A 45,522-nucleotide genomic window follows, 5' to 3' on the forward strand; every position below is an offset into this window, starting at 1 on the left:
GAGCGCTTCGCCAAGCGCGATCGCGGGCGCGTCGATTGCCTCGTCGGTCAACTGGAATGTGCCGTGGTGATGCGCCAGCGCCTGGGCGGCGCCACAATCGGCCAGCGCCTTCACCGCATCCTCCGGGTTCATGTGCTGGTCGCGCATGAACCAGCGCGGCTCATAGGCGCCGATCGGCAGGATCGCGAGCCGCAACGGTCCATGCGCCTCGGCCACCCGGCGGAAATGGCCCCCGTCGCCGTAGCCGGAATCGCCGACGATGTAGAGCTTGCCGGCCGGCGTCTCCAAAACAAAACTCGCCCACAGCGCCTTGTTGCGATCGAACAGGCCGCGCGCCGACCAGTGCCGCGTCGGCACCAGTGTCGCGGCAAGGCCATTGCCGAGCTCGACGCGCTGATGCCAGTCGAACGCCTCGGCTTTGATCGCCGCATCGGACGTACGCATCGTGACGTCGTTGCCGAGCGGCGTGATCACGCGAGGACCAAATGCACCCGCAAGTTTCGACAGCGTCGCGACGTCGAGATGGTCGTAGTGGCCGTGCGACACCAGCACGACATCAATCCTGGGCAGTTTATCGAATGCGATGCCGGGATCGTTGTGCCGCTTCGGCCCGGCGAAGCTGAACGGTGAGGCACGCATCGACCAGACCGGATCGAACAGGATGTTGAGGCCCGCGGCCTGGATCAGCCAGCTGGCATGACCGACGAAGCAGAGCCGCACCTTGTCGCCATCCACACGGGGCGGCGGCGTATCGGCATGGGGGCTCGGCGCCCATTCCGGCCAGACCGCGCGCTTCCGGCCGCCCCCGAACTGCCAGCGCAGCACCTCACCAAGCGATTTCGGCGGCGAGCCGTCCGGATCGAAGAAGTGCAGGCCGTCGAAATGATCGGACACGGGGCCGTCGTAGGTTTTCATGGCAGTCATCCAGATCGAGGGCACACCGATCGCCGCGGCGGCTCCGGTCAAGGTTGCGAGAAGGCGGCGGCGGGTGATCAGCACGCGGGTTCCGGAATAGGAGGCAGGCTCCGGTTATATGGGTGGCAGCGGCGAATTCGGAACCAATAGGGCAAATCGACGTGATTTCAGTACCTTACGGTCGATACTGAGCGGATTTCAGCGAAACTTTCCTTGACTTTGCCGCCCCGGCAGCGTTTAACGCGGCCACTTTCTCGGAAAGCTCCGTCTTTTCGACCCGCCGACTGGTCCTGGAGGCCAGAGGCCAACGCCCGACAGCGCGATGCGCCCTCGGGCGCAAAAGTGTTTGGATTTCCTTCTCCCTCGCCCCGCTCTTGCGGGGAGAGGGTCGGGGTGAGGAGCTCTCTCCGCGCACTGTGCGTGTGGATAGCCCTGTACCCCTTCACCCGCCGCGCAAATGCGCGGCGACCTCTCCCCTCAGGCGGGGAGAGGTAAAAGAGGACAACGGCATTGTTCGACAATCTGTCGGAACGGCTTGGTGGCATTCTCGATCGTCTGACGGGGCGCGGTGCGCTGACCGAAAAGGACGTCGATGCCGCAATGCGCGAGGTGCGCCGCGCGCTGCTCGAGGCCGACGTCGCGCTCGAGGTGGTCCGCAGCTTCATCGACCGGGTCCGCGAGCAGGCGATCGGCGCCACCGTCGTCAAGTCGGTGACGCCGGGCCAGATGGTGGTGAAGATCGTCCATGACGAGCTCGTCGCCACACTCGGTTCCGACGGCCAGACCATCGATATCAACTCGGTGCCACCGGTGCCGATCATGATGGTCGGTCTGCAAGGCTCCGGTAAGACCACCACCACCGCAAAGCTCGCGCGCCGCATGGTCCAGCGCGACAAGCGCAAGGTGCTGATGGCCTCGCTCGACGTCTACCGCCCGGCGGCGATGGAGCAGCTCGCGGTGCTCGGCCGCGACCTCGACATTCCGACGCTGCCGATCGTCGCCGGCCAGATGCCGCCGCAGATCGCAAGGCGCGCGTTGGAGGCCGGCAAGCTCGGCGGCTACGACGTCGTGCTGCTCGACACCGCCGGCCGCACCACGCTCGACGAAGACATGATGAAGGAGGCGGCCGAGATCAAAGCCGCCGCCAACCCGCACGAAGTGCTGCTGGTCGCGGACAGCCTCACCGGCCAGGACGCGGTCAACCTCGCGCGCTCGTTCGACGAGCGCGTCGGCCTCACCGGCATCGTGCTGACGCGCGTCGACGGCGACGGCCGCGGCGGCGCCGCGCTGTCGATGCGCGCCGTCACCGGCAAGCCGATCAAGCTGATCGGCACCGGCGAAAAGACCGACGCGCTGGAAGACTTCCATCCGAACCGCATCGCCGGCCGCATCCTCGGCATGGGCGACGTCGTCTCGCTGGTCGAGAAGGCCGCCGCCAATATCGACGCCGAGAAGGCCGCGCGCACCGCCGAGCGCATGCGCAAGGGTCAGTTCGACCTCAACGACATGCGCGAGCAGCTGCAGCAGATGGCCAATATGGGCGGCATCGGCGGCCTGATGGGCATGATGCCCGGCATCTCCAAGATGAAGAACCAGATCGCGGCGGCCGGCATCGACGACAAGATCTTGAAGCGCCAGATCGCGATCATCGACTCGATGACGCGGCAGGAGCGCAAGAACCCGGACATCCTGAAGGCGAGCCGCAAGAAGCGCATCGCGGCGGGCGCCGGCCAGAGCGTCGAGCACGTCAACAAGCTGCTGAAGATGCACCGGAACATGGCCGACATGATGAAGGCCATGGGCAGCGGCAAGCGCGGCCCGCTTGCCGGCATCGCGCAGGCGATGGGATTCGGCGGTGGCATGAAGCCGCCTTCGGCCGAGGAGATGAAGGCGCTCGCCGAGAAGATGCAGGGCGGCGCCGGCGGCGGCCTGCCCAATCTGCCGAAGGATTTGCCGCCCGGGCTGCGCGGCGGCCTGCCGAACGTGCCGGGCCTGACTGGCCTTTCCGGCAAGCCGATGCTGCCGGGCCTCGGCGGCTTCCCGGGCAAGAAAAAATGACCCTCTTTCGTCATTGCGAGCGCAGCGAAGCAATCCATCTCACCGCGCGCGGAGACATGGATTGCTTCGTCGCTTCGCTCCTCGCAATGACGGCGTAACTGACCAACACAGACTTTGAACCAACACTTAAGGAGAACTGAATGTCCGTTGTTATCCGCCTCGCTCGCGCAGGCACCAAGAAGCGTCCCGTCTATCACGTCGTCGTCGCCGACTCGCGCTTCCCGCGCGATGGCCGCTTCATCGAGCGTCTCGGCCACTTCAATCCGCTGCTGCCGAAGGACAACGAGTCGCGCCTGAAGCTCGACATGGACAAGGTGAAGGCCTGGCTCGCCAAGGGCGCGCAGCCGTCGGATCGCGTCACCCGCTTCCTCGACGCCGCCGGCGTCAAGAAGCGCGCGCCGCGCAACAACCCGGAAAAGGCCGTGCCGCGCAAGGAGCGCAAGGCGCAGGCCGAAGCCGCCGCCAAGGCTTAAGGCTGAACGGCGACCACGGTGGCTGCACCGGTCTGTGTCGCCCGTATCGGCGCTGCGCATGGCGTGCGCGGCGCCGTCAGGCTTTGGACCTTCACCGAAGATCCGCTGGCCGTGAAGGACTACGGTCCGCTGATGACCAAGGACGGCACGCGCCAGTTCGAGGTCACGCATGTGCGTGAAGCCAAGGACCATCTGGTGGTGACGCTGAAGGGCGTCGCCAGCCGCGATGATGCCGAACGGCTCAACGGGCTCGAGCTCTACGTTCCGCGCGACCGGCTGCCGGACACCGACGACGGCGAATACTACCACACCGATCTGATCGGGCTCGCCGCGGTGACGACGACGGAGCAGCCGCTCGGCAAGGTGATCGCGATCCATAATTTCGGCGCCGGCGACATCATCGAGATCGCCCCGCCGCAGGGCGCGACGATGCTGCTGCCGTTCACCAATGCCGTGGTGCCGACTGTCGATCTCGACGGCGGCCGCGTGGTGATCGACCTGCCCAAGGAAATCGACGGCGACGATCCGTCGGCCGCCTGACCGAGAATAATTTTCAACCCGTCATCCGGCCCTGCTGCTCGAGCCAGTCGCAGAACACCGCGCTGTGCGGATCGTTGCTGCGGCCCGCCGGAAAATACGCGAAGTAGCTCCGCGCCGGCAGGCTGACATCCGGAAACGGCGTTACCAGGCGCCCGGCCGCGAGATCATCCGCGATCAGCGCGGTCGGTCCCATCGCGACGCCGAGACTGTCGAGCGCGGCCTGGATCGTCAGATAGAAGTGATCGAAGGTCAGCGCGGCCGCCGGCTCCAGCGCGGATTGCCCGGCCTCGGTGAGCCAGTCGCGCCACAGCCGCGGCATCGACGTGACATGCAGCAGCGTGTGCCTGGAGAGGTCCGCGATCTCATTGAGCGGCAGCTGCGCCAATAGCGACGGACTGCACACCGGCAATCTCCGCTCCGACACCAGGAAGCGCGACGAGAAGCCGTGGAAGGTGTCGGGGCCACCGCGGATCACGACGTCGAATGATTCAGACAACGCATCCACCGGATCGTTCGACGTGCTCAGGCGTACCTCGATATCCGGATGCTCGGCGCGAAACCGGCTCATCCGCGGCAGCAGCCAGCGCAGGCTGAAGGTCGCGAGCGCATTGACGCGCAACACCGCGACCGCCAGATCGCCGCGCCGCTCGCGATGCTGCTGCACGGCGGCGGAAATCCGGTCGAGCGCGGGCGCGAACTCTGCCAGCAATGCCGCGCCTGCCGGCGTCAGCACCACGCGCCGCACCGATCGCCGAAACAGCGACGGCGCCCCCAGCCATTCCTCGAGCAGGCGGATCTGCTGACTGACCGCGCCATGGGTCACGCTGAGCTCAGCGGCGGCTTCCTTGAAGCTGCCTAGCCGGGCGGCGGCCTCGAAGGCACGCACCGCATTGAGCGGCGGCAGGCTGCGGCGTGGGACGAACATGATCCCTCAATACAAGATTTTCTAACGCATGATCCGATTATTACTGATTTGTGACAAGCGCCTTGGCGGCGCATACTGCCATGCAAGCTCCTTGTATAGCTTTCTTTTCTGAGGTCCCCTCCTGATGCTCGCCCGCGCAATCTTTAGATTTTCTTGCATTGGAGGGCGGCAATGAGCGTGTCGGCCGAAACCGGCACGACGCGGCCCGACCGTGCCCGGTCAACCCGCACCCTGACCGTGACCGGGCTCAACCACGCCCTCCACGACGGCTACACCGACGTCATCTACGTGCTGCTGCCGGTCTGGCAGGCCGAATTCGCGCTGAGCTACGGCCTGCTGGCGCTGCTGCGCGGGCTCTATGCCGGCGCCATGGCCGGGCTGCAGATTCCGGTCGGACGCATCGCGGAGCGGATCGACGGCAAGGTGATCCTGATCGCGGGCACGGCGCTGTCGGCAGTCGGCTACGCGTTTGCTGGATTCTCCGGCGGCGTCATTGGCCTCGGCCTGGCGCTCGCGCTCTCCGGCGCGGGGTCGAGCACGCAGCATCCGATCGCGTCCGCCGCGGTGTCGCGCGCCTACGGCACGGCGGCGCGCGGGCCGCTCGGGATCTACAATTTCTCGGGCGATCTCGGCAAGGCGGCGATCCCGGCCCTGACCTCGATCCTGCTGGTGATCATGTCATGGCGGCACACGCTGCTCGTGCTCGCTCTCGCAGGCTTGCTCGTCGCGGTCTGCATTGCGCTCTGGATGCCGGCCGTCGGCAAGGGCGCCGAGCACAAGGCGACATCAGCATCGCGCGGCGCCAGCACAGGCGGCGGCTTTCGCTGGCTGCTCGCGATCGGAATTCTCGACACCGCGGTCAGGATGGGCTTTCTCACCTTCCTGCCGTTCCTGTTGCGCGACAAGGGCGCTTCGCTGCCGACCAACGGCCTTGCGCTGGCGCTGGTCTTCGTCGGCGGCGCCGCGGGCAAGTTCACCTGCGGCTGGCTCGGCGAGCGGGTCGGCACGCTGCGCACCGTGCTGATCACCGAAGGCGGCACGGCGGCGCTGATCGCAGCCGTGCTGGCGCTGCCGTTGGCACCCGCCATCATGCTGCTGCCGCTGCTCGGCGTGATGCTCAACGGCACCTCCTCGGTGCTCTATGGCACGGTGCCCGAGCTCACCCCCGCGCATCAGACCGAGCGCGCCTTCGCGCTGTTCTATACCGGAACGATCGGATCGGGCGCGATCGCGCCTGTTATCTACGGCCTGCTTGGCGACGCGCTCGGCCCGACGCTCGCCACCGCTGCGACCGCGCTCACGGCGCTGGCGATCTGTCCGCTCGCGGTGGCCCTCGCGCGGCATCTCGCTGACGATCCGAAGGCGGCGTGACACAAATGGGTTTGGCTTGTAGCCCGGATGAAGCGCAGCGCAATCCGGGACCGCTCCTCATCGCTGGCACGATTCCCGGATTGCGCTTCGCTCCATCCGGGCTACTTAAGCAGTGGTGTCACGGAGCATCCCAATGACAAGCACGCACAAGGCCTGGCGGCTGCACACCCACAATGATCTCCGCTTCGAGGATGTCGCAACGCCTGGGCCTGCGCCCGACGGCGTCGTGGTGCGGATCGAGGCCGGCATGGTGCTGTCCTACACCAACAAGCTTCTGTCCGGCGCGCTGCCCTACAGCCTGCCGCCGATGCCGTTCGTGCCGGGCACCAACGCGATCGCACGCGTCGTCGCCACCGGCGACAACGTCACGCATGTGCGGGGCGGCGACCGCGTATTTCTCAGCCCGCATCTGCGCGGCGACGTGCCGGATCGCGATCCGCCGCAGATCCTGATCGGCCTCACCGCCACGGTGACGACGCCGGAGGCGTTCGCGTTGCAGGCGCGCTGGCGCGACGGCGTATTTGCCGAGATCGCGCACTGGCCGGCCGCCTGCGTCACACCGCTCGCCAATCTCGACGACAAGCCGGCGACCGAGCTGATCGGGCTCGCCAAACTGATCGTGCCGTTCGGCGGATTGCAGCGGTCCGGCCTGCGCGGCGGACAGACCATCATCGTCAACGGCGCGACCGGCTATTTCGGTTCGGGCGGCGTGATGCTCGCGGTCGCGATGGGCGCGGGCCGCGTCGTCGCCGTCGGCCGCAAGGAGGCCGCGCTCGAGCAATTGCGCGACGCGTTCGGCCCGCGCGTCATTCCCGCCGTCGTCAGCGGCGATGCCGCAGCCGACCTTGCGGTCATCCGCCGCGCCGCCGGCGGCACCGCCGATGTCGCGCTTGATCTGCTCGGCGCCGCCAAGAGCACCTCGACCACACTGTCCTGTCTGCGCGCGCTCAGGCGTGGCGGCCGGATGGTGCTGATGGGCAGCGCCGAGGTGCCGCTCGAACTCTCGTTCCGCGAGATGCTGGCGAATGACTGGGAGGTGGTCGGGCAGTTCATGTACGACCGCACGGCACCAGGCCAGCTCGCCGGCCTCGCCGCCGAAGGCCTGCTGGACCTGCGCAAGATCAACGTCGCGACCTTCAAGCTTGCCGACTTCCGCCGCGCAGTGGATGCGGCCGCGATGATGCAGAGCCTCGACCTCACGGCCGTGGTGCCGTAACCAGAGGCCATGACATCGCAAGACACCACAGCCCAGGCGACACCATGGCGCGCCACCGTGCTGACCCTATTCCCGGACATGTTTCCGGGACCGCTCGGCGTGAGTCTGGCCGGCAAGGCGCTGGCAGGCGGACTCTGGGCGCTGGAAGCGCGCGACATCCGGACCTCGGCGACCGACAAGCACCGCAGCGTCGACGACACGCCGGCGGGCGGCGGCCCGGGCATGGTGCTGCGGGCCGATGTGCTGGCGGCGGCGATCGACGCCGCCGATATCGCGCCTGACCGTCCGCGCCTGCTGATGAGTCCGCGCGGTCGGCCATTGACCCAGACCCAGGTCGCGGAGCTGGCGGTTGGGCCGGGCCCCCTCATCGTCTGCGGCCGCTTCGAAGGCATCGACCAGCGGGTGATCGAGGCCCGGGGCCTCGAGGAGGTCTCGATCGGCGATTATGTGCTGTCCGGCGGCGAAATCGCCGCGATGGCCCTGATCGACGCCTGCGTCCGCCTGTTGCCGGGGGTGATGGGCAAGCAGGCCTCGGGAACCGAGGAAAGCTTTTCCGAAGGACTACTGGAATACCCCCAATACACCCGCCCGCAGGAGTTCGAGGGCAAGCCAATCCCGGAAATCCTGATTTCCGGCGATCACGCCAAGGTCGCGGCCTGGCGACTGGCCCAGTCCGAGGCCCTGACGGCGGCCCGGCGGCCTGATCTCTGGGCCCGCAAGGCCGGCCAAAAAGCCGCTCGGCGAGGGACAAAAAACAAGACAGACGGGTGACAAACCCTGCGCTTTGCCTTATACGGGCGGCCAAATCCGCACCCGCGCAGGATAGATGGACGTTTGCGCAGCCCGCGAAAGGCTGGGCGCGCCGCCGATGGAGATTTCAATGAACCTTATTCAGCAGCTCGAAAAAGAGCAGTTCGACAAGCTCGCCGCCACCAAGGATATCCCGGAATTCGGACCCGGCGACACCGTCATCGTCAACGTGAAGGTGGTCGAAGGCGAGCGTACCCGCGTGCAGGCCTATGAGGGCGTTTGCATCGGTCGTTCCGGCCAGGGCCTCAACGAGAGCTTCACCGTGCGCAAGATCTCCTACGGCGAAGGCGTCGAGCGCGTCTTCCCGGTGATGTCGCCGATGATCGACTCGATCAAGGTCGTGCGTCGCGGCAAGGTTCGTCGCGCCAAGCTCTATTACCTGCGCAACCTGCGCGGCAAGTCGGCCCGCATCGTCGAGAAGCAGGACCGCCAGACCGCCGTCGGCGAGTAACGTTTCCCTCAGGAGATGTGACCGAAAGCGCGGGGCCTGCCCCGCGCTTTTTTGTTGCGGCATACCTATCTGACGTGCAGGCCCGCGCATGGATCGATTGTCGTGGGCGCGAGCCCTGTGTTAGAAATTTAGAATGGTTCCGGATCGAGCAAGCCAGCGCTGTCCAAGTCAGACCTGCAAGTGCGTCGTGATCGACGATCGCTCGCGGCTGCCCGGCCGCTTCTTCGGGCGCTTTGCGACGTCGGCAACATCAGAGCTTAGACGCGCAGCGTAACGCTGCCTCGACGCTTTCGCCTGTCCGCGCGCTTAAGACGCGCTCATGCCATTCCAACACTAAATTTCTTCTGGAGCTGAAGCTCATGTCCAAACCGACAACGCTGTACGACAAGATCTGGAACGACCATCTGGTCCACGAGGCCGACGACGGCACCTGCCTGCTCTATATCGATCGCCACCTGGTGCACGAGGTGACCTCGCCGCAGGCGTTCGAAGGGCTGCGCGCCGCCGGCCGCAAGGTGCACGCGCCCGAGAAGACACTCGCCGTCGTCGACCATAACATCCCGACCACCGACCGCTCGAAGCCGAACCCCGATCCTGAAAGCATCGAGCAGATGCGGGTGATGGCGGAGAACGCCAAGGAATTCGGCATCGAGTATTACAACGAGTTCGACAAGCGCCAGGGCATCGTTCATGTCATCGGTCCGGAGCAGGGTTTTACGCTGCCCGGCACCACCATCGTCTGCGGTGACAGCCACACCTCGACGCATGGCGCGTTCGGCGCGCTCGCGCACGGCATCGGCACCTCCGAGGTCGAGCATGTGCTGGCGACGCAGACGCTGATCCAGAAGAAGGCCAAGAACATGCGCGCGATCGTCGACGGCAAATTGCCCGAAGGCGTGACCGGCAAGGACATCATCCTGGCGATCATCGGCGAGATCGGCACCGCCGGCGGCACCGGCTATGTGCTGGAATATGCCGGCGAGGCGATCCGTGCGCTCTCGATGGAAGGCCGCATGACGGTCTGCAACATGTCGATCGAAGGCGGCGCGCGCGCCGGCCTGGTTGCGCCCGACCAGAAGGCGTTCGACTTCCTGCGCGGCCGCCCGAAGGCGCCAAAGGGCGCCGCCTGGGATGCGGCGATGCGCTACTGGGAGACGCTGCGCTCCGACGAGGGCGCGCATTTCGACCACGAGATCCGGCTCGACGCGGCCAAGCTGCCGCCGATCGTCACCTGGGGCACGAGCCCTGAGGACGTCATCTCGGTGACCGGCTTCGTGCCCGATCCCGACAAGATCGCCGATGAGGCCAAGCGCATCTCCAAGCATCGCGCGCTGAAATATATGGGCCTGACCGCCGGTACGAAGATCACCGATATCAAGCTCGACCGTGTCTTCATCGGTTCCTGCACCAACGGCCGTATCGAGGACCTGCGTGCCGCCGCGAAGATCGCCGAGGGCAAAACCGTCAACGGCAACGTCAACGCGATGATCGTGCCGGGCTCGGGCATTGTGAAGGAGCAGGCGGAAGCCGAAGGCCTCGACAAGATCTTCATTGCGGCCGGCTTCGACTGGCGCGAGCCGGGCTGCTCGATGTGCCTTGCGATGAACCCGGACAAGCTGAAGCCGGAAGAGCGCTGCGCCTCGACCTCGAACCGCAACTTCGAGGGCCGCCAGGGCTTCAAGGGCCGCACCCATCTGGTGTCGCCCGCGATGGCCGCGGCCGCCGCGATCGCCGGCCACTTCGTCGACGTCCGCGACTGGCGGTAAGGCAAGCGTCAGATTCTTTTTTGACGCGTTTTCTTCACGCGAACCGGGACACTTCGCTCGAAAACGCTATTGCTTCGTCTCAAGCTCGAGCCGTTTCGGAAACGGCTCGTTAACGGGGCGCACGCACACTGCCTCCTTGCGAAAACAAGCCTTCGCAAGGAGCGCGTGCCGTGGCCGATAAACCCGAATTCGTCGACATGATCAGCGACGCGACGCGCCAGAAGCGCCGTCGTGCCGTGGCGCGCATCATCGATCCGCTTCCCGAGGTGAAGGAAACCTCGCGCCTCAGCCACTGGCCGCCGGAGCGCTGGACGCAATGGCGGATGGAAAACCTGACGCCGTGGAAGATAAAGTCCTGGAAGCTGAAGAACTGGGACTAACGCCCCTTTCTTGACGCGTTTTCTTCACGCGAAGCGGCGCTCGAACACGCTCCAGCGCGCAAAGAAAGGGACCCAACAAGACGGGCGCCGTGAGGCGCCCGCTGTCATTTCAGACTTTACCAATAGACCCGGTACGGCCGCCAGTAGTGGCGGTGGTGCCACCACGGCCGGCAGATCCGGCGCGGTCCGTAATAGGTCCAGACCACCCGGCAACGGCGGTGATGATAATAGGCCGGGTAATAGTAGGACGATCCGTAGAAGAAGCGCCGGTGATGGAAGTGCCGGCGGTAATAGGGCCGATAGCCGTAGCGGTAACCGCCGCCGTAGAAGCGGTGGTAGCCACCATAATGGCGATGGAAGCCGCCATAGCGATAGCCGCCATGGAACGCCGGCGCGGCGCGGAAGCCACCACCATGGAAGCCACGGCCGTGAAATCCGCCGCCGTGGAAGCCACCGCCGCGAAACCCGCCACCGCGAAAGCCGCCACCGCGAAACCCGCCGCCGCGAAACCCGCCGCCGCGAAACCCGCCACCGCGGAAGCCGCCGCCATGAAATCCGCCGCCGCCGTGGCCGCCACCGCCATGCCGGACCTGGGTCGTCATGGCATCGGCCGCAGACTTTGCCGCGGGCGCGGCGCCCGGGCTCACCAGCGACAGCGCTTCGGCGCGCTGCTGCGAAGCGACCGACAATGCGAAGACCGCGGCCGCCACAACGCCGAGACGGCGCACCAATCCGCGCCGCAAATAGCTCTCCCTCATCTCTGAACCTCCCTGACAACGGCAATGAGCACCACCCTGCTCGGCAGCCGGCTTCATTGCGTTCATTGCAGTCGCTCCCGGCATGACGCTAAAAATCGCTGAGTGAATGCGCCATGAACGCGCAAAACGCTGCGGCGAAACGTCCGGGAGAAACGTCAGTGACTGTCTATGTGATCGTGCAACTCAAGATGACCGATCGCGCCGCCTATGATCGGTATCAGGCGCGCTTCTTCGACGTATTCAGGAAATTCAACGGACGCCTGCTGTCGGCCGACGAACAGCCCGCGGTGCTCGAGGGCAGCTGGGATCGCGACAAGCTGGTGCTGATGTCATTCCCTGACGAAGCCGCATTCCGTGCCTGGTCGGAGTCGCCCGAATATGTCGAGATCTCCAGGGATCGCAAGGCGGGTGCGCAAGGCATTGTGCTGCTGGCGAAGGGCTTCGCGCCCTGAGGCGGACGGAGCAGCTCCGATCGGAGAGCTGCTCTCTTGTTGCACCGCTGATGTCGCGCCTGGCGCGACTGCGCGCATTACCAGAACGGGCCGAACCCGAAGCCGAAGGTGAATGGCGCCGGCGCGGCATAGGGGTACGGCCGATAGTAATAGGGCCGCCCGTAATAATAGGAGCCGTACGGCCGATAATAGGAATAGGGCCGGTAGTACGGCCGGTAGCCGTAGTGATAGTGGCGACGATGGTAATGGTGATGATGGCGCTGCGCGCTGATATCCGTTGCCTTGCCTGCTTGCCGCTGCGGTGCCGCGGCCTGCGGCGTGGCTGATGCCGCGGCGGTTGCCGATGCCGGCGCTGTCAACGCGAATGCACACGCGACAGCCGCAACACCGATCCATCTCATCATGATCAACTCCTACAGATTGCGATGGATGTCATCTCGCGTGGGCGAATCTGCCGGTTTGATGGCTGAGAATGACAACAGGCCCGCTGCTCACGGGCCTGTGTCTCAACTGCGCTAATACGCCGCGCGATCAACGGCGCCAGTGGCGACGATGCCCCCAGCCGCGGTGATGTCCACGATGCCAGCCACGATGCCAGCCGCGCCCGCCCCAGCGTACCTGCGTGGTCGTCTGGTTCGCATTGTCCTGAACCGTAGCGGCTGTGCCCGGCGTGGCGAGCGACATCGCGCTTGCACGCTCGGCCGGTGCCGCCAACACCAACACGGCACCGACAGCCGCGAGCCCCAGAACCTTCATCGCCTTCATGAATTGTCTCCTTGATCCCTTGATGTCACGTCTTGCAACGACGACTTGAACTTCTGCTTGACGCGTTCTCCTCACGCGAACCGGAGCCTGTCCTGCATCACGCGCGGGACAGGCTCCGCTGGAAAACGCTTCAGCTTTCGAATCGACGCCGTTGCCGCGACGCAGATCGCTAGCAGAATGCGGGCGACGTGAATGGGAAGTGAATGACTGCGCCACGAACATGAATGCTGCCGGCGCAATCAGGTTCCAGCACTGCGCGCGATTTTTCGCGTTCGTGTGCAAACGACATAGACGATGGTCGTATCTCGCCTTCCGTTTGTTGCAGGAGATTGCCGTGACACGAACAAGCCCACGCAGATCGATGCTTCGAACAGCCCTCGCGCTCTGCGGTTCCATCATGCTCGGCGATGTCGCGCTCGCCTCGCAAGGACCGGGCGACGACATCGGCACCGCAAGCCATCGCACGAGGATGCTGATGGCGGCGGCGGTCTATGGGGCGACAGGATTGATTGCGGCTGTTGCGATGATCGGCACGGCGCGCCGACATACGCATAACTAGCCCGGCCGCCAGAAGCAGTTCATGCGCGGCGTGATCACGGTACCGCTCGGCCGGTGCTCCTGCACATAGGTCGCGGTGCAGTCGCGCACGGCGTTCGGACCGGGGTTGTAGCGCGGGATGACATCGGGTTCCCAATGATCGGGCCGGGACCGGTAGATCGGCACCCGCTTCAGCCGGCGGCGCTCGACGACGCGCGTGCGCGCGATCGGTGCCGCCTCGCCGACGCGCGCCTCAGCCGCCGCGCTCTGAGCCTGCGCCTCTGTCGCCGGGAGCGAGAGCCCGACTGCTACAGCCAACAGCGCTGCCGCCACGATCCGTTTCATTACGCCCACCCAAGCTCGATTCTTGAGCCCCATTCGTGGGCGGCACGGTCTCCCATTGCGCCGCCAAGGTCAACTGCGCTGGCGCCGCCGATAGCACTCGCGCTAAAGGAGTGTCATGTGGACCACAGAAAAAGCCCCCTCGCTGGCCGAGATGGAGGCCATGGCGCACGAGGTTTTCGAGCGCCTGCCCAAGACGTTCCGGGCCCTCTGCGAGGGCCTGATCATCCGCGTCGACGACTTTCCGACCGACGAGGTGCTCGACGAGATGCAGGCCGAGAGCGAGTTCGACCTGCTCGGCCTGTTTCAGGGCATCGGCCTGCCGCAGCAGAGCCATAGCGACGTGGCCCGGCTGCCCAACCTGGTCTGGCTGTACCGCCGGCCGATCCTGGATTACTGGGCGGAGCACGACGAGACCCTCGGCCACATCGTTCGCCACGTGCTGATCCATGAGATCGGGCACCATTTCGGCCTCTCCGACGCCGATATGGAGGCGATTGAGGCCGATGCGGGCTAGCCCTGCAGAAATGGCCCTTTTACCGCTGTCACATTCGCGATAAACATCCGGCAGATATCCGCTATTTTTTGCCCGGGAAGAGCACCGATGGACAAGTTCACCACGCTGGAAGGCGTCGCGGCGCCGCTGAAGATCATCAATGTCGACACCGACATGATCATTCCGAAGCAGTACCTCAAGACCATCAAGCGCACCGGCCTTGGCAAGGGGCTTTTCTCCGAGCAGCGCTACAAGGATGACGGCAGCGAGAACCCGGATTTCGTCCTCAACCAGCCCGCCTATCGCAACGCGAAGGTGCTGGTCGCCGGCGACAATTTCGGCTGCGGCTCGAGCCGCGAGCACGCGCCCTGGGCACTGCTCGACTTCGGCATCCGCTGCGTGATCTCGACCTCGTTTGGCGACATCTTCTACAACAACTGCTTCAAGAACGGCATCCTGCCGATCCGCGTGTCGCAGGAGGACCTCGACAAGCTGTTCGACGACGCCGAGCGCGGCGCCAATGCGACGCTGACCATCGACCTCCCCAACCAGGAGATCCGCGGTCCCGACGGCGGTAAGGTCAAGTTCGAGATCGACCCGTTCCGCAAGCACTGCCTGATCAACGGCCTCGACGACATCGGCCTGACGATGGAAAAGAAATCGTCGATCGACAGCTACGAGACCAAGCTCAAGGAACGCGCCTGGGCTTGAGGCTCAGCCCATCATCGTGCCCCGGTGCCGTCAGGCGCCGGGGCTTTTCTTTGCCGAATTCGCTCGCCGCAAACCCGCTGATAGCTGACGCGCATGCTGCCTGATATCGTCACCTTCTGGCACGGCTCGATGGACGCGCTGCGCCAGACCTGCCTGCGCTCGCAGGCGGCGGCGGGGCACAAGGTCACCGTCTACAGTTTCGATCCGATTCCCGGCCTGCCCGACGGTATCGGCAATGCCGAAGCCGAAGCCGTGCTGCCGCATTCGTTCGCGGAGAAGCTGCGCCCGGCGGAGCCCGACGGCTCGTGGCGCGACTGGACCATGCTGCAGTTCAGCGACTTCTTCCGCATGCGGCTGATGGCGCGGCGCGCCGGTCTCTGGCTCGACGCTGACGTGCTGCTGCTGAAGGGCGTCGAGCTCGATCCGGCCAAGCCCTATTTTGCCTGGGAGCGGCCGCGGCAGCTCGGCAACTCCGTGCTGTATCTGCCGCCCGACGATCCGATCGTGCGCGCCTTCGATGCGCTGATGCAGCAGGACGAGCTGATCCCGGACTGGCTGGCGCTGCGCCATCGCCTGACCTTTGCGATGCGCCGGCTGCGCGGCAAGTCCAATCGCCTCGCCGACATCCGTGTCGCGATCTACGGCCCGGCGGCGCTCACCGCGCTGGCGCGCCGCGCAGGCGAATTGCAGCACGCGCTGCCGAAGCGATCATTCTACGCCGTGCATGCCGAGCCGAAGCTGTTCTTCGAGCCGTCGGATTTTTCGCACTACCTGAACGATCCCGGGATCATCGGCCTGCACATCTCGCCGAAAGGACGCGGCAAGGAGGCGCCGATCCCGGGCAGCCTCTACGCGTGGGCGGCGGAGAGGTTTGGGGCGTAACGCAAACACGGCTGCACCCTCTCCCCTTGTGGGAGAGGTGGCTTCGCGAAGCGAAGCCGGGTGAGGGGTTCTCTCCCCACGGGAGAATCCCGGAAGCGGAGACAACCCCTCATCCGGCGCTTCGCGCCACCTTCTCCCACGGGGGGAGAGGGAAGGCGCTTCGCTGGGCTAATGCCCCATCGCGGCGATCGCATCGGCGATCGCGATCGTGCGCCTGGCCATCTCGGCGTGTAGCCGCTCGACCATGCGGCCGTCGAGCTGGATCGCGCCGCGCGAGGCGTTCTCCGGCTTCTCGAAGGCGGCAATGATCTTGCGCGCCTCGGCGACCTCGGCCTCCGGCGGCGTGAAGATCGCGTTGCAGGCATCGATGTGGCTCGGATGGATCAGCGTCTTGCCGTCGAAGCCGAGATCGCGGCCCTGCGCACATTCCTCGGCGAAGCCGTCGACATTGCTGATGTCGCTGTAGGGACCGTCGAGGATCTCGAGCCCGTGCGCGCGGGTCGCCAGGATGCAATGCGTGATCATCGGAATCATTGCCGCGCGGCCCGGCTTCATCCGGATCCGGGTTTCGCGCGCAATGTCGTTCGGCCCGAACACGAAGCCGGCGAGCCGGGTTTCGGAATCCTTCGATGCCGCGGCCAGCTTGTCGGCGTCGAGCACCGCGCGCGCGGTCTCGATCATTGCCCAGACCCGGATCGAGGCAGGCGCATTGATGTCGCTAAGGCGATCGGCGACGGCGTTGAGATCGTCGACGGTCGAGATCTTGGGAACCAGGATCCCGTCCGGCTGCGACTTGCCGGCCATGCCGATGTCGTCGACCCACCAGGGCGTGTCGAGCGCGTTGATGCGGATCAGCACCTCGCGCTTGCCAAAGCCCTTGGCCGCGACCGCCGTGGCGATCTGCTCCCGGGCTGTGACCTTGGCGTCGGGGGCAACGGAATCCTCCAGGTCGAGGATAATGCCGTCCGCCGGCAGCGTCCGGGCCTTTTCCAGCGCCCGTGCATTCGATCCCGGCATGAACAACAAGCTGCGGCGCGGACGGGTCATCGACATTCTCCTGGGGGCTCGGGCTCCGCCGGTGGCCATTGTTTAGGCATCGGGCGGGAACCATTCTTCAACGCTGCCGTATCATCTCAGGCCACACGCCGAAAGTCTTGTTCCCGTTACCCGCATGTGGTTAGCCAGAGGCCATGAAATTCTTTCCTAAGCAGTTGATCGACGGCTACCGGACGTTCGCGACCCAGCGGCTGCCGACCGAGCAGTCGCGCTACCAGGATCTCTCGGAGCGCGGCCAGTTTCCCGAGACCATGGTGATCGGCTGCTGCGACTCCCGCGTCTCGCCGGAGGTGATCTTCGACGCCGGCCCCGGCGAGTTGTTCGTGGTCCGCAACATCGCCAATCTGGTTCCGGTCTATCAGCCCGACAGCAACGCCCACGGCGTCTCGGCCGCGCTGGAATACGCCGTGACCGTGCTGAAGGTGAAGAACATCGTGGTGCTGGGCCACGCGCAGTGCGGCGGCATCCGCGCCTTCGTCGACAAGATCAAGCCGCTCACGCCCGGCGACTTCATCGGCAAATGGATGCAGATGTTCATCAAGCCCGGCGAAATCGTCGAGCAACGCGAGCATGAGACCATGCAGGACTTCGTCGTCCGCATCGAGAAGGCCGCGGTGTTCCGCTCGCTGGAGAACCTGATGACGTTCCCATTCGTGCGCGAACGCGTCGAGAGCGGCGAGATGCAGCTGCACGGTGCCTATTTCGGCGTCGCCGAGGGCTCGCTGTTCGTGCTCGACCGGGTCGCGAAGGAATTCATCAGCGTCCGCGACGAGCTGAAATCAGACCAGTAATCTACTCGTTGCCGTGATGGCCGCTGCCCCAGCGGTCGGAGATCGCGAGCATGAAGGACGACACCACGAATACCAGGTGCACGCCGACCAGCCAGGCGAGCTTGCTGGGGTCGAACGCGGTATCGAGGTTCATGAACGCCTTCAGCACCTGAATCGCCGAGATCGCGACGATCGACGCCAGCAGTTTTTGCTTCAGGCCACCGAAATCGACCTTGGTCATCCAGTCCGGCCAATCCGGATGCCCTTCCGGATCGATCTTCGAGACGAAGTTCTCGTAGCCTGAGAACACCACGATCAGGATCAGATTGCCGGTCAGCGAGATGTCGATCAGCGCCAGCACGCCGAGAATGATGTCGGATTCCTTGGCATCCGGCACATGCAGGATGAAGTGCCACAGCTCCATGCAGAACTTGAACAGCAACGCCGCGAGGCTGATGACGAGACCGAAATAGAACGGCGCCATCAGCCAACGGCTGTTGAACAGCAGGTTCTCGAAACGACGTTCAACCCGCTTCAGCGTCGGATTGGGCCGATAGGTCCCCGGTTGTTCCGCTTCCGCCATGCCACGCGCTTCCTGACGCCGTATTCTCGCGGCAGCTTTTATGCCGCCTTCTGCTTGGCGGTGATCAGCTTGCGGTTGATCAGGACTTCGGCGATCTGCACGGCATTGAGCGCCGCGCCCTTGCGCAGATTGTCCGACACGCACCAGAACGACAGGCCGTTCTCCACTGTCGCGTCCTCGCGGATGCGGCTGATATAGGTCGCGTCCTCGCCGGCCGCCTCGTAGGGCGTGACGTAGCCGCCCGGCTCGTGCTTGTCGATCACGAGGCAGCCCGGCGCGCGGCGCAGGATGTCGCGCGCCTCGTCCGGCGTGATCGGATTGGCGAACTCGACGTTGACGGCTTCGGAGTGACCGACGAAGACCGGCACGCGTACGCAGGTGGCGGCGAGCTTGATCTTCGGATCGAGGATCTTCTTGGTCTCCGCCATCATCTTCCACTCTTCCTTGGTGTAGCCGTCTTCCATGAAGACGTCGATCTGAGGAATGACGTTGAAGGCGATGCGCTTCGGAAACTTCTTATTGACCAGCTCGTCATTGGTGTAGACGGCCTTGGTCTGCGAGAACAATTCGTCCATTGCGTCCTTGCCGGCGCCCGACACCGATTGATAGGTCGAGACCACGACGCGCGTGATCGTCGCCTTGTCGTGCAGCGGCTTCAGCGCGACCACGAGCTGCGCGGTCGAGCAGTTCGGGTTGGCGATGATGTTCTTCTTGGTGAAGCCGGCGGTCGCATCCGCGTTCACTTCGGGCACGATCAGCGGCACGTCCGGGTCCATGCGCCAGGCTGAGGAGTTGTCGATCACGACCGCGCCGGCGGCGCCGATCTTGGGCGACCATTCCTTGGAGACCGAGCCGCCGGCCGACATCAGGCAGATGTCGATGTCGGAGAAGTCATAGTGCTCGAGCGCCTTCACCTTCAGCGTGCGGTCGCCATAGGAGACCTCGATGCCGACGCTGCGGCGCGAGGCCAGCACGACGACCTCGTCGGCGGGGAATTTGCGCTCGTCGAGAATGTTGAGCATTTCGCGCCCGACATTGCCGGTCGCTCCGACCACCGCGACTTTGTAACCCATCGTTCACTCTCCGACGAAAAATGCCCGTTCCCCCGCAAGCTGCGGAAAGGGAAGAGGCAGCGCTTCTATGCGAGAAACCCCGTCAAGACAACGTTGCGTAGCTTTTGAGCGTTTTGATGCGTTTATTTCGGGCCGATCCGGCCGCGCCCCATCATACGAGAATTCCGTCAGCACTGACGAGCTTCGTCGACGAGGTGTACGCCACGCTCTCCCGGCTGTTCGCCTATGTCGCCGTGCTCGCGCTGTTCGTCGTCCTCGGCAACTATCTATGGAAGCAACTGCCCAACGCAACGGCGATGGCGGCCCCTGCCGCCGCAGGCTGGAGCCCGGCCGGCCGCACGGCGCCGGCCTTTGCCGTGAGCCGGCTAGATCTGCGAGATAAAACAGGGACTTACGAGATCCTCCGGCACCCCGAGGGCGGCCGCAAGGACGTCTTCGGTTGGGCCGATGCCAACGGCGCGGCGGTCGCCGAGCTGGAAATCTATCGCCCCGGCGGCGAGGCCATGGGGCCTGCGGCCACCGAGATTGCCGGGCGGCTCGACCCGGGCGGCGTCCACGAGCTCGAGGCTGCCGGCATCGTCGACAGCAAGTTCGGCAGCGTCACGCTGCTGCGCCCGGCGCGGCAGGACGGCGACCGTGCCTGCCTCGGCTTCCTCAAGCAGGCCGACGCGCCTGACCTTCGAATCTCCGGCTGGACCTGCCAGGGCACCAGCCTGCCGGCGCGCCGCGCCGCGATCGTCTGCATGCTGAACCGCCTGACCCTGCTGGCTGCGGGCAACGATCCGCGGCTCGCCGCCCTGTTCGCGCATGCCGAGCTCAAGCGCACCGACTGCGTTACCTCCGGCGTGCCCGCCCTGTCGGCCGACTGGGTCATGGGCAGCGAGAACCCGCGCCTGCGCGGCGCCCTTTGATGGCGAGACCGTGGCAAGGCACTGGTTTTCATGAAACTTTTGCGCTTGGACACGCATTATCTCAGCCGGTGTGGCGCAATTGACCTAGTGACGGCCTCCCCACCATGGCTACAATGTGTTCCGAGTGATTTTGGCGGACGCGCCAGCCCCGATGGGGCCGTAATGACGAGGATGCGATGACCTTGAAATTCCCTGCCGCGAACAAGCTCGTGGTGTTGCTTGCCGCGGCTGCCGTCACCGCAACCGCGTTCGGCATGACCGCGGCCAGCGCGCAGAGCCCGGCCAAGCGCAAGCAGCAGGAGCAGTATGACCGCGACGGCCGCCGCTATTACGGCGCCCAAGGTCCGAACCGTGTCTATCAGCAGGGCCCGCGCACCCGCGTTTACGTCACCACGCGCTCCTGGCTCGACGCCGGCACCGAAGTGCTGCCCGGCGATCGTAAGTTCAACGACTACGCCTATCCGCCGGATATCGGCTATCCCTCGTTCGCGCGCGAGAACAACAACCGCCCGATCGATCGCCAGCCGCTCAGCCCGCCGGCCGATCTCGGCGGCTATCCGCGGAATTTCCCGCTGTACTGAGACGTCTCACCCGGCGTCGTCCCGGCGAAGGCCGGGACCCATACGCCGCGGCCTCTCGATCTGAAATGATTGTTCGCCGATCTTCGTAACCATCGACATCGGTGGTTATGGGTCCCGGCCTTCGCCGGGACGACATCGTGTTTGTGTCAGCCGCGCGCCATCACGCGTGCAGCTTCTGCAATTCCTTCAGGATCGCCTCGCCCATCTGGCTCGTGCTGGCCGGCGTGGTGCCTTCCGACTTGATGTCGGCGGTGCGCAAGCCGCTGGCGAGCACGGCCGCGATCGCGGCATCGACCTTGTCGGCGAGCTCGCCCATGTCGAAGGAATAGCGCAGCGCCATGCCGAACGACGAGATCATCGCGATCGGATTGGCGAGGCCTCGGCCTGCGATATCGGGCGCCGAGCCGTGCACCGGCTCGAACAGCGAGCGCCGCTTCTTCGTCTTCGAATCGACTTCGCCGAGCGAGGCCGACGGCAGCATGCCGAGCGAGCCGGTCAGCATCGCCGCGATGTCCGACAGCATGTCGCCGAACAGATTGTCGGTCACGATGACGTCGAACTGCTTCGGCGCCTTGACGAGGTTCATACCGCCGGAATCGGCGAGCTGGTGCTCGAGCGTGACGTCCTTGTATTCGCGCGCATGGACCTGGGTCATGACCTCGTTCCAGAGCACGCCCGACTTCATGACGTTGCGCTTCTCCATCGACGTCACCTTGTTGCGGCGCTTGCGCGCCAGGTCGAAGGCGACGCGGCCGATGCGCTCGATCTCGTAGGTGTCGTAGACCTGGGTGTCGACCGCACGCTTCTGGCCGTTGCCGAGATCGGTGATGGTTTTCGGCTCGCCGAAATAGACGCCGCCGGTGAGTTCGCGCACGATCATGATGTCGAGGCCCTCGACAACGTCGCGCTTCAGGCTCGAGGCCTCGGCGAGCGCCGGGTAGCACACCGCCGGACGCAGATTGGCGAACAGGCCGAGATCCTTGCGCAGCCGCAGCAGGCCGGCCTCGGGACGCACCTCATAGGGCACGCTGTCCCACTTCGGGCCGCCGACCGCGCCGAAGATCACGGCGTCCGCCGCAGTCGCCTTGGCCATGTCGCCCTCGGAGATCGACACCTTGTGGGCGTCATAGGCGGAACCGCCGACCAGGCCCTGCTCCGTCTCGAACTTCGCGATGCCCTGCGCATTCAGCCAGTCGATCAGGCGCTGCACCTCGGCCATCACTTCGGGGCCGATGCCGTCGCCGGGGAGAAGCAGCAGTTTATGGGTCGCCATGGTGTTACCTCGAGCTAATCGTTGTTGTCGTTGCCGGGCAAGAGCGCGAAGCGCGTCCTCGCACAGATGACCCGGCAATCCATCCCGCTTCGAAAGGCCTTTGAAGATGGATGGATGCCCGGGTCGAGCCCGGGCATGACGAGCGGGGGGAAATCCGGCCGGAGTGCTAAAACGCCGGAGCCGGATTGGCAAGGCACCCTGGATCGGCCCAGAATGGTCCCAACGGGCAACCCGCGCCTTCAGAAGCCAACAAGACGGACCTCATGACCGCAGCCATCGTCTACGCCTTCGCCTCGGCCATTTTCCTCGGCGCCGGGGTGGTGCTGGCGCAGCTTGGCCTGCGCACCGTCGAGCCGCTGTCGGGCGCCGCGATCAGCGTGCCCACTTTCACCCTGCTGTTCCTGGTGCTGTCGCCGCTGATCCTGCATGGCGAGCCGGTGGTCTGGCGTGCGCTGCCGATCTTCATGGCGATCGGGCTGTTCTTCCCGGCCTCGCTGACGCTCCTGACCTTTGCGTCAAACCGGGCGCTGGGACCGGTCATCACCTCGACGCTGGGCAATCTGGCGCCGCTGTTTGCGGTCACCGCCGCCGTGGTGCTGCTGCACGAGCCCTTGCTGCCGCAGCAGCTCATCGGCCTCGTCGTCGCGGTCGCGGGCGCCGCCATCATCACCGTGACGAGGCCGCGCGACCTCGGCCATTGGCGCAGCTGGGCCCTGCTGCTGCCGCTCGCGAGCGCGCTGGTGCGCGGCATCGTGCTGCCGATCGCCAAGCTCGGCCTTGCGATCTGGCCGAGCCCGCTATGGGCCTGCCTGGTCGGCTATGTCATGTCCTCGCTGGTGGTGCTGATTGTGCAACGGGTCCGCAAGGGCAGCTTCATGGTGCAGGCGCCGCGCGAGGGCCGGTTCTGGTTCGCGCTGACCGGGATCAGCAACGGGCTCAGCGCGCTCAGCCTGTTTGCCGCGGTCCGCAACGGCCCGATCACGCTGGTGGCGCCGCTCGCCGCGATCTATCCGCTGGTCACCGTGGCGATGAGCGCGGTGGTGCTCAAGCATGTCGAGATCACCGCGCGGATCGTCGGCGGCACCCTGCTGACCGTGATCGGCGTCGCGCTGGTCCTGATTGCCTGATACGCAAGACAGTGTTGCGGGCATCGGCGCTGGGCAGCGCCGCCGCGGCCTGTCACAATGGCCGCATTGCCGGAGTGAATTGTGAGAGCCCCCGCCCCGTCCTACCCGCATCCCGCGCGGCTGATCCTTATTCTGTCGCTCGCACCGACGGTCGGTCTTGGCATCGGCCGGTTTGCCTATTCGCTGGTGCTGCCCGACATGCGCGACTCGCTGGCCTGGTCGTATTCGGCCGCCGGCTTCATGAATACGATCAATGCCGCCGGCTATCTGGTCGGCGCGCTGCTCGCCTCGCGGCTGATTGAACGGTTCGGACTTGCCGCGTCGGTGCGCTGGTCGACGCTGGCCTGCGCGCTGTCGCTGGCGCTTTGCGCCCTCTCGGGCAATTTCGTGGTGCTGAGCTTTGCCCGTCTGCTGGTCGGCTTCGCCGCCGCGATCGGCTTTGTCGGCGGCGGCGCGCTTGCGGCAACCATCGCGCAATCGCGACCCGAACGCGCGAACTTCCTGCTCAGCCTGTTCTATGCCGGGCCGGGCGTCGGCATCCTCGCATCGGGCTTGATCGCGCCCTTCGTGCTGCAGGGCTTCGGCGCCGGCTCGTGGTGGATCGTGTGGTGGGCGATGACGCTACTTTCCGCGATCATGACCGTGCCGCTGATGCTGGCGCCGCTCCACGCCAACACCGCCGCCGGCGGCATCGTGCGGACCCAATTCGCTGTCATGCCGGTCCTGATCTACCTCGCCGCCTACTTCCTGTTCGGCGCCGGTTACATCGCCTACATGACTTTCATGATCGCCTATGTCCGGGACGGCGGCGGCGGCGCAGCTGCACAGAGCGCGTTCTGGAGCCTGATCGGCGTCAGCGCATTCGTGACGCCCTGGGTCTGGGGGCGGGTGCTGGCGCTCGACCGCGGCGGGCTTGCCACCACCATCATCCTCGGCGTCAACGCGCTCGGCGCCAGCCTGCCGATCTTCGGGCATTCGCCGCTGGTGCTTGCGATCTCGGCGCTGGTGTTCGGCGTCGCCTTCTTCGCCGTGGTCGGCTCGACCACCGCCTTCGTGCGTTTCAACTACCCGCCGCAATCCTGGCCGACCGCGATCGCGGCGATGACCATCGCGTTCGGCATCGGCCAGACGCTCGGACCGATCGTGGTCGGCGCCATCACCGACGCGGTCGGCAGCCTGTCATTTGCGTTGAACGTCTCGGCCGCGATGCTCGCGCTCGGCGCGCTGCTGTCGGCGTTTCAGAGGAAGGTCCCCTCCCGGCGTCGTCCCGGCGAAGGCCGGGATCCATAACCACAAGCGGTTGCGGTGGAGGGGAGCGACTCCCGGCCTGCCTTTTCCCTCAGCCGCGGAGTATGGGTCCCGGCTTTCGCCGGGACGACAGCGAGTCAACTCCCGCTGAACGAATTGTAGCCCTGGTCTTCCCAGTAGCCGCCCTTGTAGTCGTTGGTGACTTCCATCGAGAGCACGTATTTCGGGTTCTTGAAGCCGAGCTTGGTCGGGACCCGGATCTTCATCGGAAAGCCGTAGGCGCGCGGCAGGACCTCGTCGGCGAATTTGAACGTCATCTGGGTCTGCGGATGGAGCGCCGAGCGCATGTCGAGCGGCGAGTTGTAGCCGTCCTTGTCGGCGCACTGGAACCAGACATATTTGGCGCGGGTGTCGGCGCCGACCAGCTTGAGGAAATCGCGCAGGGGCGTGCCGGTCCAGCTGCCGATCGCGCTCCAGCCCTCGACGCAGATGTGGCGCGTCACCTGCTTGACCTGCGGCAGCTTGTACAATTCGTCGAGCGTCCACGACTTCTTGTTGTCGACCAGCCCGCGCACCTCGAGCTTCCAGTCAGCGCCTGCGATCTCAGGCGCGTCGTCGAGATCGTAATAGGCGTTGAACGGGAACGGCTTGGTGATCATGCTCTCGGGAAAGGTCGGCGCCAGCGCATCCGGATTGAACATCCAGGCCTGCACCGCATCGTTGAACTTCGAAACGTGCTTCAGCATTTCCTCGGCCGACGACGAATCGACCACATCGCAGCCGGTCAATAGCGTCAGCGCGCCGAGGCTGGTGCCCGCCGTGATGAAGCGACGGCGCGTCAGCTCCGGCATCGCCTTCACCGCATCGCGCACGAGCAGCTTCTTGTCGACACCGGGGATCAGGAGCCTGCGGAGACGACCCATGACTACCTCCCTCAGCGTGCGATGATCATGGCGCGCAGGCTCTTCGGCACCAGCAGCGCGAGCGCGACATGGATCACCAGGAAGGCGACGATCAGCGCCATGCAGGTGAAGTGAACATAACGGGCGAAATCGTAACCGCCGAACAGCGACACCAGCCAATGCAGCTGCACCGGCTTCCACATCGACAGGCCGGACAGCACGATGACGACGCCGACCACGATGATGCCGGCATAGAGCAGTTTCTGCACCGAATTGTATTTGCTGAGATCGTCATGCGACAGCTTGAAGGTCAGCGCCGCCTTGGTGTCGGCAATCACGCCGCCGGGGGTGATCGGCAGCAGCTTCTTGCGGAAGCGGCCGGTGGCGAAGCCGAGCGCCAGATAGACCAGGCCGTTGACCATCAACAGCCACATCGCGGCGAAATGCCAGAGCAGCGCACCGCCGAGCCAGCCGCCGAGCGTGATGCTCCGCGAGAAGGTGAAGCCAAACAGCGGCGAGGCGTTGTAGATTTGCCAGCCGGACATAATCATCAGGATCATCGCGAAGGCGTTGATCCAGTGCACCATGCGCACCCAGACCGGCTGGATCGCCTTCGCGGGTGCCGCGGTCTCTGTCTGGTGGTCGCTGACGGCAAGGCTCGTCATGGGATATCTCTGCTCGTGGTCGTTACCGGGTTATACGCCCGGAACCGGCGGTCCGTTACGGGGTCGCGCATCATCAGTTTGATATAGGCTGCTTCATATGGTCACAAAAATGCGAGCCGGGGCGAGGCGCCGGCTCGCTATGTCGCGGGTCCTTTGAGGGACTAAAGCAGGCCGTCAGGTGTTACGTCGCCGGCATCAGCACGGTATCGACCACATGGATGACGCCGTTCGACTGGTTGACGTTGGAAATCGTCACCATCGAGGTGCCGCCCTTGGCATCGACGATCCAGACCTTGCCGTCCTGCTTCTTGACGGTCAGCTCCTCGCCTTCGGCGGTCTTCAGCTTCTTGCCGTCGGTGAGGTCGGAGGCCTCGAGCTTGCCCGGCACCACATGGTAGGTGAGGATCTTGGTCAGAGTCGCCTTGTTCTCGGGCTTGACGAGGGTGTCGACGGTTCCGGCCGGCAGCTTGCCGAACGCGGCATTGGTCGGCGCGAACACCGTGAACGGGCCCTTGCCTTCCAGCGTGCCGACCAGGCCCGCGGCCTTCACCGCGGCGACGAGCGTGGTGTGATCCTTCGAGTTGACGGCGTTCTGCACGATGTTCTTCGACGGGAACATCGCGGCGCCGCCGACCATCACGGTCTTTTCCTCGGCACGGACCGGCGCCACGACAGTGGCGGTGATCGCAAGCGCGCTGAAGGCGGCGGCGGCGAGATAGGCAATACGCTTCGACATGGTTTCATCTCCCGATGAGTAGGCCGACCGGCGAGGCTTCGCCGGCGTTGAAGGGGCAACAACGGCGCGTGCTGGTTGATGAGTGCGTCGTCGTTGGCCGAGCTACGGCAGGTTTTCCCGACGGTTTCCGGAAATAATTCTTTGTGATTGTTGAAACCGGCCGGCGCGCGCTGCGTACACGCGACACCTCGCGCAGCCCGCCAGGCATTCCATTCAGCGGAATGGACGCGTGCGCTGCCGCGAGCAATTTGCTTGCCGCAGTCAGCTGATTGGTTCAGCTTGAGGTTGCGGCACAGCTTCGCAGAAAGCGGCCGCGGGGAGGCATCATGAGCAGCATCACGGCTGACGGCCACGCCGCACCTGCGGTGAACGATGCAAGTATCGACATCGGTCCGCTCGAGCAGAAGCATCTGCAATACGCCAACTACCGCGCGGTTGCGGACACAACCGAGATCACGAAAACGCATTGGCACATCGCCACCGCCAACGCGCTCGGCTGGGGCTTCGACGGCATGGACGGCGTGATCTTCGCGCTGATCTCGCCGATGGTGATCAAGGAATTTTCGCTGAGCCTGCCGGAGTACCGCTCCGGCATGCAGATCGCGCTGTTCGTCGGCATCGCGGGGCTTTACTTCTGGCCATGGCTCGCCGACCGCTACGGTCGCCGCACGCTGCTCGCCGTCAATATCGCGCTGTTCTCGCTCCTGATGCCGGTCGCGGCGATGTCGCCGACCTTCGCGGTGTTCGTGATCGCGCGCTCGCTGTTGTTCTTCGCGCTCAACGGCGAATGGTCGCTCGGCTCGATGCTGGTGGCGGAGACCTGGCCGGCCCGGCTGCGCGGCCGCGTCATCAGCATCACCCGCTCGGCCTGGTGCCTCGGCGCCACGCTCGCGGGTGCGATCACGGGCCTCGTCGCCGCCAATTTCGGCTGGCGCATCGCCGTCATGGTGCCCGGCGTGATCGCGCTGCTCGCGATCTATATCCGCTCCACCTGCCCGGAATCGCCCTATTGGGTGCGCGCGCAGGACCGCAAGCGGCGCATCTCGGAGACGCTTGCGCGCGGCGGCACGGTCAGCGCCGAGGACAGCGCCTGGTTCGGCAAGGCAAAGTCGGTCGGCATCCGCCAGGTGTTCATGCCCGACGTGCTGCCCGCCACGCTGGTCGCGCTGTTCGTCGCCTGCGCCAGCACATGCATCTACGGCACGGTCGGCGCCTGGATGCCGCTGTATCTATCGACCGAGAAGCACTGGTCGACCGCCGAATACAGCCTGTTCTACGTGTTCTACGGGCTCTGCGGCTTCCTCGGACTGTGCCTGGTCGGCTGGCTGATCGACAAGATCGGCCGCCGCCGCACTTTCATCATCACCCTGATCGAGGGTGCGATCTTCATGACGCTCTGGGTCTATTCCGAGGACCGCGTGCTGCTCTGGGCGTTCGGGCTCGCCTGGTGTCTCGGCTTTCTCGGCTTCTGGGGGCCGAGCACGACGCTGACCGCGGAGATCTTCCCGACCCGGATCCGCGGCGCCGCCAACGGCGTGGTCTGGGCGATCGCCTATTTCGTCGGCTTCGTGCTGTTCCCGTTCGTCTCGATCGCGCTCCAGCAGCACACCGGCTCGTTCGCGCTGGCGTTCCTCTGCATCCCCGTGCTGATGATCGCGATGGCGATCGGCGTGTACCTGTTCGTGCCGGAGCATACCGGCAAGGAGCTGAACGAGATCATCGAGTGAGTCGCGCGGGACTCCGTCGTTTGTAGCCCGGATCAAGCGCAGCGAGATCCGGAACCAGCCTCTCCGCGGGCAGACCGTCGGATTACGCTTCGCTCCATCCGGGCTACGGAGCTCCAACCTCCCCTTGAAAAGGGGAGGTCGCTTTGCTCGCAGAGCAAAGCGGGTGGGGGGATCAGCGCTCTCCGCATACAGCATCGCCTGCGGCTGACCCCCATCCCGGCCTTCCCCCTTTCAGGGGGAAGGAGAAGACGGACCTCATCTAATCCCGGTTCGCCGGCGTCTGGATGAAGCCGCGGTTGTGGGTCGGGCTGATCAGGATCTCGTTCATGCACACCCGTGCCGGCATGCTGGCGACGAAAGCGATGGTGCGGCCGCAATCCTCGGGCTGCAGCATCTTGGCCTGCTCGGCTTCGCTCGGCACCACCGGCCGCTGCTTCAGGATCGGGGTCGCGACCTCACCCGGGGACAGGCAGCAGGCGCGCAGGCCGTTGACGCATTCGTCCATGTTGAAGGAATGGGTCAGCGCCAGCACCGCGTGCTTGGTCGTGGTGTAGGCCGGGCCCGGCATCTTCGAGACGTGGCGGCCGGCCCAGGAGGCGACGTTGATGATGCAGCCGTCCTTCTGCTTGCGCATCGTCGGCAGCACCGCGCGCATGCAGTAGAGCACGCCGTTGAGGTTGACCTCGACGAGCTTGTCCCAGCCTTCCAGTTCCATGTCGGCCCAGCTGCGCTTCGGCACATTGATGCCGGCGCTGTTGACCAGGAGGTCGATGCGGCCGTGCTTGCCGACGATCGTCTCGGCGGCCTTGTTGACATCGGTCTTGTTGCTGACATCGAGCGGGATCGCCTCGGCCTTGCCGCCCTTTTTGGTGATGTTGGCCACTACGCGGTCGAGCTCTTCCCTGCGGCGGCCGGAGACCACGACGGTCCAGCCGTCCGCAGCCAGGAACTCCGCCCCGGATTCGCCGATTCCGGTGCCGCCGCCGGTGACCCAAGCCACGCGTTTCCCATTATTTGTCATGCAAACTGTCTCCGTTGCTTTCCGAAGGGCGTTTTTGCTAATCCAGCCGAAATCTTCCGGCCCTTCGCCCCTCGGGGAATGTTTGCATGAACACGACCACCAACGCCAATCTGTTTTCCCGCCTGTTCGACGGCCTCGACGACCCCAACCGGCTCGCGATCGAGCAACACGACGGCAGCCGCATCTCCTATGGCGATTTGATCGCGCGCGCAGGCCAGATGGCGAACGTGCTGGTTGAGCGCGGCGTCAAGCCGGGTGACCGCGTCGCGGCGCAGACCGAGAAGTCGGTTTCGGCCCTGGTGCTGTATCTCGCCACCGTGCGCGCCGGCGGCGTCTACCTGCCGCTCAACACCGCCTATACGCTGAACGAGCTCGAATACTTCATCACCGACGCCGAGCCGGCGCTGGTGGTCTGCGATCCTTCCAAGCAGGACGGCATCAAGGCGATCGCCGCCAAGGTGGGCGCCAAGGTCGAGACGCTCGGTGCCAGCGGCAAGGGTTCGCTGACCGAGGCCGCCGACAAGGCGGCGAAGGAATTCGCCACGGTGCCGCGCGGCAACAATGATCTCGCCGCGATCCTCTACACGTCGGGCACCACCGGCCGCTCCAAGGGCGCGATGCTGTCGCACGACAATCTGGCCTCGAACTCGTATTCGCTGGTCGACTACTGGCGGTTCACCGACAAGGACGTGCTGATCCACGCGCTGCCGATCTATCACACCCACGGCCTGTTCGTGGCGAGCAACGTGACGCTGTTCGCGCGCGCCTCGATGACCTTCCTGCCGAAGTTCGATCCGGACGTGATCATCAAGCTGATGGCCCGCGCCACCGTGATGATGGGCGTGCCGACCTTCTATACCCGCCTGCTGCAGAACCCCGGCCTGAACAAGGACGCGACCAGGCACATGCGGCTGTTCATCTCCGGCTCGGCGCCGCTGCTCGCCGACACCCATCGCGAATGGTCTGATCGCACCGGCCACGCCGTACTCGAGCGCTACGGCATGACCGAAACCAACATGAACACGAGCAACCCCTATGACGGCGACCGCGTACCCGGCGCAGTCGGCTTCGCGCTGCCCGGCGTCTCGGTGCGGGTGACCGATCCCGAGACCGGCAAGGAGCTCGCGCGCGAGACCATCGGCATGATCGAGGTCAAGGGCCCGAACGTGTTCCAGGGCTACTGGCGCATGCCGGAGAAGACCAAGGCCGAATTCCGCGCCGACGGCTTCTTCATCACCGGCGACCTCGGCAAGATCGACGACAAGGGCTATGTCCACATCCTCGGCCGCGGCAAGGATCTTGTGATCTCGGGCGGCTTCAATGTCTATCCGAAGGAGATCGAGAGCGAGATCGACGCCATGCCCGGCGTGATCGAGTCAGCCGTGATCGGCGTGCCGCATGCCGATTTCGGCGAAGGCGTCACCGCCGTCCTGGTGTGCAGCAAGGGCGCCGATATCAGCGAGGCCGCGGTGCTGAAGGCGCTCGACGGACGGCTGGCCAAATTCAAGATGCCGAAGCGCGTCTTCGTCGTCGACGAGTTGCCACGCAATGCGATGGGCAAGGTGCAGAAGAATATTCTGCGGGATACGTATAAGAATATTTACGCGAAGGGATGAAGCCGCAAGAACGTCGTGAGGGGTAGATGGAGCGGGAGCAGGCTATCCAGATTAACGATCAACTCGTCATCGCGCACGAGGCGATGAAGAAGGCTCGAATCGCGATTGCGGAGCTCGGAAAGCAGGAGCGGCTTGAATTGGATGGCCCGCTTTATGACCTCCTGCTCGAGCTGGAATGGCAGGTGATGCTACCGCTCTACGAACAGTTTCGCGACCTGATGAAGCTGGAGCTTCACGAAGAACTCCCTCCCCCGACCTCTGAAGTGGAGTGACGTGCGTCTCCCCCGTGGCGCTACGGAAGCTGCGCTCGACGACGTCATCATGTCGGCCCTGACATCGCGATGGCAAAAGGTCGCGATGATTATAGGGGTCGCGATGGCAGACTGCGAGAAACTGAAATTGCCAATAGCTCCTGAAATGATCGGAGCACGATTGCGATTCCTGTCCCACGCCGATCGGATCGAGGGTGTCGGAGACCTCCGACGGTGGGGTCACAGCGAAGTACGGCTGAAGGACGAGCCGATCAGTGCCCTCCGACGAGGCTGATCACGAACCGTCCGCCGACAATGAAGAGATAGGCCCCGAACGCCACCTCCAGCGCCCGCTTCGACAGCGCGTGCGCGACCTTGACGCCGAGCGGCGCGGTGACGAGCGTGGTCGGCATTACCAGCAGCGCACCGATCAGCGAGACGTAACCGAGCGCGAACGGCAGCTGCAGCGCGGTGACGTCGGGGAAGCGCGCGGCGGCGGGCCAGCCGGCATAGACATAGCCCAGCGCGCCGGGGATCGAGATCAGCACCGCGAGCGCCGAGGAGGTCGCGACCGCCTGATGGATCGGCCGGCCGTAGAAGGTCATCAGCAAATTGGCGAACAGGCCGCCGCCGATGCCCATCAGTGTCGACAACAGGCCGACGAAGAAGCCATAGACACGCATCAGGAAACCCTTCGGCACGTCGTCGCCGAACTTCCAGGTCTCGCGCGCCAGCAGCAGGCGCGCGGCCGCCGACCACGCCACCATCACGAACACAATCTTGAACAGCCGCTCCGGCGCGAAGCGCGCGGTGACGCTGCCGGCGGCGACGCCGATCACGATCGGCAGCCACCAGCGCTTCAGGATCGTCATGTCGACCGCGCCGCGGCGATAATGCGCACGGAACGAGCTCAGCGAGGTCGGGATGATGATCGCGAGCGAGGTGCCGATGCACAGCGGCATCCGCACTTCGAGCGGCACGCCGGCGAGGCGAAAGCATTCATAGAACACCGGCACCAGGATCGCGCCGCCGCCGATGCCAAACAGCCCGGCGAAAAAGCCGGACAGCGCGCCGACCGCGATCAGCAGCAGCGCAAGCTCGAGCAATTCCTTGGGGTCGAGGCCGGCCATCATGTCCTTCGCATCGTCAGGAGGCGCCCGCCTCGGTGCGGTCGGCCAACCACAGCGCGACCGACGCTGCGACGGGAGCAGCGACCGCAATCAAGGCACAGCGGAGTGGGATCGAGGACGTCGCGCCCTGCATCGGCAACGTCAGCACGTCGATTAACAGTCCGACGCAGGAGAAAACAAGCAGGATGGCCGGATCGTCGGCGCCGGCGCGGCCGGCGCTTCGGCGCCGTTCGATCGACTTCGGGTGGGTGGAAGTTGAGGCCATGTTTCGGGCTCCTCACATCGTGCAGCCATCAGGCTAGACCCTTCTGGAAGGCGGGAGTATTGCTCGATATTGGCGAGCTCTCTTGCGAAATATGGAAGGATCGAGTTTGGACCAGCTTGCGGCGATGGCGGCCTTTGTCCGCGCGGTCGAGAGCGGCAGCCTGTCGGCGGCCGCGCGCTCACTGCCAAGCTCGCTGACCTCGGTGAGCCGGCAGATCAGCGCGCTCGAGGAGCATTTCGGCACTCGCCTGCTGCTGCGCACCACCCGCCAGCTCGCGCTGACCGACGACGGACGCATCCTCTACGAGCGCGCGAAATCGATCCTCGGCGAAGTCAGCGAGATCGAAGCGACGCTGGCGCGCGACCCGCATCAGCCATCGGGACGGATCCGCGTCAGCTCGCCGAGTCTGATCGGACGGCTCGTGATCGCGCCGCTGCTGGTCGAGTTTCTGCGCCGCTATCCGGCGCTGTCCGTCGACCTTCTTCTGGTCGACCGCGCCGTCGACATGGTCGAGGAGGACATCCATCTGGCCATACGCATCGGCCGCTTGCGCGACTCGCAACTCGTGGCGCGCAAGCTCACCGATCTGCAGCTGATCGTGTGCGCGTCGCCGGACTATCTGGCCCGGCGCGGCGCGCCGCGGACACCGGACGATCTTGCCGGGCATGACTGCCTGGTGTTTTCCGATTCGCCCGGCAGCGCGGAGTGGCGCTTTGCCGACGGCAGCAAGACGGGCCGCAAAATCCGCATATCCGGTCGGCTCTGGATGAATAGCCTCGACGCGCTGGTCAGTGCGGCGCGGGAGGGCGCCGGCATCGTCCGCGCGCCGTCCTGGCAGGTGCAGTCCGAGCTCGCCGACGGCCGCCTGCAGCGCCTGCTGATCGACCACGAGCCGGCGCCGACGCCGCTACATCTGATGCTTCAGCCGTCACGTCTCGCATCGCCTAAGATCAGGGCATTTGTCGATTATCTGGTGGAACGGTGGAGCAAAATCGATGCCTTGCGGAGCCCGTTTGCGGGCGGCTGAGCGCGCTAATTGATCCACGATTATCTTGATTCATTACTTGGTTCGCTCGACCTTGCATCTGGTATACCACACTGCGGATCAACCAGAATTCGGCAACTCTAACAATGAACTTCGGTTCGACCGAAGGCTATTTGGCCGTTGCGCGGGGTGATCCGACTCCGTAAATAGAACTCCTCTACCGCGTTCCCCGATGGGCCGGCCGCGGTCCCTCACAACATAAAGCCCGCCGATGACCGCCAGGATCGAACGACCGCTTTCACCCCATTTGCAGACCTACCGGTGGACGCTGACGATGGCGCTGTCCATCGTCCACCGCGCCACGGGTTTGGCCCTCTATTTCGGCACCCTGCTGCTGGCCTGGTGGCTGATCGCCGCCGCTTCCGGCCCCTCGGCTTACGCCAACGTCCAGGCCTTCACCGGCAGCGCGATCGGCAAGCTTATCGTGTTCGGCTACACATGGGCGCTGATGCACCATCTGTGCAGCGGCATCCGGCATTTCGTCTGGGACCTCGGCTACGGCTTCAAGGCCAATGAGCGCGAAGCCCTGACCTGGGGCGCGCTGGTCGCCGGCATCGCGCTGACCGTTTTGGTCTGGATCATTGCCTACGCCGTGGGAGGTGGACGATGAGCGGCCCCTCCTCGATGCGCACGCCGCTGGAGCGCGTCCGCGGCCTCGGCTCCGCGCACACCGGCACGGGCGATTTCTGGCGCCAGCGCCTCACCGCGGTTGCGATGACGCTGCTGATCGTTCCCGTGATCGTCGTGGTGATCACGCTGATCGGCCGCAACCATGCCGGCGCGGCGCAGATCCTCGGCTCGATCCCGATCGCCATCATCCTGCTGCTCTTCATCATCGCCAGCACCTGGCACATGAAGATCGGCATGCAGGTCGTGATCGAAGACTACATCCATAACGAGAAGCTGAAGATCGCCAGCGTAATGGCGAACAACTTCTTCTGCGTCGCGGTCGCATTGGCCTCGATCTACGCAATCCTCAAATTGTCGTCGGGAGTTTGACCCATGGCCGGTGAAGGAAACGGCAAGGCCACCAGCGGTGGCCCGGCCACGAACGGCAAGGCCTACCCGATCCAGGACCACACCTACGACGTCGTCGTGGTTGGCGCCGGCGGCGCCGGCCTGCGCGCCGTGGTCGGCTGCTCGGAAGCCGGGCTGCGCACCGCCTGCATCACCAAGGTGTTCCCGACCCGCTCGCACACCGTTGCGGCGCAGGGCGGCATCTCGGCCTCGCTCGGCAACATGCATCAGGACGACTGGCGCTGGCACATGTACGACACCGTGAAGGGGTCGGACTGGCTCGGCGACCAGGACGCGATCGAATATATGGTGCGCAACGCGCCCGACGCGGTCTACGAGCTCGAGCATTGGGGCGTTCCATTCTCGCGCACCGAGGACGGCAAGATCTATCAGCGCCCGTTCGGCGGCATGACCCTGGACTACGGCAAGGGTCAGGCGCAGCGCACCTGCGCCGCCGCCGACCGCACCGGCCACGCCATGCTGCACACGATGTACGGCCAGTCGCTGCGCCATTCGGCCGAGTTCTTCATCGAGTTCTTCGCCATCGACCTGATCATGGACGATCAGGGCGTCTGCCGCGGCGTGATCGCGCTCAAGCTCGATGACGGCACGCTGCATCGCTTCCGCGCCCAGACCACGATTCTGGCGACCGGCGGCTATGGCCGCGCCTATGCCTCCTGCACCTCGGCGCACACCTGCACCGGCGACGGCGGCGGCATGGTGCTGCGCGCCGGCCTGCCGCTGCAGGACATGGAATTCGTCCAGTTCCATCCGACCGGCATCTACGGCTCGGGCTGCCTCGTCACCGAAGGCGCCCGCGGCGAAGGCGGCTATCTCGTCAACTCCGAGGGCGAGCGCTTTATGGAGCGCTATGCGCCGTCGGCCAAGGACCTCGCTTCGCGCGACGTCGTCTCGCGCGCGATGACGATCGAGATCCGCGAAGGCCGCGGCGTCGGCAAGAAGAAGGACCACATCTTCCTGCACCTCGACCACCTCGATCCGAAGGTGCTGCATGAGCGGCTGCCGGGCATCTCCGAATCGGCCAAGATCTTCGCCAATGTCGATGTCACCCGCGAGCCGATCCCGATCGTGCCGACCGTGCACTACAACATGGGCGGCATCGCCACGAATTATCACGCCGAGGTGCTGACCAAGCGCAATGGCGACGACAATTCGGTGGTGCCGGGCCTGATGGCGATCGGCGAAGCGGCCTGCGTCTCGGTGCACGGCGCCAACCGCCTCGGCTCCAACTCGCTGATCGACCTCGTGGTGTTCGGCCGCGCCGCGGCGCTGCGCCTTGCCGACAAGCTGACCGCGAACGCCAAGCAGCCGGAGCTGCCGAAGGATTCCGCCGACCTCGCGCTCGGCCGGCTCGATCATTTCCGCCATGCCTCCGGCGGCACGCCGACTGCGAAGCTGCGCGACAGCATGCAGCATGTGATGCAGAACAATTGCGCGGTGTTCCGCACCGGCGACGTGCTGCAGGAAGGCCAGAACCTGATCCACAAGGTCTATGGCGGCGTCGGCGACATCTCGGTGTCGGACCGCTCGCTGGTGTGGAATTCCGATCTGGTCGAGACGCTGGAATTCGACAATCTGATCGTGCAGGCGGTCGTGACGATGGATTCGGCGGCGAACCGCACCGAAAGCCGCGGCGCGCATGCGCGCGAGGACTTCCCGGACCGCAACGACAAGGACTGGATGAAGCACACGCTGACCTGGATCGATCCGGCCGGCAAGACCGCGATCGAGTACCGTCCGGTGCACAGCTACACGATGACCAATGACGTGCAGTACATCCCGCCGAAGGCGCGGGTCTACTGAGAACGAAGGCGAGCAAGCATGGTTGAATTCGCACTTCCGAAGAATTCGAAGATTTCCGGCGGCAAGACCTGGCCGAAGCCGGCCGGCGCCACCGAGACGCGCGAATTTCGGGTGTATCGCTGGAACCCGGACGACGGCAAGAACCCGAGCGTCGACACCTATCATGTCGACACCAATGATTGCGGTCCGATGGTGCTGGACGGCCTGATCTGGATCAAGAACCACATCGACCCGACGCTGACCTTCCGCCGCTCCTGCCGCGAAGGCGTCTGCGGCTCCTGCGCGATGAACATCGACGGCCAGAACACGCTGGCCTGCACCAAGTCGATGCACGACGTCGGCGCGGGCGGCGCCGTGAAGGTCAATCCGCTGCCGCACCAGCCGGTGGTGAAGGACCTCGTTCCCGACCTGACCAATTTCTACGCCCAGTATGCCTCGATCGAACCGTGGCTGAAGACCACGACGCCGACGCCGCAGAAGGAGTGGAGGCAGAGCCACGAGGACCGCGAGAAGCTCGACGGCCTCTACGAGTGCATCCTGTGCGCCTGCTGCTCGACCTCATGCCCGAGCTACTGGTGGAACAGCGAGCGCTTCCTCGGCCCCGCCGCGCTGCTGCAGGCAAACCGCTGGGTCACCGACTCCCGCGACGAGGCGACCGGCGAGCGGCTCGACAATCTCGAGGATCCGTTCCGCCTCTATCGCTGCCACACCATCATGAACTGCGCCAAGGCGTGTCCGAAGGGCCTCAACCCCTCCGAAGCGATCGCCGAGCTCAAGTTCAAGCTGGTCGAACGCCAGATCTGATCCGTTGCAGCCGCGGCTGGCGCTGTTATCAGCGGCCAGCCGCAGCGGGCCGGATCAGGATATCGGCGCCGACCGCATCGACGCCGGATCGATCGAGGTCGAGTACGACATCGACGATGCTGTGATCGTCCGGATCCATCGTCACGGTGAAGCCGAGATCGCGGCACATCCCGATCATCGTGGTGTTCTCGGTCAGCACCTGGCCGGACAGACGCTTCAATCCCTCCGACCGCGCATAGTGGATCAGGAGCTGCATCAGCGCCCAGCCGAGCCCTTTGCCCTTGAGATCGGACTGCAGCAGGATCGCGTATTCGGCATTCTCGTACAGCGAGTCCGAATGCAGCCGGACCGCACCCATCATCTCGCCGGTGTTTGGATCGAGCGCCACAAACGCCATCGCGCGCGCATAGTCGAGTTGGGTCAGGCGCGCGATGAAGGCGTGCGAGAATTCCTTCATCGCATGGAAGAAGCGCAGCCTGAGGTCTTCGGCGGTGACGCGCTTGAAGAACTCGCTGACCATCGGCTCATCCTCCGGCCGCATCGGGCGCACCGTGACACGCGAGCCGTCGCGCAGCGCAAGCTCACCTTCCCATTGCGACGGATAGGGCCTGACGGCGAGCCGCGTTTGGCCGGCAAACAGCCGCGCCGGCTTGCGGATCGCGACCCGCGCATCGAGCGCGAGCACGCCGCTCTCGTCCGCCAGCATCGGATTGATGTCGAGTTCGGCGACCTCGGGAATGTCGGCCGCCATCTGCGCCAGCTTGACGAGGGTGAGCGGCACCACATCGGCCGGGACCGCCGGCACATCGCCATAGCCGCCGAGCAGCCGCGAAACGCGGGTGCGTCCGATCAGCTCACGGGCGAGATTCATGTCGAGCGGCGGCAGCGCCAGCGCCTTGTCGTTGATCACCTCGACCGCGGGGCCGCCACGCCCGAACACGATCACCGGACCGAAGGTCGGATCTTCGGCGATGCCGAGGATCAGTTCGCGCGCCGCGCGCCGCACGATCATCGGCTGGATCGTCACGCCTTGCAGGATGGCATCGGGCCGGGCACTTCGTGCCCGCGCCATGACGGTCCGGGCAGCTTCAACGACGCTATCTTTCGTGCGCAGGTCGAGGATCACGCCGCCGACGTCGGAGGCGTGCCGGATGTCGCGCGAGAACACCCTGACCACGATCGCATGTCCTTCGGCGAGGAACGGCGCCGCCTTCTCGGCAGCGTCCTCGGCACTGCCGGCAACGAGCGTCGTCGCGATCGGAATACGATAGGCCGCGAACAGCGCGACGATCTCGGCCGGATCGAGCCAGGCGCGCCCTTCCGACAGCGCGTTCACGACGACGTGGCGCGCCGCCGCCGTCTCCGGCGTGAACACCGATGCGACACCCGGCGGGGTTGCGGCGAGCGCGGTCGAGGCCTCGCGATAGCGCACCAGATACATGAAGGCGCGCACCGCATCGTCCTCGGTCGGGAAATGCGGAATCCGCGCCGCCTCGAAGATCGCGCCAGTGCGCTCGTCGGCGCCAACCCAGGCCGCGAGCACCAGCGCGGCGACCGCACTCCGCTTCGTCCTGCGGTCGCGCACGCATTGCGCCACCGCCTCTGCAATCCCCTGGGCCGGCGCCACCGCGGTTTCCACATTCGCGACCAGCACCGCGTCGCTGTTGGCATCATCGAGCAGTGCGTTGAGCGCCACCACGTAGCGGTCGGCATCGGCATCGCCCGCGATGTCGACCGGATTGGCGCAGGACCAGCCCGACGGCAGCACCTTGTCGAGCCGCGCGATGGTCTCCGCCGTCAGTGTCGCGGGAACGCCGCCGAGCTCGGCCAGCCGGTCGGTCGCGAGGATGCCGAGCCCGCCGCCATTGGTCAGGATCGCCAGCCGGTTGCCGCGCGGAACGAAGCCGCGGCCGAGCAGCTCGGCGCAATCGAACAGCTGGCGCAGGTCGTAGACGCGCAGCATGCCGGCGCGGCGGAATGCGGCGTCGTAGACCGCATCGGAGCCGGCCAGCGCGCCGGTGTGGGTCGCGGCGGCCTTGGCGCCCTGCGCCATCCGTCCCGACTTGACGATGACGACCGGCTTCAGCCGCGCCGCGGCGCGCGCCGCCGACATGAACTTGCGCGCGTCCTTGACGGCCTCGAGGTAGATCAGGATCGCGCTGGTGTGGTCGTCGAGCGCGAAATAATCCAGGAGGTCGGCGACGTCGACATCGAGCTGGTCGCCGATCGACGCGATGCCGGAGAAGCCGAGCCGCCGTTCAGCCGCCCACTCGATCATCGCCGACGCGACCGCGCCGGACTGCGAGATCAGGGCAACGTGCCCGTCGGACGGCTGATGCGAGGCGAAGCTCGCATTGAGCTTGGCGCGCGGCACCATGACGCCGAGGCAATTCGGCCCGATCAGGCGCATGCCATGCCGTCGCGCCGTCTGCCCCGCAGTCTCCGCGAGCGAGCCCGCGCCATGGCCAAGACCGGCCGACAGGATCGCCGCACCGGCAACGCCGGCCGAAGCCGCCTCCGCGACGATTTCGGGAACCGCCGCCGCCGGTGCGCTGATGACGACGAGATCCGGAACGAATGGCAGCGATTTCAGGTCGGGAACGGTCGGCGTACCATCGACGTCAGAATAGTTCCGATTGACGACGCCGACGCGGCCGGTGAAGCCGCTCGCTCTGATGTTCCTGAGCACCGCCGCGCCGAGCGACGACGGACGCGGGCTGCCGCCGACGATTGCGATGCTTCGAGGCGAAAATAGCCGCTCCAGGCCGTACGTCGACATTGCAGGGTCTCGCAGGGAACACGCGGAGGCGCCTGCCGCTTCACGCGCCCTCGACCAACTCTACTGCTTCGCTTGGCTGCACGCACCTATCGCAGTTTCGAGTCGAAATGATGAAACTGCGTTGCCGATCAATGCAGGCCAAGCGCCTGCGCGAGGTTGAAGGTCAGGAAGCTCGCGACATAGGCCAGCGCGAGCATGTAGATGAACGTCACCACCATCCACTTCGCGCCGCCGGTCTCGCGGCGGATCACCGCCAGCGTCGAGGCGCATTGCGGGGCGAAGATGTACCAGACCAGCAGCGACAGCGCGGTCGCCAGCGTCCATTTCTGCGCCAGCACCTGGCCGATCTGGTCCGCCGCCTCCTTGCCGCCCTCGATCGAATAGACGGTGCCGAGGGCTGCAACCGCGACCTCGCGCGCGGCCATGCCGGGGATCAGCGCCACCGCGATCTGCCAGTTGAAGCCGATCGGCCGCAGCAGCGGCTCGAGCACATGGCCGATCATCGCAGCAAAGCTGTAATTGATCGCCGGTCCCTCGGCGCCGGCCGGCGCCTGCGGGAACGAGGCCAGGAACCAGATCAGCACCATCATCGAGAGGATCGTGGTGCCGGCCCGGTACAAGAACATCTTGGCGCGGGTGAACACGCCGATCGCGATGCTTTTCAGCCGCGGCATCTTGTAGTCGGGCAATTCCAGCATGAACGGCGCCGGCGCGTGATCGCGCCACAGGAAGAATTTCGCGATCGCCGAGACCGTCAGCGCGCTGGTGATGCCGGCAGCGTAGAGGCCGAACATCACGAGCCCCTGCAGATTGACGAAGCCCCACAGCGTGGTCGCCGGAACGAAGGCGGAGATGATCAGCGTGTAGACCGGAATGCGCGCCGAGCAAGTCATCAGCGGCGCGATCAGGATCGTGGTCAGGCGGTCGCGGCGGTTGTCGATGACGCGCGTCGCCATGATGCCGGGAATGGCGCAGGCAAAGCTCGACAGCAGCGGAATGAAGGCGCGGCCATGCAGCCCGGCGCCGCCCATGATGCGGTCCATCAGGAACGCGGCGCGCGCCATGTAGCCGAAATCTTCCAGCAGCAGGATGAACAGGAAGATGATGATGATCTGTGGCAGGAACACGATCACGCTGCCGACGCCGGAGATCACGCCGTTCTGCAGGAAGCTCTGCAACAGGCTCCAGCTTTCGGGCAGCAAATTGTGGATCAGCTGCCCGAGCGCGGCGAAGCTGTCCGACAGGAACTCCATCGCGGGCTGCGCCCAGGTGAACACCGCCTGGAACATCACGAACAGGATCACGGCCAGGATCACGAGACCCCAGACCGGATGCAGCACCACCGAATCGATCCGGTTGGTCAGCGTGTCGGGCTTGGTCGGCAGCGTCACCGCCGCCGCGATGATGCGGTCCGCCTCGCGCTGCGCCACCTTGAGGTCGGCGATCGTCGGCGTCGTCCATTCGCTGGCCGCCGCCTCATGCGACTTGGCCAGGAATTCGTCGGTTCGCTTCAGGAGCTCGTCGATGCCGCCCTTGCGGACCGCGACCGAGGTCACGATCGGCAGTCCCAGTTCCTGCGACATCCGGTCGATGTCGATCGTGACGCCGCGGCGCTTTGCGATATCGATCATGTTGAGCACCAGCATCATCGGCCGGCCGACGCGCTTCAGCTCGAGCACCAGTCGCAAGGTCAGCCGCAGATTGGTGGCGTCCGCGACGCAGAGCACGAGATCGGGCACCGCCTCGCCGTCGAAGCGGCCGAGCACGATGTCGCGGGTGATCTCCTCGTCCGGGCTGCGGCCGCGCAACGAATAGGTGCCGGGCAGGTCGAGCACGGTCACGCTGCGGCCCTCCGGCGTGACGAAGCCGCCGGATTTGCGCTCGACCGTGACGCCCGGGTAGTTGGCGACCTTCTGACGGCTGCCGGTCAGGCTGTTGAACAGCGACGTCTTGCCGGTGTTCGGCGCGCCGACCAGCGCCAGGCGCAGGGATGCAGTGGTCATTCGACGATCACAGCCATGGCTTCGCTCCGGCGCAGCGCGATCGTGATGTTGTCGACGCGCACCGCGATCGGGTCCTTTCGGATCGTGCCTTCATGCAGGATTTCCACGCGCGCGCCCTCGACAAATCCCATCTCGACCAGGCGCTGCTCCAGCTCCTGCGGAGACAGCGATGAGCCCGTCACGAGCGCATCGAGCCTGATGATCTTTCCGACAAAACCGCGATCCGCATGTCCGAGCCGGACGTCCTGCAAATCATCCCGGGAGCTGTTTGGATCGCCTGTCATGCGGCCTGTTTTTCAGCAGGTAGTCACAGGGTCAAGCGTTTGCCCGTGAGAGGTTTTAGAACTCCTAAAAACAGCGCCCGGAAGCGCCATCCAGGCCGATTTTCCGCTTGACTGCCGGCGAGGCGCTAACGAGGTCGTGATGCCGCCGCGCCGCAGCCGCCCCGTGGTGCCCCGGACGCGAGCCGGCTGCGAATTGATCGATCCGGGTTGGCCTCCGGTAACCTTGACAGGTCGCGGAATGGCGAACGAGCGTCCGCGCCGCGCCCGGCGGCGCCGTTTCGCTTCCTCCCGCGCAACGGTTTGCGTTATGGTCCGCGCGGAGCCGGAGCGCCCGTGCAGACCGCACAACGCAATTCGCTGAGACTGCTGCAATGGATGATGGCCGCCGCGCTGGCCCTTCCGCTGGCGCTGTTCGTTTTTGCCTCCGCAATGTCCTGGATCTCGACCAGCGAGGCCGCCGACCAGGAGATCCAGCGCACGCTCGATGTCGCCCATGAGCACGCACTGAAGGTGTTCGAGACCATCGATCGCGGCCTCGCCGAGGTCACCGAGGTCGTCCGCGGCATGGGCGATGCCGATATCGGCGCGCGCGAGAAGAGCCTGCACGAGCGGCTGCGGCAGGTCGCCATGGCGCTTCCCCAGGTGAAATCGGTCTGGGTGTTCGACGCCAACGGCCGCGCCCTCGTCAACAGCCTGGTGCAGCCGGCCCCCGACGTCGACTTCTCGGACCGGGATTACTTCCGGATCCATGCCCAGGGCGACATCGGCACCTATATCGGCGAGGTGCTGACGCCGCGGCCGCCCTATCTGGGCTCGCGGTTCTTCAGCGTCGGCCGGCGCCGCAACGGCGACGACGGCAGCTTTGCCGGCGTGATCCAGGCCTCCGTGCTTCCGGAATATTTCGAGAATTTCTACGCCAGGATCGGCCGCGAGCCCGGCAGCTTCCTGGCGCTGATCCGGACCGACGGCGCCGTGCTGGCGCACTTCCCTGCCGTTGACCACGATGTCCGGTTCGAGCCGAACGGCCCGCTCGGGCGGCAGATCGTCGCCAATCCCGAGGCCGGGACGATGACGATCCAATCCCCGGCCGACGGCATCGAGCGGCGCATGCGCTACCAGCGGCTGGCCGGATACCCGATCTATGTCAGCGCCGGCCTCGAAACCTCGGCGATCCAGTCGCGCTGGAGGTCGACCATGGCCCAGCACCTGATCTTCGGGATCCCGGCCACCGCCCTGCTGTTCGGCCTGCTCGCACTCGCCTTCCGGCGAACCCAGCGCCTGCAGGAGGAGGCCAACCGGCGCATCGAGGCCGAGGAGGCATTGCGGCACGGCCAGCGGCTCGAGGCACTCGGGCAGCTCACCGGCGGCGTCGCGCACGACTTCAACAACCTGCTCACCGTGATCCGCGCGTCAGTCGACATGTTGCGGCGGCCGGACCTGCCGGAGCCGCGGCGGCAGCGCTACATCGATGCGATCTCCAACACCGTGAACCGTGCCGCCAAGCTGACCAACCAGCTGCTTGCATTCGCGCGGCGGCAAACCCTCAAGCCCGAGGTGTTCGACGCCTGCCAGAATGTCCGCACCCTGAGCGAGATGATCGCAACCCTGATCGGCGCGCGCATCGAGATCACAGCGCAGGTGCCGGACGAGACCTGTCTCGTCAACGCCGATGCCGGCCAGTTCGAGACCGCCCTCATCAACATGGCGGTCAACGCGCGTGACGCCATGGACGGCGTCGGCCGGCTCACGATCGCGGTCCGCGCCGTGGACGGACTGCCGTCCGCGACCAGCACGCCGCCGAACTCGCCCGGCCATGTCGCGGTGTCGGTGACCGACACCGGCGTCGGAATTCCGCAGGAGCTGTTCGGCCGCATCTTCGAGCCGTTTTACACCACCAAGGAAGTCGGTCACGGCACCGGCCTTGGCCTGTCGCAGGTGTTCGGCTTTGCCAAGCAGTCCGGCGGCGAGGTGACCGTCAACAGCGAAGTCGGCAAGGGTGCGACATTCACGCTGTATCTGCCGCGCGTCGTCGGCGGGCATGGCGCGCGAGCGCCGCGCGCCGAGGACGCGCCCTCGGTCGATCGGACCGGCGCATCGGTCCTGATCGTCGAGGACAATGCCGAGGTCGGAAAGTTTGCCGCGGACACGCTGACCCAGCTCGGCTGCACCTGCGTGCTGGTGGACAACGCCACCCACGCGCTGGAGGAGCTGGCCGTCGACGCTGACCGGTTCGACTTGGTGTTCACCGACGTCGTGATGCCCGGCATGAGCGGCATCGAGCTTGCGGAAGAGATCCGCCGGCAGCGCCTCGATCTGCCGATCGTGCTCGCCTCCGGCTACAGCCAGGTGCTGTCGCAGCAGGGCAGCGGCGGCTTCGAGCTGCTGCAGAAGCCCTATTCGGCCGAGCAGCTCGCGCGCGTGCTGCACAAAGCAACGCGCTCGCGCCGGCTGAAGCGCGATCAGGCGCCGGCGGAGTGAGGTAGTTGCGCGGCACATCTCAAGCACGCTGTCGTCCTGGCGAAAGCCAGCACCCATAACCACCGCAGTTGATTGGGAACGGGATCGCGGCTCCAGCGCCGCGCAACAATTGGCATTCGGGATAATGGGTCCTGGCTTTCGCCAGGACGACGATGGGGATGCTTCGCGATTCAAGATGTCAAACACGCGGTGTCATCACCCGCGCATTGTTTAGCCCGGACAGATCACTGACGGGTGTTCGGAGACATAGCTGACACATCAACATTGGCTGGATTGGTCCGATTCGGGAGGCCGTCCATGCCGTGGAGTGAGGTGTCAGTAATGGATCAGCGCCACGAGTTCGTGCGGCTGGCATTGCAGGAAGGCGCCAACCGGCGCGAGCTGTGTCAACGGTTCAACATCAGCCCTGACGTTGGCTACAAATGGCTGCGGCGCTGGCAGGCTGGTGATCGGGAACTGGCTGACCGATCCCGGCGTCCGCATGCGATGCCCAAGCGCAGTGAGG

At 65.5% G+C, this 45,522-nt stretch carries 49 protein-coding genes (1 of these 49 cut by a window edge); 30 read left to right on the forward strand and 19 right to left on the reverse strand.

All coding sequences use genetic code 11. From position 1 onward, the window contains the following. Positions 1-999, reverse strand: the 5' portion of a protein-coding gene (locus J6525_RS15140) for an MBL fold metallo-hydrolase (protein WP_225645276.1). The gene continues 66 nt to the left of window position 1, outside the view; only the first 999 of its 1,065 coding nucleotides appear in the window; its start codon is at positions 997-999; its stop codon lies beyond the left edge, outside the window. A gap of 426 nt (positions 1,000-1,425) precedes the next feature. Between J6525_RS15140 and ffh the strand changes: the two genes are divergently transcribed. The 3 genes from ffh to rimM all read left to right on the forward strand — a co-directional run bounded on the left by ffh (position 1,426) and on the right by rimM (position 3,986). Continuing rightward, positions 1,426-2,973: a signal recognition particle protein gene (ffh, locus tag J6525_RS15145; protein WP_225645277.1), complete on the forward strand. Its 1,548-nt coding sequence runs from the start codon at positions 1,426-1,428 to the stop codon at positions 2,971-2,973. 140 nt (positions 2,974-3,113) lie between these two features. Beyond that, positions 3,114-3,446, forward strand: a complete 333-nt coding sequence (gene rpsP, locus J6525_RS15150) for a 30S ribosomal protein S16 (protein WP_016847621.1) — start codon at positions 3,114-3,116, stop codon at positions 3,444-3,446. A gap of 18 nt (positions 3,447-3,464) precedes the next feature. Continuing rightward, the gene (gene rimM / locus J6525_RS15155; RefSeq protein WP_225163579.1) at positions 3,465-3,986 is read left to right on the forward strand and encodes a ribosome maturation factor RimM; all 522 of its coding nucleotides are present in this window, start codon (positions 3,465-3,467) and stop codon (positions 3,984-3,986) included. 13 nt (positions 3,987-3,999) lie between these two features. Here rimM and gcvA read toward each other — a convergent pair whose 3' ends face one another. Further along, complete coding sequence (gcvA, locus tag J6525_RS15160) at positions 4,000-4,911, reverse strand: transcriptional regulator GcvA (RefSeq protein WP_225163580.1); 912 nt, start codon at positions 4,909-4,911, stop codon at positions 4,000-4,002. Between the two features lie 171 nt (positions 4,912-5,082). Here gcvA and J6525_RS15165 point away from each other — a divergent pair, with 171 nt between their 5' ends. The 6 genes from J6525_RS15165 (at position 5,083) to J6525_RS15190 (ending at position 10,905) form a co-directional block, all read left to right on the forward strand. Then, entirely contained in the window at positions 5,083-6,282 is a 1,200-nt protein-coding gene (locus J6525_RS15165; protein WP_225645278.1) for an MFS transporter, read from the forward strand. A 133-nt stretch (positions 6,283-6,415) separates the two neighbouring features. Further along, a complete protein-coding gene (locus tag J6525_RS15170; protein WP_225645279.1) occupies positions 6,416-7,498 on the forward strand; it encodes a quinone oxidoreductase family protein in 1,083 nt (360 codons plus the stop codon). Positions 7,499-7,507: 9 nt separating this feature from the next. Next, positions 7,508-8,269, forward strand: a complete 762-nt coding sequence (trmD, locus tag J6525_RS15175) for a tRNA (guanosine(37)-N1)-methyltransferase TrmD (protein WP_092086995.1) — start codon at positions 7,508-7,510, stop codon at positions 8,267-8,269. A 109-nt stretch (positions 8,270-8,378) separates the two neighbouring features. Beyond that, positions 8,379-8,759: a 50S ribosomal protein L19 gene (rplS, locus tag J6525_RS15180; protein WP_018269387.1), complete on the forward strand. Its 381-nt coding sequence runs from the start codon at positions 8,379-8,381 to the stop codon at positions 8,757-8,759. Positions 8,760-9,118: 359 nt separating this feature from the next. Beyond that, positions 9,119-10,525, forward strand: coding sequence for a 3-isopropylmalate dehydratase large subunit (leuC, locus tag J6525_RS15185; RefSeq protein ID WP_057020948.1), 1,407 nt, complete (start codon positions 9,119-9,121; stop codon positions 10,523-10,525). Positions 10,526-10,695: 170 nt separating this feature from the next. After that, complete coding sequence (locus tag J6525_RS15190; RefSeq protein ID WP_016847629.1) at positions 10,696-10,905, forward strand: hypothetical protein; 210 nt, start codon at positions 10,696-10,698, stop codon at positions 10,903-10,905. 116 nt (positions 10,906-11,021) lie between these two features. Here J6525_RS15190 and J6525_RS15195 read toward each other — a convergent pair whose 3' ends face one another. After that, positions 11,022-11,663, reverse strand: a complete 642-nt coding sequence (locus tag J6525_RS15195; RefSeq protein ID WP_225645280.1) for a hypothetical protein — start codon at positions 11,661-11,663, stop codon at positions 11,022-11,024. 158 nt (positions 11,664-11,821) lie between these two features. Here J6525_RS15195 and J6525_RS15200 point away from each other — a divergent pair, with 158 nt between their 5' ends. After that, complete coding sequence (locus J6525_RS15200) at positions 11,822-12,115, forward strand: DUF1330 domain-containing protein (protein WP_016847630.1); 294 nt, start codon at positions 11,822-11,824, stop codon at positions 12,113-12,115. A 77-nt stretch (positions 12,116-12,192) separates the two neighbouring features. Here the strand turns inward: J6525_RS15200 and J6525_RS15205 are convergent, their stop codons facing one another. Together J6525_RS15205 and J6525_RS15210 are read right to left on the reverse strand one after the other, a co-directional pair. Beyond that, positions 12,193-12,519, reverse strand: coding sequence for a hypothetical protein (locus tag J6525_RS15205; RefSeq protein WP_225645281.1), 327 nt, complete (start codon positions 12,517-12,519; stop codon positions 12,193-12,195). 127 nt (positions 12,520-12,646) lie between these two features. Continuing rightward, a complete protein-coding gene (locus J6525_RS15210; protein WP_016847632.1) occupies positions 12,647-12,880 on the reverse strand; it encodes a Slp family lipoprotein in 234 nt (77 codons plus the stop codon). Positions 12,881-13,100: 220 nt separating this feature from the next. Here J6525_RS15210 and J6525_RS15215 point away from each other — a divergent pair, with 220 nt between their 5' ends. After that, on the forward strand, positions 13,101-13,439 hold the full coding sequence (locus J6525_RS15215) for a hypothetical protein (RefSeq protein ID WP_225645282.1): 339 nt from the start codon (positions 13,101-13,103) through the stop codon (positions 13,437-13,439). Here J6525_RS15215 and J6525_RS15220 read toward each other — a convergent pair. Beyond that, positions 13,436-13,762, reverse strand: coding sequence for a hypothetical protein (locus J6525_RS15220; protein ID WP_225645283.1), 327 nt, complete (start codon positions 13,760-13,762; stop codon positions 13,436-13,438). The two genes, J6525_RS15215 and J6525_RS15220, sit on opposite strands and share 4 nt — an antisense overlap. A 115-nt stretch (positions 13,763-13,877) precedes the next feature. Between J6525_RS15220 and J6525_RS15225 the strand changes: the two genes are divergently transcribed. The 3 genes from J6525_RS15225 to J6525_RS15235 all read left to right on the forward strand — a co-directional run bounded on the left by J6525_RS15225 (position 13,878) and on the right by J6525_RS15235 (position 15,848). Next, positions 13,878-14,276: a metallopeptidase family protein gene (locus J6525_RS15225; RefSeq protein WP_016847635.1), complete on the forward strand. Its 399-nt coding sequence runs from the start codon at positions 13,878-13,880 to the stop codon at positions 14,274-14,276. 87 nt (positions 14,277-14,363) lie between these two features. Further along, a complete protein-coding gene (gene leuD / locus J6525_RS15230) occupies positions 14,364-14,966 on the forward strand; it encodes a 3-isopropylmalate dehydratase small subunit (protein ID WP_057020954.1) in 603 nt (200 codons plus the stop codon). A gap of 93 nt (positions 14,967-15,059) precedes the next feature. Next, entirely contained in the window at positions 15,060-15,848 is a 789-nt protein-coding gene (locus tag J6525_RS15235; protein ID WP_092086979.1) for a glycosyltransferase family 32 protein, read from the forward strand. Between the two features lie 168 nt (positions 15,849-16,016). Here the strand turns inward: J6525_RS15235 and J6525_RS15240 are convergent, their stop codons facing one another. Next, a complete protein-coding gene (locus J6525_RS15240; protein WP_092087098.1) occupies positions 16,017-16,895 on the reverse strand; it encodes an HpcH/HpaI aldolase/citrate lyase family protein in 879 nt (292 codons plus the stop codon). Between the two features lie 143 nt (positions 16,896-17,038). Between J6525_RS15240 and J6525_RS15245 the strand changes: the two genes are divergently transcribed. Continuing rightward, complete coding sequence (locus J6525_RS15245; protein ID WP_168858194.1) at positions 17,039-17,695, forward strand: carbonic anhydrase; 657 nt, start codon at positions 17,039-17,041, stop codon at positions 17,693-17,695. 1 nt (position 17,696) lies between these two features. Here J6525_RS15245 and J6525_RS15250 read toward each other — a convergent pair whose 3' ends face one another. Beyond that, the gene (locus J6525_RS15250; RefSeq protein ID WP_225645284.1) at positions 17,697-18,257 is read right to left on the reverse strand and encodes a TIGR00645 family protein; all 561 of its coding nucleotides are present in this window, start codon (positions 18,255-18,257) and stop codon (positions 17,697-17,699) included. A 38-nt stretch (positions 18,258-18,295) separates the two neighbouring features. Beyond that, on the reverse strand, positions 18,296-19,330 hold the full coding sequence (locus J6525_RS15255) for an aspartate-semialdehyde dehydrogenase (RefSeq protein ID WP_028337877.1): 1,035 nt from the start codon (positions 19,328-19,330) through the stop codon (positions 18,296-18,298). A gap of 116 nt (positions 19,331-19,446) precedes the next feature. Between J6525_RS15255 and J6525_RS15260 the strand changes: the two genes are divergently transcribed. Beyond that, the gene (locus J6525_RS15260) at positions 19,447-20,241 is read left to right on the forward strand and encodes a hypothetical protein (protein ID WP_225645285.1); all 795 of its coding nucleotides are present in this window, start codon (positions 19,447-19,449) and stop codon (positions 20,239-20,241) included. Between the two features lie 176 nt (positions 20,242-20,417). After that, positions 20,418-20,822: a hypothetical protein gene (locus J6525_RS15265; RefSeq protein WP_069277254.1), complete on the forward strand. Its 405-nt coding sequence runs from the start codon at positions 20,418-20,420 to the stop codon at positions 20,820-20,822. 160 nt (positions 20,823-20,982) lie between these two features. Here the strand turns inward: J6525_RS15265 and leuB are convergent, their stop codons facing one another. Beyond that, positions 20,983-22,095 (reverse strand): 3-isopropylmalate dehydrogenase, encoded by a 1,113-nt coding sequence (gene leuB, locus J6525_RS15270; protein ID WP_092086966.1) that lies wholly within the window; start codon positions 22,093-22,095, stop codon positions 20,983-20,985. Positions 22,096-22,358: 263 nt separating this feature from the next. Here leuB and J6525_RS15275 point away from each other — a divergent pair, with 263 nt between their 5' ends. After that, on the forward strand, positions 22,359-23,222 hold the full coding sequence (locus J6525_RS15275; RefSeq protein WP_225645286.1) for an EamA family transporter: 864 nt from the start codon (positions 22,359-22,361) through the stop codon (positions 23,220-23,222). 81 nt (positions 23,223-23,303) lie between these two features. Beyond that, positions 23,304-24,512 carry a YbfB/YjiJ family MFS transporter gene (locus tag J6525_RS15280; protein ID WP_225645287.1) on the forward strand — a complete coding sequence of 403 codons (1,209 nt, stop codon included), beginning with the start codon at positions 23,304-23,306 and terminating at the stop codon, positions 24,510-24,512. A 95-nt stretch (positions 24,513-24,607) separates the two neighbouring features. Here the strand turns inward: J6525_RS15280 and J6525_RS15285 are convergent, their stop codons facing one another. From J6525_RS15285 to J6525_RS15295, 3 genes are all read right to left on the reverse strand, one after another. Continuing rightward, positions 24,608-25,393, reverse strand: a complete 786-nt coding sequence (locus tag J6525_RS15285; RefSeq protein ID WP_225645288.1) for a molybdopterin-binding protein — start codon at positions 25,391-25,393, stop codon at positions 24,608-24,610. Between the two features lie 11 nt (positions 25,394-25,404). Further along, a complete protein-coding gene (locus J6525_RS15290; protein WP_225645289.1) occupies positions 25,405-26,037 on the reverse strand; it encodes a cytochrome b/b6 domain-containing protein in 633 nt (210 codons plus the stop codon). Between the two features lie 181 nt (positions 26,038-26,218). Beyond that, complete coding sequence (locus J6525_RS15295) at positions 26,219-26,773, reverse strand: fasciclin domain-containing protein (protein WP_225645290.1); 555 nt, start codon at positions 26,771-26,773, stop codon at positions 26,219-26,221. A 326-nt stretch (positions 26,774-27,099) separates the two neighbouring features. On the opposite strand from J6525_RS15295, the gene J6525_RS15300 reads away from it, so the two are divergent. Next, positions 27,100-28,500: an MFS transporter gene (locus tag J6525_RS15300; RefSeq protein ID WP_225645291.1), complete on the forward strand. Its 1,401-nt coding sequence runs from the start codon at positions 27,100-27,102 to the stop codon at positions 28,498-28,500. A 259-nt stretch (positions 28,501-28,759) separates the two neighbouring features. Here the strand turns inward: J6525_RS15300 and J6525_RS15305 are convergent, their stop codons facing one another. Next, the gene (locus J6525_RS15305) at positions 28,760-29,521 is read right to left on the reverse strand and encodes an SDR family oxidoreductase (RefSeq protein ID WP_225645292.1); all 762 of its coding nucleotides are present in this window, start codon (positions 29,519-29,521) and stop codon (positions 28,760-28,762) included. An 86-nt stretch (positions 29,522-29,607) separates the two neighbouring features. Between J6525_RS15305 and J6525_RS15310 the strand changes: the two genes are divergently transcribed. Genes J6525_RS15310 through J6525_RS47470 form a run of 3 tightly spaced genes read left to right on the forward strand, consistent with a single transcriptional unit; the run spans position 29,608 to position 31,683 of the window. After that, positions 29,608-31,137, forward strand: coding sequence for a malonate--CoA ligase (locus J6525_RS15310; protein WP_225645293.1), 1,530 nt, complete (start codon positions 29,608-29,610; stop codon positions 31,135-31,137). A 26-nt stretch (positions 31,138-31,163) separates the two neighbouring features. After that, positions 31,164-31,409 carry a hypothetical protein gene (locus J6525_RS15315; protein ID WP_225645294.1) on the forward strand — a complete coding sequence of 82 codons (246 nt, stop codon included), beginning with the start codon at positions 31,164-31,166 and terminating at the stop codon, positions 31,407-31,409. Position 31,410: 1 nt separating this feature from the next. After that, the gene (locus J6525_RS47470) at positions 31,411-31,683 is read left to right on the forward strand and encodes a DUF3658 domain-containing protein (protein ID WP_225645295.1); all 273 of its coding nucleotides are present in this window, start codon (positions 31,411-31,413) and stop codon (positions 31,681-31,683) included. On the opposite strand, the gene J6525_RS15325 is transcribed toward J6525_RS47470, so the two are convergent. Both J6525_RS15325 and J6525_RS15330 read right to left on the reverse strand, forming a co-directional pair. After that, the gene (locus tag J6525_RS15325; RefSeq protein ID WP_225645296.1) at positions 31,661-32,521 is read right to left on the reverse strand and encodes a sulfite exporter TauE/SafE family protein; all 861 of its coding nucleotides are present in this window, start codon (positions 32,519-32,521) and stop codon (positions 31,661-31,663) included. The two genes, J6525_RS47470 and J6525_RS15325, sit on opposite strands and share 23 nt — an antisense overlap. Positions 32,522-32,534: 13 nt before the next feature. Continuing rightward, positions 32,535-32,783, reverse strand: a complete 249-nt coding sequence (locus J6525_RS15330) for a hypothetical protein (RefSeq protein WP_225645297.1) — start codon at positions 32,781-32,783, stop codon at positions 32,535-32,537. Between the two features lie 106 nt (positions 32,784-32,889). Between J6525_RS15330 and J6525_RS15335 the strand changes: the two genes are divergently transcribed. The 5 genes from J6525_RS15335 to J6525_RS15355 all read left to right on the forward strand — a co-directional run bounded on the left by J6525_RS15335 (position 32,890) and on the right by J6525_RS15355 (position 37,473). After that, the gene (locus tag J6525_RS15335; protein ID WP_225645298.1) at positions 32,890-33,810 is read left to right on the forward strand and encodes a LysR family transcriptional regulator; all 921 of its coding nucleotides are present in this window, start codon (positions 32,890-32,892) and stop codon (positions 33,808-33,810) included. A 229-nt stretch (positions 33,811-34,039) separates the two neighbouring features. Further along, positions 34,040-34,438 carry a succinate dehydrogenase, cytochrome b556 subunit gene (gene sdhC / locus J6525_RS15340; RefSeq protein ID WP_028337891.1) on the forward strand — a complete coding sequence of 133 codons (399 nt, stop codon included), beginning with the start codon at positions 34,040-34,042 and terminating at the stop codon, positions 34,436-34,438. A 14-nt stretch (positions 34,439-34,452) separates the two neighbouring features. Next, the gene (gene sdhD / locus J6525_RS15345; RefSeq protein ID WP_085964893.1) at positions 34,453-34,827 is read left to right on the forward strand and encodes a succinate dehydrogenase, hydrophobic membrane anchor protein; all 375 of its coding nucleotides are present in this window, start codon (positions 34,453-34,455) and stop codon (positions 34,825-34,827) included. Positions 34,828-34,830: 3 nt separating this feature from the next. Continuing rightward, complete coding sequence (sdhA, locus tag J6525_RS15350; RefSeq protein ID WP_225645299.1) at positions 34,831-36,669, forward strand: succinate dehydrogenase flavoprotein subunit; 1,839 nt, start codon at positions 34,831-34,833, stop codon at positions 36,667-36,669. 18 nt (positions 36,670-36,687) lie between these two features. Next, entirely contained in the window at positions 36,688-37,473 is a 786-nt protein-coding gene (locus J6525_RS15355) for a succinate dehydrogenase iron-sulfur subunit (protein ID WP_028337893.1), read from the forward strand. A 28-nt stretch (positions 37,474-37,501) separates the two neighbouring features. Here J6525_RS15355 and J6525_RS15360 read toward each other — a convergent pair whose 3' ends face one another. The 3 genes from J6525_RS15360 to J6525_RS15370 all read right to left on the reverse strand — a co-directional run bounded on the left by J6525_RS15360 (position 37,502) and on the right by J6525_RS15370 (position 42,539). Beyond that, on the reverse strand, positions 37,502-40,252 hold the full coding sequence (locus tag J6525_RS15360; RefSeq protein ID WP_225645300.1) for a bifunctional acetate--CoA ligase family protein/GNAT family N-acetyltransferase: 2,751 nt from the start codon (positions 40,250-40,252) through the stop codon (positions 37,502-37,504). A 128-nt stretch (positions 40,253-40,380) separates the two neighbouring features. Continuing rightward, complete coding sequence (feoB, locus tag J6525_RS15365; protein WP_225645301.1) at positions 40,381-42,255, reverse strand: ferrous iron transporter B; 1,875 nt, start codon at positions 42,253-42,255, stop codon at positions 40,381-40,383. Continuing rightward, a complete protein-coding gene (locus tag J6525_RS15370; protein WP_057018132.1) occupies positions 42,252-42,539 on the reverse strand; it encodes a FeoA family protein in 288 nt (95 codons plus the stop codon). The genes feoB and J6525_RS15370 overlap by 4 nt, the downstream gene beginning before the upstream one ends. A 333-nt stretch (positions 42,540-42,872) precedes the next feature. On the opposite strand from J6525_RS15370, the gene J6525_RS15375 reads away from it, so the two are divergent. Together J6525_RS15375 and J6525_RS15380 are read left to right on the forward strand one after the other, a co-directional pair. Then, positions 42,873-45,017, forward strand: coding sequence for a hybrid sensor histidine kinase/response regulator family protein (locus J6525_RS15375; protein WP_225645302.1), 2,145 nt, complete (start codon positions 42,873-42,875; stop codon positions 45,015-45,017). Positions 45,018-45,314: 297 nt separating this feature from the next. Beyond that, positions 45,315-45,522, forward strand: a 208-nt coding sequence (locus J6525_RS15380) for a helix-turn-helix domain-containing protein (protein WP_225645303.1), incomplete at its 3' end; no start/stop codon positions are given.

Source organism: Bradyrhizobium australafricanum (genome assembly GCF_020329495.1).
Taxonomy (GTDB): Bacteria; Pseudomonadota; Alphaproteobacteria; order Rhizobiales; family Xanthobacteraceae; genus Bradyrhizobium; species Bradyrhizobium australafricanum.

Excerpts from the sequence above, each read along its gene's own strand:
- J6525_RS15265 (WP_069277254.1), top strand. The coding sequence starts at position 20,418 with ATGACCTTGAAATTCCCTGCCGCGAACAAGCTCGTGGTGTTGCTTGCC.
- J6525_RS15260 (WP_225645285.1), top strand. The coding sequence starts at position 19,447 with ATGCGTTTATTTCGGGCCGATCCGGCCGCGCCCCATCATACGAGAATT.
- J6525_RS15215 (WP_225645282.1), top strand. The coding sequence starts at position 13,101 with ATGAATGCTGCCGGCGCAATCAGGTTCCAGCACTGCGCGCGATTTTTC.
- J6525_RS15245 (WP_168858194.1), top strand. The coding sequence starts at position 17,039 with ATGAAATTCTTTCCTAAGCAGTTGATCGACGGCTACCGGACGTTCGCG.
- sdhC (WP_028337891.1), top strand. The coding sequence starts at position 34,040 with ATGACCGCCAGGATCGAACGACCGCTTTCACCCCATTTGCAGACCTAC.
- J6525_RS15170 (WP_225645279.1), top strand. The coding sequence starts at position 6,416 with ATGACAAGCACGCACAAGGCCTGGCGGCTGCACACCCACAATGATCTC.
- J6525_RS15300 (WP_225645291.1), top strand. The coding sequence starts at position 27,100 with ATGAGCAGCATCACGGCTGACGGCCACGCCGCACCTGCGGTGAACGAT.
- J6525_RS15330 (WP_225645297.1), bottom strand. The coding sequence starts at position 32,783 with ATGGCCTCAACTTCCACCCACCCGAAGTCGATCGAACGGCGCCGAAGC.
- J6525_RS15250 (WP_225645284.1), bottom strand. The coding sequence starts at position 18,257 with ATGGCGGAAGCGGAACAACCGGGGACCTATCGGCCCAATCCGACGCTG.
- rplS (WP_018269387.1), top strand. The coding sequence starts at position 8,379 with ATGAACCTTATTCAGCAGCTCGAAAAAGAGCAGTTCGACAAGCTCGCC.
- J6525_RS15325 (WP_225645296.1), bottom strand. The coding sequence starts at position 32,521 with ATGATGGCCGGCCTCGACCCCAAGGAATTGCTCGAGCTTGCGCTGCTG.
- sdhD (WP_085964893.1), top strand. The coding sequence starts at position 34,453 with ATGCGCACGCCGCTGGAGCGCGTCCGCGGCCTCGGCTCCGCGCACACC.
- leuD (WP_057020954.1), top strand. The coding sequence starts at position 14,364 with ATGGACAAGTTCACCACGCTGGAAGGCGTCGCGGCGCCGCTGAAGATC.
- J6525_RS15285 (WP_225645288.1), bottom strand. The coding sequence starts at position 25,393 with ATGGGTCGTCTCCGCAGGCTCCTGATCCCCGGTGTCGACAAGAAGCTG.
- J6525_RS15220 (WP_225645283.1), bottom strand. The coding sequence starts at position 13,762 with ATGAAACGGATCGTGGCGGCAGCGCTGTTGGCTGTAGCAGTCGGGCTC.
- J6525_RS15295 (WP_225645290.1), bottom strand. The coding sequence starts at position 26,773 with ATGTCGAAGCGTATTGCCTATCTCGCCGCCGCCGCCTTCAGCGCGCTT.
- J6525_RS15205 (WP_225645281.1), bottom strand. The coding sequence starts at position 12,519 with ATGATGAGATGGATCGGTGTTGCGGCTGTCGCGTGTGCATTCGCGTTG.
- J6525_RS15210 (WP_016847632.1), bottom strand. The coding sequence starts at position 12,880 with ATGAAGGCGATGAAGGTTCTGGGGCTCGCGGCTGTCGGTGCCGTGTTG.
- J6525_RS15225 (WP_016847635.1), top strand. The coding sequence starts at position 13,878 with ATGTGGACCACAGAAAAAGCCCCCTCGCTGGCCGAGATGGAGGCCATG.
- leuB (WP_092086966.1), bottom strand. The coding sequence starts at position 22,095 with ATGGCGACCCATAAACTGCTGCTTCTCCCCGGCGACGGCATCGGCCCC.
- J6525_RS15315 (WP_225645294.1), top strand. The coding sequence starts at position 31,164 with ATGGAGCGGGAGCAGGCTATCCAGATTAACGATCAACTCGTCATCGCG.
- J6525_RS15275 (WP_225645286.1), top strand. The coding sequence starts at position 22,359 with ATGACCGCAGCCATCGTCTACGCCTTCGCCTCGGCCATTTTCCTCGGC.
- J6525_RS15290 (WP_225645289.1), bottom strand. The coding sequence starts at position 26,037 with ATGACGAGCCTTGCCGTCAGCGACCACCAGACAGAGACCGCGGCACCC.
- J6525_RS15310 (WP_225645293.1), top strand. The coding sequence starts at position 29,608 with ATGAACACGACCACCAACGCCAATCTGTTTTCCCGCCTGTTCGACGGC.
- J6525_RS15370 (WP_057018132.1), bottom strand. The coding sequence starts at position 42,539 with ATGACAGGCGATCCAAACAGCTCCCGGGATGATTTGCAGGACGTCCGG.
- leuC (WP_057020948.1), top strand. The coding sequence starts at position 9,119 with ATGTCCAAACCGACAACGCTGTACGACAAGATCTGGAACGACCATCTG.
- sdhA (WP_225645299.1), top strand. The coding sequence starts at position 34,831 with ATGGCCGGTGAAGGAAACGGCAAGGCCACCAGCGGTGGCCCGGCCACG.
- rpsP (WP_016847621.1), top strand. The coding sequence starts at position 3,114 with ATGTCCGTTGTTATCCGCCTCGCTCGCGCAGGCACCAAGAAGCGTCCC.
- J6525_RS15255 (WP_028337877.1), bottom strand. The coding sequence starts at position 19,330 with ATGGGTTACAAAGTCGCGGTGGTCGGAGCGACCGGCAATGTCGGGCGC.
- J6525_RS15240 (WP_092087098.1), bottom strand. The coding sequence starts at position 16,895 with ATGACCCGTCCGCGCCGCAGCTTGTTGTTCATGCCGGGATCGAATGCA.
- J6525_RS15360 (WP_225645300.1), bottom strand. The coding sequence starts at position 40,252 with ATGTCGACGTACGGCCTGGAGCGGCTATTTTCGCCTCGAAGCATCGCA.
- gcvA (WP_225163580.1), bottom strand. The coding sequence starts at position 4,911 with ATGTTCGTCCCACGCCGCAGCCTGCCGCCGCTCAATGCGGTGCGTGCC.
- J6525_RS15305 (WP_225645292.1), bottom strand. The coding sequence starts at position 29,521 with ATGACAAATAATGGGAAACGCGTGGCTTGGGTCACCGGCGGCGGCACC.
- J6525_RS15235 (WP_092086979.1), top strand. The coding sequence starts at position 15,060 with ATGCTGCCTGATATCGTCACCTTCTGGCACGGCTCGATGGACGCGCTG.
- J6525_RS15355 (WP_028337893.1), top strand. The coding sequence starts at position 36,688 with ATGGTTGAATTCGCACTTCCGAAGAATTCGAAGATTTCCGGCGGCAAG.
- J6525_RS15195 (WP_225645280.1), bottom strand. The coding sequence starts at position 11,663 with ATGAGGGAGAGCTATTTGCGGCGCGGATTGGTGCGCCGTCTCGGCGTT.
- feoB (WP_225645301.1), bottom strand. The coding sequence starts at position 42,255 with ATGACCACTGCATCCCTGCGCCTGGCGCTGGTCGGCGCGCCGAACACC.
- J6525_RS15165 (WP_225645278.1), top strand. The coding sequence starts at position 5,083 with ATGAGCGTGTCGGCCGAAACCGGCACGACGCGGCCCGACCGTGCCCGG.
- trmD (WP_092086995.1), top strand. The coding sequence starts at position 7,508 with ATGACATCGCAAGACACCACAGCCCAGGCGACACCATGGCGCGCCACC.